This window comes from Achromobacter denitrificans NBRC 15125, from assembly GCF_001571365.1.
Taxonomy (GTDB): domain Bacteria; phylum Pseudomonadota; class Gammaproteobacteria; order Burkholderiales; family Burkholderiaceae_B; genus Achromobacter; species Achromobacter denitrificans.
On the sequence record NZ_BCTQ01000004.1, the window covers coordinates 167,639 to 211,975 of the forward strand.

General features: G+C 68.6%; 43 protein-coding genes and 1 tRNA gene (1 of these 44 running past the window's edge). 29 read left to right on the top strand and 15 right to left on the bottom strand.

From position 1 onward, the window contains the following. From ADE01S_RS05535 to ADE01S_RS05575, 9 genes are all read left to right on the top strand, one after another. A protein-coding gene (locus tag ADE01S_RS05535) for a branched-chain amino acid ABC transporter permease (RefSeq protein ID WP_082775713.1) crosses the window boundary here: on the top strand, positions 1 to 509 show its 3' portion. The gene continues 352 nt to the left of window position 1, outside the view; the window shows 509 of its 861 coding nt (coding positions 353-861); the start codon falls outside the window, past its left edge; the stop codon is at positions 507 to 509. Then, positions 509 to 1,480 (top strand): branched-chain amino acid ABC transporter permease, encoded by a 972-nt coding sequence (locus ADE01S_RS05540; RefSeq protein ID WP_062680467.1) that lies wholly within the window; start codon positions 509 to 511, stop codon positions 1,478 to 1,480. Before ADE01S_RS05535 ends, ADE01S_RS05540 begins: the two co-directional genes overlap by 1 nt. Further along, positions 1,477 to 2,241 (top strand): ABC transporter ATP-binding protein, encoded by a 765-nt coding sequence (locus ADE01S_RS05545; RefSeq protein ID WP_062680468.1) that lies wholly within the window; start codon positions 1,477 to 1,479, stop codon positions 2,239 to 2,241. Before ADE01S_RS05540 ends, ADE01S_RS05545 begins: the two co-directional genes overlap by 4 nt. 2 nt (positions 2,242 to 2,243) lie before the next feature. Continuing rightward, positions 2,244 to 2,939 (top strand): ABC transporter ATP-binding protein, encoded by a 696-nt coding sequence (locus ADE01S_RS05550; protein WP_062680469.1) that lies wholly within the window; start codon positions 2,244 to 2,246, stop codon positions 2,937 to 2,939. Positions 2,940 to 2,989: 50 nt separating this feature from the next. After that, positions 2,990 to 5,215 carry a N,N-dimethylformamidase beta subunit family domain-containing protein gene (locus tag ADE01S_RS05555; RefSeq protein WP_242663395.1) on the top strand — a complete coding sequence of 742 codons (2,226 nt, stop codon included), beginning with the start codon at positions 2,990 to 2,992 and terminating at the stop codon, positions 5,213 to 5,215. A 17-nt stretch (positions 5,216 to 5,232) separates the two neighbouring features. Beyond that, positions 5,233 to 6,228: a LacI family DNA-binding transcriptional regulator gene (locus ADE01S_RS05560; RefSeq protein ID WP_075873279.1), complete on the top strand. Its 996-nt coding sequence runs from the start codon at positions 5,233 to 5,235 to the stop codon at positions 6,226 to 6,228. 44 nt (positions 6,229 to 6,272) lie between these two features. Beyond that, positions 6,273 to 7,556 (top strand): hydantoinase/carbamoylase family amidase, encoded by a 1,284-nt coding sequence (locus tag ADE01S_RS05565; RefSeq protein ID WP_075873278.1) that lies wholly within the window; start codon positions 6,273 to 6,275, stop codon positions 7,554 to 7,556. Between the two features lie 3 nt (positions 7,557 to 7,559). Continuing rightward, positions 7,560 to 8,441, top strand: coding sequence for a phosphoserine phosphatase SerB (serB, locus tag ADE01S_RS05570; protein ID WP_075873277.1), 882 nt, complete (start codon positions 7,560 to 7,562; stop codon positions 8,439 to 8,441). Positions 8,442 to 8,560: 119 nt separating this feature from the next. Then, positions 8,561 to 9,241 (top strand): metallophosphoesterase, encoded by a 681-nt coding sequence (locus ADE01S_RS05575; RefSeq protein WP_062680474.1) that lies wholly within the window; start codon positions 8,561 to 8,563, stop codon positions 9,239 to 9,241. 180 nt (positions 9,242 to 9,421) lie between these two features. Here ADE01S_RS05575 and ADE01S_RS05580 read toward each other — a convergent pair. After that, positions 9,422 to 9,497 (bottom strand) — tRNA-Ala (locus ADE01S_RS05580). Between the two features lie 67 nt (positions 9,498 to 9,564). Continuing rightward, a complete protein-coding gene (xth, locus tag ADE01S_RS05585; protein ID WP_062680475.1) occupies positions 9,565 to 10,347 on the bottom strand; it encodes an exodeoxyribonuclease III in 783 nt (260 codons plus the stop codon). A 313-nt stretch (positions 10,348 to 10,660) separates the two neighbouring features. Between xth and ADE01S_RS05590 the strand changes: the two genes are divergently transcribed. Both ADE01S_RS05590 and ADE01S_RS05595 read left to right on the top strand, forming a co-directional pair. Then, positions 10,661 to 10,888: a hypothetical protein gene (locus ADE01S_RS05590; protein ID WP_062680476.1), complete on the top strand. Its 228-nt coding sequence runs from the start codon at positions 10,661 to 10,663 to the stop codon at positions 10,886 to 10,888. A gap of 30 nt (positions 10,889 to 10,918) precedes the next feature. Continuing rightward, complete coding sequence (locus tag ADE01S_RS05595) at positions 10,919 to 11,125, top strand: hypothetical protein (protein WP_062680477.1); 207 nt, start codon at positions 10,919 to 10,921, stop codon at positions 11,123 to 11,125. Positions 11,126 to 11,146: 21 nt separating this feature from the next. Here ADE01S_RS05595 and ADE01S_RS05600 read toward each other — a convergent pair whose 3' ends face one another. After that, positions 11,147 to 11,929 (bottom strand): 3-oxoacyl-ACP reductase, encoded by a 783-nt coding sequence (locus ADE01S_RS05600; RefSeq protein WP_062680478.1) that lies wholly within the window; start codon positions 11,927 to 11,929, stop codon positions 11,147 to 11,149. Between the two features lie 18 nt (positions 11,930 to 11,947). Then, the gene (locus ADE01S_RS05605) at positions 11,948 to 12,751 is read right to left on the bottom strand and encodes a FadR/GntR family transcriptional regulator (protein ID WP_062680479.1); all 804 of its coding nucleotides are present in this window, start codon (positions 12,749 to 12,751) and stop codon (positions 11,948 to 11,950) included. Between the two features lie 233 nt (positions 12,752 to 12,984). Between ADE01S_RS05605 and ADE01S_RS05610 the strand changes: the two genes are divergently transcribed. Together ADE01S_RS05610 and ADE01S_RS05615 are read left to right on the top strand one after the other, a co-directional pair. After that, the gene (locus tag ADE01S_RS05610) at positions 12,985 to 14,421 is read left to right on the top strand and encodes an aldehyde dehydrogenase family protein (RefSeq protein ID WP_165695671.1); all 1,437 of its coding nucleotides are present in this window, start codon (positions 12,985 to 12,987) and stop codon (positions 14,419 to 14,421) included. A 103-nt stretch (positions 14,422 to 14,524) separates the two neighbouring features. Next, on the top strand, positions 14,525 to 15,229 hold the full coding sequence (locus tag ADE01S_RS05615) for a riboflavin synthase (RefSeq protein WP_062680481.1): 705 nt from the start codon (positions 14,525 to 14,527) through the stop codon (positions 15,227 to 15,229). 22 nt (positions 15,230 to 15,251) lie between these two features. Here ADE01S_RS05615 and ADE01S_RS05620 read toward each other — a convergent pair whose 3' ends face one another. Genes ADE01S_RS05620 through ADE01S_RS05630 form a run of 3 tightly spaced genes read right to left on the bottom strand, consistent with a single transcriptional unit; the run spans position 15,252 to position 18,640 of the window. Beyond that, complete coding sequence (locus tag ADE01S_RS05620; RefSeq protein WP_062680482.1) at positions 15,252 to 15,773, bottom strand: 2'-5' RNA ligase family protein; 522 nt, start codon at positions 15,771 to 15,773, stop codon at positions 15,252 to 15,254. A gap of 43 nt (positions 15,774 to 15,816) precedes the next feature. After that, positions 15,817 to 17,310: a M81 family metallopeptidase gene (locus tag ADE01S_RS05625; protein WP_062680483.1), complete on the bottom strand. Its 1,494-nt coding sequence runs from the start codon at positions 17,308 to 17,310 to the stop codon at positions 15,817 to 15,819. Positions 17,311 to 17,335: 25 nt separating this feature from the next. Continuing rightward, positions 17,336 to 18,640, bottom strand: coding sequence for an MFS transporter (locus tag ADE01S_RS05630; RefSeq protein WP_062680484.1), 1,305 nt, complete (start codon positions 18,638 to 18,640; stop codon positions 17,336 to 17,338). A gap of 191 nt (positions 18,641 to 18,831) precedes the next feature. Between ADE01S_RS05630 and ADE01S_RS05635 the strand changes: the two genes are divergently transcribed. Beyond that, positions 18,832 to 19,746 (top strand): LysR family transcriptional regulator, encoded by a 915-nt coding sequence (locus ADE01S_RS05635; RefSeq protein ID WP_062680485.1) that lies wholly within the window; start codon positions 18,832 to 18,834, stop codon positions 19,744 to 19,746. Positions 19,747 to 19,752: 6 nt separating this feature from the next. Here the strand turns inward: ADE01S_RS05635 and ADE01S_RS32235 are convergent, their stop codons facing one another. After that, the gene (locus ADE01S_RS32235) at positions 19,753 to 21,486 is read right to left on the bottom strand and encodes a methyl-accepting chemotaxis protein (protein WP_062680486.1); all 1,734 of its coding nucleotides are present in this window, start codon (positions 21,484 to 21,486) and stop codon (positions 19,753 to 19,755) included. A gap of 74 nt (positions 21,487 to 21,560) precedes the next feature. After that, positions 21,561 to 21,875: a hypothetical protein gene (locus ADE01S_RS05645; RefSeq protein ID WP_062680487.1), complete on the bottom strand. Its 315-nt coding sequence runs from the start codon at positions 21,873 to 21,875 to the stop codon at positions 21,561 to 21,563. Between the two features lie 176 nt (positions 21,876 to 22,051). Between ADE01S_RS05645 and speG the strand changes: the two genes are divergently transcribed. Further along, the gene (gene speG, locus ADE01S_RS05650) at positions 22,052 to 22,636 is read left to right on the top strand and encodes a spermidine N1-acetyltransferase (RefSeq protein WP_062680488.1); all 585 of its coding nucleotides are present in this window, start codon (positions 22,052 to 22,054) and stop codon (positions 22,634 to 22,636) included. An 85-nt stretch (positions 22,637 to 22,721) separates the two neighbouring features. Here speG and ADE01S_RS05655 read toward each other — a convergent pair whose 3' ends face one another. Next, on the bottom strand, positions 22,722 to 25,151 hold the full coding sequence (locus tag ADE01S_RS05655; protein WP_075873503.1) for a heavy metal translocating P-type ATPase: 2,430 nt from the start codon (positions 25,149 to 25,151) through the stop codon (positions 22,722 to 22,724). Between the two features lie 101 nt (positions 25,152 to 25,252). Here ADE01S_RS05655 and cadR point away from each other — a divergent pair, with 101 nt between their 5' ends. Continuing rightward, complete coding sequence (cadR, locus tag ADE01S_RS05665) at positions 25,253 to 25,687, top strand: Cd(II)/Pb(II)-responsive transcriptional regulator (RefSeq protein ID WP_062680490.1); 435 nt, start codon at positions 25,253 to 25,255, stop codon at positions 25,685 to 25,687. Positions 25,688 to 25,787: 100 nt separating this feature from the next. Further along, on the top strand, positions 25,788 to 26,381 hold the full coding sequence (locus ADE01S_RS05670; RefSeq protein WP_062680491.1) for a nitroreductase family protein: 594 nt from the start codon (positions 25,788 to 25,790) through the stop codon (positions 26,379 to 26,381). A 315-nt stretch (positions 26,382 to 26,696) separates the two neighbouring features. On the opposite strand, the gene ADE01S_RS05675 is transcribed toward ADE01S_RS05670, so the two are convergent. Continuing rightward, positions 26,697 to 27,284, bottom strand: coding sequence for a MarR family winged helix-turn-helix transcriptional regulator (locus ADE01S_RS05675; protein ID WP_082775714.1), 588 nt, complete (start codon positions 27,282 to 27,284; stop codon positions 26,697 to 26,699). A 204-nt stretch (positions 27,285 to 27,488) separates the two neighbouring features. Between ADE01S_RS05675 and ADE01S_RS05680 the strand changes: the two genes are divergently transcribed. The 8 genes from ADE01S_RS05680 to ADE01S_RS05715 are packed head-to-tail and all read left to right on the top strand — an operon-like array spanning position 27,489 to position 35,040. Next, a complete protein-coding gene (locus tag ADE01S_RS05680; RefSeq protein WP_062680492.1) occupies positions 27,489 to 28,523 on the top strand; it encodes an ABC transporter substrate-binding protein in 1,035 nt (344 codons plus the stop codon). 24 nt (positions 28,524 to 28,547) lie between these two features. Then, positions 28,548 to 29,639: an ABC transporter ATP-binding protein gene (locus ADE01S_RS05685; protein ID WP_062680493.1), complete on the top strand. Its 1,092-nt coding sequence runs from the start codon at positions 28,548 to 28,550 to the stop codon at positions 29,637 to 29,639. Continuing rightward, a complete protein-coding gene (locus ADE01S_RS05690) occupies positions 29,636 to 30,484 on the top strand; it encodes an ABC transporter permease (RefSeq protein WP_062680494.1) in 849 nt (282 codons plus the stop codon). Before ADE01S_RS05685 ends, ADE01S_RS05690 begins: the two co-directional genes overlap by 4 nt. After that, entirely contained in the window at positions 30,481 to 31,272 is a 792-nt protein-coding gene (locus ADE01S_RS05695) for an ABC transporter permease (protein WP_062680495.1), read from the top strand. Before ADE01S_RS05690 ends, ADE01S_RS05695 begins: the two co-directional genes overlap by 4 nt. A gap of 9 nt (positions 31,273 to 31,281) precedes the next feature. Continuing rightward, complete coding sequence (locus ADE01S_RS05700; RefSeq protein WP_062680496.1) at positions 31,282 to 32,100, top strand: polysaccharide deacetylase family protein; 819 nt, start codon at positions 31,282 to 31,284, stop codon at positions 32,098 to 32,100. Then, complete coding sequence (locus ADE01S_RS05705) at positions 32,097 to 32,843, top strand: SDR family NAD(P)-dependent oxidoreductase (RefSeq protein ID WP_062680497.1); 747 nt, start codon at positions 32,097 to 32,099, stop codon at positions 32,841 to 32,843. Before ADE01S_RS05700 ends, ADE01S_RS05705 begins: the two co-directional genes overlap by 4 nt. A gap of 46 nt (positions 32,844 to 32,889) precedes the next feature. Next, a complete protein-coding gene (locus tag ADE01S_RS05710; RefSeq protein ID WP_062680498.1) occupies positions 32,890 to 33,627 on the top strand; it encodes an SDR family NAD(P)-dependent oxidoreductase in 738 nt (245 codons plus the stop codon). A gap of 30 nt (positions 33,628 to 33,657) precedes the next feature. Next, a complete protein-coding gene (locus ADE01S_RS05715) occupies positions 33,658 to 35,040 on the top strand; it encodes an amidase (RefSeq protein WP_062680499.1) in 1,383 nt (460 codons plus the stop codon). 10 nt (positions 35,041 to 35,050) lie between these two features. Here ADE01S_RS05715 and ADE01S_RS05720 read toward each other — a convergent pair whose 3' ends face one another. From ADE01S_RS05720 to ADE01S_RS32045, 4 genes are all read right to left on the bottom strand, one after another. Beyond that, complete coding sequence (locus tag ADE01S_RS05720; protein ID WP_062680500.1) at positions 35,051 to 36,016, bottom strand: Bug family tripartite tricarboxylate transporter substrate binding protein; 966 nt, start codon at positions 36,014 to 36,016, stop codon at positions 35,051 to 35,053. A gap of 83 nt (positions 36,017 to 36,099) precedes the next feature. Continuing rightward, complete coding sequence (locus tag ADE01S_RS05725; RefSeq protein ID WP_062680501.1) at positions 36,100 to 37,287, bottom strand: CaiB/BaiF CoA transferase family protein; 1,188 nt, start codon at positions 37,285 to 37,287, stop codon at positions 36,100 to 36,102. Further along, complete coding sequence (locus ADE01S_RS05730; RefSeq protein WP_062680502.1) at positions 37,284 to 38,387, bottom strand: hypothetical protein; 1,104 nt, start codon at positions 38,385 to 38,387, stop codon at positions 37,284 to 37,286. Before ADE01S_RS05730 ends, ADE01S_RS05725 begins: the two co-directional genes overlap by 4 nt. A 14-nt stretch (positions 38,388 to 38,401) precedes the next feature. Then, positions 38,402 to 40,138: a TetR-type transcription factor C-terminal domain-containing protein gene (locus ADE01S_RS32045; protein ID WP_062680503.1), complete on the bottom strand. Its 1,737-nt coding sequence runs from the start codon at positions 40,136 to 40,138 to the stop codon at positions 38,402 to 38,404. A gap of 181 nt (positions 40,139 to 40,319) precedes the next feature. Between ADE01S_RS32045 and ADE01S_RS05740 the strand changes: the two genes are divergently transcribed. The 4 genes from ADE01S_RS05740 to ADE01S_RS05755 form a co-directional block, all read left to right on the top strand. Further along, a complete protein-coding gene (locus ADE01S_RS05740) occupies positions 40,320 to 41,510 on the top strand; it encodes an acyl-CoA dehydrogenase family protein (protein ID WP_062680504.1) in 1,191 nt (396 codons plus the stop codon). 215 nt (positions 41,511 to 41,725) lie between these two features. Then, the gene (locus ADE01S_RS05745; protein ID WP_062680505.1) at positions 41,726 to 42,958 is read left to right on the top strand and encodes a 3-methyl-2-oxobutanoate dehydrogenase (2-methylpropanoyl-transferring) subunit alpha; all 1,233 of its coding nucleotides are present in this window, start codon (positions 41,726 to 41,728) and stop codon (positions 42,956 to 42,958) included. Between the two features lie 2 nt (positions 42,959 to 42,960). Then, on the top strand, positions 42,961 to 44,004 hold the full coding sequence (locus ADE01S_RS05750; RefSeq protein ID WP_062680506.1) for an alpha-ketoacid dehydrogenase subunit beta: 1,044 nt from the start codon (positions 42,961 to 42,963) through the stop codon (positions 44,002 to 44,004). Positions 44,005 to 44,007: 3 nt separating this feature from the next. Continuing rightward, the coding region (locus ADE01S_RS05755; protein ID WP_303621337.1) for a biotin/lipoyl-containing protein at positions 44,008 to 44,337 on the top strand (330 nt) is incomplete at its 3' end.

Genomic DNA, 44,337 nt, shown 5'->3' on the forward strand with positions numbered 1-44,337 from the left:
GGCTGAGCGTCCAGCCGCCGGAATTCCTGCAGGGCGCTTTCGACCTGGGATTCACCTGGCTTCCCAAGTACCTGGTGTTCAACGGCGTCATGGCCGCGCTGACCATCGCCGTGGTCTGGCTGCTGATCGAGCGCACCCGCCTGGGGTCGCAGATACGGGCCGGCATCGACAAACGCGAAATGGCGCAGTGCCTGGGGATAGACGTGTCCCGCCTGGTGACCGCCGGGTTCGCCCTGGGCTCGGGCCTGGCGGGCCTGTCGGGCGGCCTCGTGCTGCCGCTGCTGGGCGCGAACGCGACCATGGGGTCGGACATGCTGTCGATCGCTTTCGTGGTCCTGGTCATCGGCGGCCTGGGATCCTTGTACGGCGCGCTGGCGGCCGGCATCCTGGTGGGCATCATCCAGAGCGTGTCGTCCGTCTTCGTGCCGTCGGCCAGCACGGTGCTGATCTACGTGGCCATGGTCGCCACCTTGATGATTCGTCCCCAGGGACTGTTCGGGGAACGCTGATGCAAAGCAAACCTTCTACCTATCTGATGTCGGCCATCGCTGCAATCGTCGCCATCGCGGCGCCGCTGTGCATGCCGATCAATATCGCCACCGAGATCATGATCTTCGGCGTCTTCGCCCTGGCGACCTACCTGCTGATCAGCGTGGCCGGTCTTTATTCCTTCGGCCAGGCCGCGTTCTTCGGCGTGGGCGGCTATGTCGCGGGGTACGTGTACATCCACACGGACCTTCCGCTGATAGCGGGCCTGGCGCTGGCGGCGCTGGGCAGCGGGCTGGTCGCCCTGGCGGTCGGGATGATGAGCACCAAGCGGACGGGCATCTATTTCATGATGCTGACCTTCGCCTTCAATCAGATGATCTATTACCTCGCATACAGCTGGCACAGCGTGACCGGCGGCGAGGATGGCCTGGGGGGCATACGCAGGCCGGACATCTCCATCCCCGGCATCGGCACGATCGACATCTCCAATCATGTGAATTTCTACATCCTGGCCGCCGTGGTGTTCGTCGCCGTATTCGCGGGCCTGTATCAACTGATAAACAGTCCGCTCGGGCTGGTGCTGAACGCCGCCAGGCAGAACGCCCGCCGCACGGCCTCCTTGGGGTTTTCCGTCTACCGGGCGCAGTTGCTGGCCTTCGTGATCGCGGGCGCGACTTCGGGCGTGGCCGGCGCCTTGTTCGCGATGCTCTACCGCATCATGCCGATCGACGCGATCGCCTGGACCAACTCCGGCACGGCGGTCTTCATGGTGATCATCGGCGGCATGTCGTCGATCTTCGGGCCGGTCATCGGCGCGGCGATCTTCATCTGGCTGCAGGGCTTCTTCAGCGTCATCTGGGCGCGGTGGCCGCTGCTGTTCGGCCTCTTCATCATCTTCGTGGTGCTGTTCCTGAAAGGCGGCGCCATTGAATTGTTCGATCGCGTGCGCCGCCTGTTCGGCTCCCGGGCGCAGGAAAGGAGCGTGTCATGAACGCAGCGACCAGCACGTCGACCTACGCCTTCGAGGCCCGCCAGGTCACCAAGAAATTCGGCGCCAACGTGGTCATCGAAGACCTGTCCATCGGCTTCGAACCCGGCATGCTGCACAGCATCCTGGGCCCCAACGGCGCCGGCAAGACCACGCTGTTCAATCTGCTGACCCGCGATCTGCCGGTGACCAGCGGGGAGATCCTGCTGAAAGGCTCCCCCGTCACCAATCTGAAGCCCCATCAGATCGCGCGGCGCGGGGTGGGGCGTTCGTACCAGATTTCCAGCGTGTACCTGGACCTGACCTTCCTGGAGAACGTCTGGCTGGCCGCCTACCGCGCCGCCCATGGCGGGCGCACCGGGTGGTGGCGCAACGTGTGCAGCTACGACTCGCTGCGCGTCCAGGCCAGCGAGCTGCTGACGACGCTGGGCCTGGGGCAATACGAAGACACCTTGGCGAAGTCGGTGTCCTACGGCGACCAGCGCCTGCTGGAAATTGCCGTGACGCTGGCCACGCGGCCCCAGATACTGCTGCTGGACGAGCCCACGGCCGGCCTGTCGCAGCGCGAAACCGAAAGGGTCAAGGCGTTCATCGCATCGATAAAGCCGGACTACACCATTGTGATGATCGAACACAAGATGAACGTGGTGATGGAAATTTCCGACCGCATTCACGTCATGAGCCGCGGCGCGCTGATCGCCGCCGGCACGGCGGAAGAAATTTCAAAGAACCAGGCTGTCCACGCCGCCTACTTCGGACTCTGAAAATGCTGCTACAGATCGGCTCGATCAATACGTTCTACGGCCCCAGCCAGGCCATACACGGCGTGTCCTTCGACATCGGCAACCGCGAAGTGGTGGCCCTGCTGGGCCGCAACGGCGCGGGCAAGTCCACGACGCTGCGGTCCATCATGGGCCTGAATCCGGTCGCGAGCGGCAGGATCACCTTCGACGGCAAGGACATTTCGCGCCAGCCGCCGCAGGCCATCTCCAGGCTGGGCATTACCCTGGTTCCGGAAACCCGGGACCCCTTCGTCTTGCTGACGGTGAAAGAGAACATCATGCTCGGGTACCGCCCGGGGTCTCCCTACACCCTGGACCGGCTGATGGATTTGTTCCCCTTGCTGGCGGAGCTGCTCAAGAAGAAGGGCGGCGAACTGTCCGGAGGCCAGCAGCAGATGATGGTGATGGCGCGCGGCCTGGCCATGGGGCCCCGGGTGCTGTTGCTGGACGAACCCTCGCAGGGTCTGGCGCCCATCATGGTGAAAGCCGTGTCCAACGTGCTCAAGCAGTTGAAGGGCGAAGACCTGACCTTGTTGCTGGTCGAACAAAACCTGAGCATGGCGCTTGAAATCGCCGACCGCGTGGTCGTGCTGGAAAACGGCAGCGTGGCCGACACCTTCACCAGCGAGGAGGGCCGAGCGAACCCCGGCCGCCTCGAACAATATCTTGCCGTGCACTGAGCGCCGCGCGCACCCACCGTACTCACTCCGAATCGATGAACACACCTGCCATGCATCCTCCTATCCTGGGTTACGTCACGCCGCTTAGCGCGCAACCCGGCCAGACCCTGTCGTTTCGCATCAGTTCGGCGGGCGGCCAGCCGTTTACCGCGCGCGTCCTGCGCATCCATTGCGCCGATCCCAATCCGGACGGGCCGGGCATGCAGCTGGAACCGGTCGATTTCCCGCTGCAGGCCAGTTACGCGGGACGGGAAATGGCGGTCCATCCCGGGGCCTGCGCGCTGGCGGCGCTCGATCCGGCCGCCCAGGGCGATGCGAAACACGTCGAGCTGCGCCTGTTGACCAAGCCGACGCGGGTTCAGGGCGGGCCGCAGGTGCTGGCCAGCCTGCAGGATGCGTCGGCGGCCCAAGGCGTGGCCCTGGCCCTGGAGGACGGCGAATGGGTCGTCCTGGCGCGTCAGGAGCCCGGGGCGGCGCCTGTCGCGCTGCGCACCGGCCTGCGCGCCACGCAGGATCGCTGGCAATCGGTCTCGCTGCATCTTGCATTGGCCGAGCGCCGCGTGACGGTGCGGGTGGGGCCCGCGGCCACCGCCATTCCCGGGGCCGGGCCGGCCTTGCCGGCGCAAGAGGCGACGCTGGATGCCGGCGCCGCGCGGTTCGACGGGCAGCCGTTCACCCATCTTTGCCTGGGCGCCTTGTGGCAGGGCCATCCCGGCCAGGGCTACAACGGCCTGATCGAAGCCCCGGCGCTGTCCGCCGGCGGGCAGGCGTCGTCCTTGCGGTTGCTGGCCCAGTGGAACCTGGCCGACGCCATGCAGGAATCGTCCGTGCCCGGCGCGCAGCCCGGCATGCCCGCGCTGACGCTGGTCAACACGCCGGTGCGCGCCGTCCGGTCGTCGCGCTGGTCCGGCCTGAACCTGAACTGGAAGGAAGCGCCGGACGAGTATGCCGCCATGTACTTTCATGCCGACGCGTTGACCGATTGCGGCTGGGAGGAGAGCGTCAGCCTGCGCATTCCCCCGGGCATGCCTTCCGGCGTGTACGGATTGGAAGTCGCGCACCCCGAGGGCAGCGACACGATTCCGTTCTACGTGACGCCCGTCGGGGACGGCCCGCGCGCGCGCGTGCTGTTCCTGGCGCCGACCCTGACCTACCAGGCCTATGCGAACCATGCCCGGGGCAACTACGCGGGCCCGTTGGCCGAGCGCATCGCGCAATGGGGCGCCTATCCGCACAACCCCGACGTGGTGACGCAGTTCGGCGCGTCCACTTACAACCGGCACGAAGACATGGCCGGCATCAGCCTGTCGTCGCGCCTGCGCCCGATATTGACGATGCGCCCGGGCTATCTGACGTTTCCGGATCCCAAGGGGTCGGGCCTGAGGCACTTTCCGGCGGATTCGCACCTGACGCAGTGGCTGCGCGAAAAAGGGTTCGACTACGACGTGATCACCGACGAGGACCTGGACGACCAGGGCCTGGATGCCCTGCGCCCCTACGACGTGGTGCTGACCGGCTCGCACCCGGAGTACCACACGCGCCGCATGATCGAAGCCCTGGTGGCGTACCGCGAAGGCGGCGGATACCTGATGTACCTGGGCGCCAACGGCTTTTACTGGAAGATCGCCCGGCCCGCGGCCGCGCCCCACCTGCTGGAGATCCGGCGCGCCGAAGGCGGCATCCGGGCCTGGGCCAGCGAACCGGGGGAGTACTACCACCAGCTCGATGGCGGCTACGGCGGCATGTGGCGCCGCAACGGCATCGCCCCGCAATGCACGGGCGGCGTCGGCTTTGCCGTGCAGGGGGGATTCGAAGGCATCGGTTACCGGCGCACGCCGGAGTCCTACGATCCGGACGTGGCGTGGCTGTTCGAGGGCGTGGAAGGCGAAACCTACGGCGATTTCGGCCTGTCCGGCGGCGGCGCGGCCGGGTTCGAGCTGGACCAGGTGGTGCCGGAGCTGGGCTCGCCCGCGTACCTGAAGATCGTCGGTATTTCGGACGGCCATGGGCCTAGCTTTAGAATAGCGCCCGAAGAGATCCTGACGTGGACCATCGCCGCGTCGATTCCCCGCAAATACGAAGGCGTGCACGCCCATATGGCCGTCGGTGTGGCCGAGCAGGGCGGCGGGCTGTTTGCGGCGGGCTCGATCACCTTCCTGGGCAGCTTGTTGCACAACGGGTGCAACAACAATGTCTCGCGCATCGTCGAAAACTGCTTGCGTCATTTCCTGTCGATCTCGTTGGCGAAGCGCGGCGCCGACTGTGCACCTCTTTGATCGGAAAACCAGAAGGCGTGAAAAAGAAAGCTCCTACACAGAAAGACGTGGCCAAGTTCGCGGGCGTGTCCCAGGCCGCCGTGTCCCGGTTCATCTCGGGCAAGGGCGCCATTTCGCAGGAAGTCCGCGAGAAGATCCTGAAGGTCGTCGATCTGGTCGATTACCAGCCCAATCCGCTGGCGCGCGGCTTGAGCAGCGGCAAGTTCAACATCATTGCCATCGTCATGGCCAACATTACCAATCCCTGGTATCCGGTCGTGCTGGAGCTGATCACGCGGGAACTGCATCGGCGGGGCCTGCAGACGCTGCTGTTCAACGCCACGCCGCCGCAGACGGTCGACGATCTGATGCCGCTGGTGCTGCAGTACCGGGTGCGCGGCGTCATCATCACGACGGCGTCGCTGACGACCCTGGGCGCGGACCTCTGCGTCAAGCAAGGCGTGCCCGTGGTCATGTTCAACCGGTATGCGCAAACCGGCAACGGGCATTCCGTGTCCACCGACAACATCGGCGGCGGCCGGCTGGCCGCCGACGTGCTGCTGGAGTCCGGGAGCAAGGTGCTGGGCTACCTGGGCGGCATGCCGTCGGTGTCCACCAATCGGGACCGGCGCACCGGATTCCTGGAGCGCCTGGCCGAATTGGGCATGACGTCCGTGCCCGTGCTGGAAAAGGAATTCACCTATTCCTGGGGCTACGAGGCGACGCAGATGCTGCTGGCGCGCCACCCCGACATCGATGCGCTGTTCTGCGCCGACGATGAAATCGCCTCGGGCGCCATCGACGCGCTGCGCTTCGCCCTGGGCAAGCGCGTGCCGGAAGACGTGCGCGTATTCGGCTTTGACGATCATCCGGTGGCGTCCAATGCCGCCTACCAGATGACCACGATCCGCCAGCCCGTCGAAGACATGATCACCGCGGCCATCGACCTGCTGCTGCAAGACAGCGGCAAGAACGAGCGCCGCCTGCTGCCCGGGCAACTGATTTACCGAAATTCCACGCCGGAGAAACGCTGACCCGTCGCTCCTGGCGCCATTCCGTCGACTCCCGAGATGAATCCATGGCTACCGCACTTCCCCGTATCGATGTGGCACGTGAGTTTTTGGATGAGTTGTTGCGCGTCAGCGCGAGCGAGGGCGGCGGCGTCGTCCGCATCGCCTATGGGCAGGGCGAGCAGGAAGCCCACGAAGCGCTCCGGGGCATCGGCGGCAGGCACGGGTTCCCGGTGGAGCAGGATTTCGCCGGAAACACCTATGTGCGCCTGAAAGGCCGCGACAGCGCGGCCAAGTGCGTCGTCATCGGGTCGCACCTGGACTCCGTGCCGCACGGGGGCAATTACGACGGCGCCTTGGGCGTGGCGATCGGGCTGGCCGCCATTGCCGGCATCGCGGCCAGCGGCCGCATCCTGGACCGCGACGTGCTCGTCATGGGCGTGCGGGCCGAAGAAAGCTGCTATTTCCCGGCGCCGTACATCGGAAGCCGCATGGCCTTGGGCGACCTGCCGGCGCACACCTTCAACAGCCTCAAGCGCAGCGACACGGGGCGCGGCCTGGCCGATCACATGCGGGAACTGGGTTTCGATCCCGCCGCCGTGGTGCGAGGGGATCGGCATCTGTCCGCGGATACGGTCGCCTGTTATCTCGAAGCGCACATCGAACAAGGGCCCGTCCTGGAAAACGAAGGGATTCCCCTGGGCATCGTCCAGGCGATAGCCGGCGGGCCGCGCTGGCGCGAAGGGCGCATCTACGGCACGTACGCCCATGCCGGAGGCGCTCCGAAAGGCTACCGGCAGGATGCCGTCGCCGCGCTAGGCGAATTCATCCACCAGGTGAATCGGTTGTGGGACCGCTTTCACGAGGAGGGCATCTACACCCTGTTCACCTTCGGCATCATCGGCACCGTTCCCGAAATGCATACCTATAGCCGCGTGCCCGGAGAGGCCAGGTTCTGTCTCGACACGCGCTGTATCGATCCGGACATCCGCGGCCGGATCGACCGGGAAATCAAGGAGATTGCGCAAGGCATCTCCGCGCGCCATGGCGTTGTCTTCGAGTGGGGGCCGGATTCCGGGCCCAATATCTCGCCCATGGCGCCCGACATGCAGGCCGGGCTACGGTCGGCGGCGGAGCGTCTGGGCGTGCCCCACAAGGCAATGGCCAGCGGCGCGGGCCACGACGCCTCGGCCTTCGCGGACCTGGGCATCCCGTCGGCCATGCTGTTCATCAGGAACCAGAACGGCAGCCACAATCAGGATGAAACCGTGCGGATGGAAGATGTGCAGCTTGGCGCCGCGGTGCTTGCCGAGTTCCTGTGCGCGCAGTTCGATCACGCTTCGCGCGGCTGAAACATGCACTTGGTCGTACAACGAAATGCGCCGCTCTCGGACGACGACGCCGCGCGCATCGGCGCGCTGTTCCAGGCCCTGGATGGCCGCCGCATCCCGGGCGGCGGCCTGCGCTACACCCTGGCCGCCGGCGCTCCCGTCCATCGGGCGGCCATTCACGAACTGGGGCGCCAGCAGGGATTGGATACCGCGGTGATCGACGATTTCCGGCCGCTGTCGGACTTCAAGTTGATGGTGTTCGACATGGATTCGACCTTGATCAACATCGAGTGCATCGATGAGCTGGCGGACCTGGTCGGCCGCAAGCGCGAAGTCGCCCGCTTGACCGAGCAGGCCATGCAATCCGGCGCCGTCGACTATGACACCAGCCTGCGGATGCGCACGCGGCTGCTGGCCGGCTTGCCGGTCGCCACGTTTGAAAGCCTGTACGCCGAGCGGGTGCGCATCACGCCCGGCGCGCCGGCCCTGATCGCCGCCGCCAGGCAGGCCGGCCTCCGGACCGCCATCGTCTCCGGCGGCTTCGACTATTTCACGGGGCGCGTGCGCGCCGAACTGGGCCTGGACGTCGACCTGTCGAATCATCTGGAAGTGGCGGACGGGCGCCTGACCGGAGAACTGCTGGGCACATTGATCAATGCCGACGCCAAGGCCGGGCACGTCGCGCGCATGTGCCGCGAGCTGGGCGTGCCCACGTCGGACGCGATCGTGGTGGGCGACGGCGCCAATGACCTGAAGATGATGGCGTTGGCCGGCCTGTCGGTCGGCTACCGTCCCAAGCCGGTGGTGCGGGCGACGGTAAACGCGGTCATCGACCGGCTCGGGCTGGATTCCCTGCTGAACGTGCTGGGCGCTGCGGATCGGGAGGGCTTTTCATTGCCCCCATGAGCCCGCCTCTGCGAGGGCGAACCATCCTGCCCGGGCCGCTTGAGGGCCAAGTATTTGAGGGCCAAGTATCATGAGGGTCGTGCAGGATGATCCGCCAGGAGACCCCATGGAAATCAGGAATGACGCCCGGTAATTCCCGAGTCCGCCGCTTCCCCTTGAACGCGCGCGGCCGTGATTTCGCCGTGGGCGACATCCATGGCCATTTCAGCCGGCTCGATGCGGCGCTGGCCGCCGTCAGGTTCGCGCCCGATCGCGATCGACTGTTCTCCGTCGGGGACCTGGTGGACCGCGGGCCGGAATCGCGCGATGTCCTGGCGTGGCTGGATCGCCCCTGGTTTCATGCCATCTGCGGCAATCACGATCTGATGACCTTGCGGCGCGCGATGAGCGATCCGATCCCGGATGTCGATCATCGTTTGCATGGCGGCGCGTGGCTGGACGCCTGCGATGGCGACACCCAGGCGCGCATCGCGGCCCGCCTGAACGCCTTGCCGCTGGCGATCGAGGTGGAAACGCCGCAAGGCCTCGTCGGCCTGGTGCATGCCGACTTTCCCTATGACGATTGGCAAGCCATCCACGGCGCGGCGTTCAGCGCGGACGATGAGGATGCCTGCCTCTGGTCCATCGACCGCTATCGGATGCAATATGCCCAGCCCGTGCGCAACGTGCGCGCCGTGGTCCATGGGCACATGACGCTGCGCAAGCCGGCGCAACTGGGCAACGTCTACTACATCGATACCGGGGGATGGCAGGACGGCGGCAGGTTCACCTTGCTGGATCTGCACACGCTCAAGCCTTGATCGCGCAGGTTCCGAGGGTGTCCAGCCCTCGGACCGAGCGGCGGGGAAGGGGGGCAGGCCGGGGGCGCCCAGCCTTTTTTCGTGTTCGCCCGGGTTTGTGCCGAAGCCGACGAAATCAAGCGGGCACAAACAAAAAAGCCTTGGACCACATGGTGGTTCCAAGGCTTTCCGTCTGGAATTTGGTGGAGCGGAGGAGGATCGAACTCCCGACCTTCGCATTGCGAACGCGACGCTCTCCCAGCTGAGCTACCGCCCCAAAAGCAAGATCGCAACTATACATAAAGCGGAACGCGGACGCAAGCGTGGGGACCGCGTTTTTTGCTTCAGGCGAATTCCAGGGTGGCGATCACGGGGGCGTGGTCCGACGGTTGCTCGTTGCGGCGCGGTTCCTTGTCGATGGCGCAGGCGACGCAGCGCTTGACCAGCGGGGCCGACAACAGGACGTGGTCGATGCGCAGGCCGGCGTTGCGGCGGAACGCGAACTGGCGGTAATCCCACCAGCTGAAGGACTTCTCGGGCTGCTCGAACAGGCGGAACGAATCGGTCAGGCCCAGGTCGAGGAGGGCGCGGAAGGCGGCGCGCTCGGGTTCCGATACGAGCACCTGGCCTTCCCATTTCTCGGGGTTGTGCACGTCTTCGTCGGCCGGCGCCACGTTGTAGTCGCCCAGCACCGCCAGGCGCGGATACTGCTTGATCTCTTCGGCCAGCCATTTGCGCATGGCCTCGAACCATTCCAGCTTGTAGGCGTACTTGTCCGAACCCACGGATTGGCCGTTGGGACAGTAGGCGCACACGACCCGGACGTCGCCTTCCGGACCGGGGAAGGTCAGCGCGAGGACGCGCTGCTGCGGGTCTTCGTAGCCGGGGATGTTGCGTTCCATCGAGGTGCCGGGAACGCGCGAAATGATGGCGACGCCGTTGTACGTCTTCTGGCCGGCCCAGACGGCGTGGTAGCCGGCCTCGGTGAAGGCGGCTTCGGGGAACTTGTCGTCCGTGAGCTTGAGTTCCTGGATGCACAGCATGTCGACCGGATTGGCGGCGAGCCAGTCCAGCACCTGCGGCAGGCGCACGTTCAGGGAGTTCACGTTCCAGGTGGCTAATTTCATGTTTCGCGTAGACCGTTCATTGATGCGGCACTCAGGCCATCTGCGGGAATCGCGGCGCGCCGGCGGATTCCGCCGCGCGTGCCGCTCGGGCCGAGGCGCGAGGCCTGGCCGGTCGAACGTCGGATGATACCCCGCCGCCGAGCGGCCGGCGCCGCCCCTGATATGTGAGCAGGTATGTCGCCGTCCCGCCCGTGCTCCATTCGCGGGCGAAATTGCAGCCAATATACAAAATGTTCGGTTTTCCCCGCATTCCTAATACTTAAGGATTCAATGAATGGATACGCTCCTAACGGTCCCCTGAACGGAGAGCGGCATGAAATGCCTTGATTTGGAAACGGTTTCTCCCGGTGTTCCGATAGTCGGCTGGCTGCTGGACGGGCCGCAGCCCGAATTCACCGACGTGATCAGCGTTGCGCGGCGGTGGATGGCAGACGGCCGGCGCGTCACGGAAGTGATACGCGCGGAACACTGCCGGGGGGTGCCGATGGCGAGCCACGGCCGCAGTGTGATGCGCGCCTGCGGCCTCGCGGTGCGAGGCTGAAGCGCGGGAGGACCGGACATGAGAACAGGAGTGATCAGACTCAACGGCTATCGCCTGGAATACGAGCTGCGGCCGCTGGCGGCACGCCAGGGCTATGAAGCCTGGGTGCGGACCGCGCCCCACCACGAATGGACCCGCATCGGCGTGGGCGATTCGGCTTTCATCACCGAGGATGCCGCCCTCAAGGGCATCCGGTACGCCGCCGGCGAGATCAGCGCCCGCCGGCTGCAGGCCTAGCGGCCTGCGCGCGGCGCCGGCTCAGCCTTTCACCAATCCGCCGTCCACGATCAGGTTCTGGCCCGTCACGGCCCGCGACCAGGGGCTGGCGAAGAACAGCACCGCGTCGGCGAACTGCGCGGGCGTGGTGACTTCGCGCAGCGGCGTGCCCGCGGCGATCATGTCGAACACCGCGTCCGGCGTGGCGGCGGAGGCGTCGGTGGTGCGCAGCAGCCCGCCCGAAACCATATTGACGGTGATGCCGTCCGCGCCCAGCTCATGCGACAGGGTGCGGGTGAACGCCAGCAGCGCCGCCTTGGCGGCGGTGTAGTCGTGGTACGGCACCACGGGGTTCTGGACCAGGTTGGTGCCGACGTTGACGATGCGCCCGCCGCCCGCGGCGCGCATGCCCGGCAGCACGGCCTGGGTGGTGTTCAGCGCGGCGCGCACGCTGCCTTCGATCTGCGCGTTCATCTGGGCCCAGTCCAGCGTATCGGCATGGGGACGCGCATCGCCGTTGAACTGGAAGGCGGGCAGGGCGTTGTTGACGACCGTGCTGACGGGCTGGCCGAAATGCGCGGTCGCCTCCGCGACCAGGGCGGCGACGGCCGCCGGGTCGCGCACGTCGGCCCGCAGCGCCAGCGCGCGGCCGGGGGCCGTGGCGGCCAGGGCCTGGGCGCGCTCGGCGCTATTCAGATAGTTGACGACGACCTTGGCGCCTTCGCGCAGGAAGGCCTGGGCGATGGCGGCGCCCAGGCCGCGGCTCGCGCCGGTGACGATGACGAGTTGCTGGTCCAGATTCAGGGACGGGCGTTGCGATGACATGGGTTCAGGGGTTCCTGCTCAATGTTCCGGGCCGCTGTTGAGCATGCGGCTGCGGGCTTTTTCAATATGGGCGCGCATGACGTTGCGCGCGCCGTCGGCGTCCTGCTCCTGGATCAGCCGGTAGATGTGCCGGTGTTCGTCGATGGCGGCGCGGGTGCGCTTCCAGGGTTCGCTGTGAACCAGGTGGCGCATCACGTTCACCGCGTGGCTGACGTCGTACTCCAGCGATTTCAGCACCTGCACGAAGCGCTGGTTGCCGGTGGCCGCCGCGATGGCGCGATGGAAGCCGTAATCGTGGTGGTGGGCGATGGCGCCCGAGGCATCGGCTTCTTCGTAGCCGGTCAACATGCGGTCCATTTCCCGCAGGTCTTCGTCGGTGCGGCGCAAGGCGGCCAGGTAGGCGCATTCGGGTTCGATCACCATGCGCAATTCCAGGCCCTCCAGGATGTGGCCGACGCGGCGCGCCGGGTCCACCGCGGGCATGCCGCCCATCAGGTCGGGCTTGGCGCGCACGTAGGAACCCGAGCCGCGGATGGAATCCACCAGCTGGTCCTCGCGCAGGCGGTCCAGCGCCTGCCGCACGACCGGGCGCGACACCTCGAACAACGCGGCCAATTCCAGTTCGGTGGGCAGCTTGCTGCCCGGCGCGATCTTGCCGGTGGCGATGGCGTAGAACAGGCTTTCGTACACGCGCTCGGCGAAGCGCTCGGCGCGCACGTAGCCCAGGCCGGAAGCCACTTCGGCCAGCACGTCCAGTTCGGGGCGGACGCGGTTGGCCGCCTCCAGCAGCGAGGCCAGCTGCGGATCCCGCACGTTGCTCATCGGCGCGCTCCTGATTGCATGAGCCCGGGTTTGTCAGTCGCCATGACAAGTCCGGGGCGGCATTAAACCGCTGAATTATTAGGGATAACCCGAGATGGCGGAAAAATATCCTGACTCTTGGGACAAAAGCTGTCAATTCAATTGACAAGTTATCGACGGCTCCCGTACCTTGGCCCGATAGCGCAACACAGGCTACCCGCAACCGGCCGTCCGGCCGCTACTTTACTCCGCACATCGTGACTCAGAAGAACTTTATCGCCAACCAATGGGTGGCCGCCGCCACCGGTGAAACCATTCCCGTCCTGAACCCGTCCGATGGCAAGCCTTTCGAGGCGATCGCGCGCTCGGGCCAGGCCGACGTCGACCGCGCCGTGACGGCGGCCCGCGAAGCCTACGAAGGCGAGTGGGGCCAGATGGCGCCCGCCGCCCGCAGCCGCCTGCTCATGCGCATCGCCTTCGCGCTGCTGGATCGCCAGGAAGAGCTGGCCCAGCTGGAATCGGCCGACACCGGCAAGCCCATCAAGCAGGCGCGCGCCGACGCCGCCGCCGTGGCCCGCTATTTCGAGTTCTACGCCGGGGCGGTCGACAAGCTGCACGGCGAGACCATTCCCTACAACCCGGGCTTCACGGTCCTGACGGTGCGCGAGCCGCACGGCGTCACCGGCCACATCGTGCCCTGGAACTACCCCTTGCAGATCTTCGGCCGCAGCGTGGGCGCGGCGCTGGCCGCCGGCAATGCCTGCGTGGTCAAGCCCGCCGAGGACGCCTGCCTTTCGCTCTTGAAGCTGGCCGAGATCGCCGCCGAGGCGGGCCTGCCGGCCGGCGCCCTGAACATCTGCACCGGCTACGGCCACGAAGCCGGCGCGGCGCTGTCCGCGCATCCGGGCATCGACCACATTTCCTTCACCGGCTCGCCGCAGACGGGCAAGATGGTGGCGCACGCCGCCGCCGAAAACCACGTGCCGGTCACGCTGGAACTGGGCGGCAAGTCGCCCCAGATCGTGTTCGACGATGCCGACCTGGACGCCGCGCTGCCGGTGCTGCTGGCCGCCATCATCCAGAACGCCGGGCAGACCTGCTCGGCCGGCAGCCGCGTGCTGATCCAGCGCGGCGTCTATGAAACCGTGCTCAAGCGCCTGTCGGACGCGTTCTCGGCCACGGTCACCGGCCCGGCCGCGGCCGACCTGGACGTCGGTCCGCTGATCAATGCCCGCCAGCAGGACCGCGTGCGCGGCTTCCTGGCCGAAGCGGAAGGCGCCGGCATGAAGGTCGCCGCGCGCGGCAAGCTCAAGGAAGGCACGCCCGAGGCCGGCTTCTACCAGCCGCCGGTGCTGTTCCGCGACGTGCCGTCCGACAGCCGCCTGGCGCAGGAAGAAGTCTTCGGCCCGGTGCTGGCCGCCATGGTGTTCGACACCGAGGAAGAGGCGCTGGAAATCGCCAACGGCACGCTGTACGGCCTGGTGGCGGGCGTCTGGACCCGCGACGGCGGCCGCCAGTTGCGCCTGGCCCGCAAGCTGCGCGCCGGCCAGGTGTTCATCAACAACTACGGCGCCGGCGGCGGCGTCGAACTGCCGTTCGGCGGTTCGCGCCAGTCGGGCTACGGCCGCGAGAAGGGCTTCGAGGCCCTGTACGGCTTCACCACGCTGAAGACCATCGCCATCAAGCACTGAAGCCCCCGGGGCTCGGGAAGACGCCGCGGCGGACCCTGGCAAAATATCGGTTAACGTTGATGTTTTGCTTGCAGGGGCCGCCGCGCCCGCTTCCAGGATTCCCATGTTCACAGGTATTGTCCAAGGCACCGCGAAGATCGCGAAGATCTCCGACCGCGAGGGCCTGCGCACGTTTACGCTCGATTTTCCGCCCGGATTCTGCGTGGACCTGGCGGTAGGCGCCAGCGTGTCGACCGACGGCGTCTGCCTCACCGTTACCGAGCTGCTGGGCGAGAGCCGGGCCACGTTCGACGTCATGCTGCAAAGCCTGGCCATCACCACGCTGGGCAGCTACCAGGAAGGCGATCGCGCCAACGTCGAGCGCGCGGCCAAGGACGGCGCCGAGATCGGCGGCCATCCCTTGTCCGGCCACGTGGACTTCACCTCCGAAGTCCTCATGGTGAAGTCTTCGGATACCAACCGCCTGATGCGCTTCAGCATCCCCCAGGATTTCCGCAAGTACGTCTTCGCCAAGGGCTATATCGCCATCAACGGCGCGAGCTTGACGGTGTCGGAAGTCAACCGCGCCGAAGGCTGGTTCGAAGTCTGGCTGATCCCCGAAACCCGCCGCATGACGGTCTTCGAAGACAAGCAGGCGGGCGATTCCGTCAATATCGAGATCGAGCGCAGCACGCAGGTGGTGGTCGACACCGTGCGCGAAACCGTCCAGGAAAGCCTGGGCAAGCTGCAGCCGCTGCTGGAAGCCATCCTGAAGGAAAAGGGCCTGACGCTGGAGGATTTCGTCAGCCCGCAGGGCAAGCTGAAGTAGCGCGGAGGCGGGGCGCGCCGCCTCATCCGGCCAGCGGGAACGAGGTCAGGTCGGTCAGCACGCCGTTCTCCAGCGCCGCCACCGTCAGGCGTTCCACCGAACCGGGGATGTCGATAGCGCCCCGGTTCAGTTCGTCGCACAGCGATTTCATCAAGGCGCGGTTGCTGGACGAACCGATGGTGATGTGCGGCACGTAGGGGATGTCCAGGCGCAGCGCCGGCGCCAGCATCTGGCGGTACAGCGCGTCATGGAGCCGCGACAGCCGGCTGCAGCCTTCGTCGGGCACCAGGTAGGCGTATGCCTGCGCCGTGTCGGCGCCCAGCATGGCGTACCGGCACACGAAGGCGATGGGCGCCTGCGAGCGGGCGACCTCTTCCACATGCCTGAGGTAGGCCTGTTCATCGAGCCCGGCGCAGCCGAACGCCACCGTGAAATGCGCCTTGGCCAGCCGCTGCTGGCCGTCGTGCTGGCGCCGGAATTCCTCGATGAACCCGGCGTCCGCCGGGCGCAGGGTGGGATAGGCGAGCGTGAAGATCTTCTTCATTGCGCCAGTCTGCCACCCCGTTGCGCGGAAACCAAGCCGGCCTTCAGTAGGAGAACGCCTCGCCCAGGGGCTTGATGCGCATGCCCGGCCGCAGGCGCGTCCAGGGCAGGTCGGCCGGATCGGCCTGCATGGGGCCGGGGGCCTTGGCCACCAGCACCTCGTGCGCGATGGGCTGGAAGTCCGCGCGGAAGTGCACCGAGCTCTTCACGACCAGGATGCCCATTTCCTCGGGTTGCACGCCGCCCACGCGGAACAGGTTGCGGTCCAGCATCTGCGACTTGGTGGCGCTGACCACCACCCGCACGCCGCCGATGCGCAGGCAGGCCACGGCCTCCAGGTCCACGTCCATGCCGTGCATCATCGGCCCGTCGAAGCGCAGCTTGCCGGGAGACAGCGTCTCGACGGTGAACTCGCCTTCGAACGCGGCGTCTCCGGCGACGCCGGACTGGCCGCCCAGCTTGAGCCGCAGCTTGCCGCCGATCCCGGCTTCGCGGGCCTGGCGCACGGCCTCGGGGTCGTAGAACAGCCCCAGCGCGGCGTTCTGCGCGTCGGCCTCGACCAGGGCGCGCAGCATGCCCGTGGTGTTGGCGTCGCCGCCCGCGCCGGGATTGTCCTGCGTGTCCGCGATCACCACCGGGCGGGAGGCGCCCGCCGCCAGCGCCTGGGCGCGGCGCACTGCCTCGGCGGGCTCCAGGAAGTCCGGCGACCACTGCGGTTCCAGTTCCAGCACCCGTTGATAGAGCGTTTCGGTCACGCGTTCGACCGCCCCGGCGTCGGTGCCGTAGGCCCATACCACCGGGCCGCATTCGGGGAAGTCCGCCGCCGGAAAGCCCGGCGCGAAGGAGATGGAGGCCACGCCCGGCGTCTGCTCCAGCCGCGCCAGCAGTTCGTACACGCCGCGGGAGGGCTCCAGCATCGTGCACATGCCGTTGATCGGGATCAGGAAGGGCAGGCGGCGCTCGCTGCGGTGCCAGCCGCCGCCGGCGGCGATGCGGGCCTGCAGCAGCCGGGCCGCGTGCTCGCCGGTATCGGCCATGTCCACGTGCGGATAGGTGCGGAACGCGGCCAGGCCGTCGGCCGCCTGCAGCATCTGCGCGGTGACGTTGGCGTGCAGGTCCAGGCTGGCGATCACCGGCACGTCGGGCCCGACGATCTCGCGCATGCGCGCCAGCAGCTCGCCTTCGCCGTCGTCCAGGTGCTGGGCGACCATGGCGCCGTGCAGGTCGAGGTAGACGGCGTCGAAGGAGGCCGCGCGCGCGGCCTCCAGGATTTCGCCGGCGATGCGCTCGTAGGCGTCGCGGGTGACGTGGGCCGAGGGGCTGGCGCCCGCCCAGATCACGGTGCGCACCGTATGGCCCTGGGCCAGCGCCGCGTTGATGAAGCCGCCCGCGGGAATGTTGACCTCGCGCAGCGCCAGCATGTCCTCGCCGCGCACCATGGCGGGGAAGCCTTCGCCCCGGACGAAGTTCTCGTATCCCGCCAGGGAGGGCGCGAAGGTGTTGGTTTCGTGCTGGAAGCCAGCAACCAGAATATGCATGATGGGTTTCCTGTGGGTTGGGACGTCAGGCGCGGGCGGACGCATGCCGGGGAGGGCGGTTCACCAGCAACAGCAGGGCGCCGGCCACCAGCAAGGCGGAGATCACGTACAGGCCGCCGGCCAGCGAGCCGGTGGCCTCCTTGGACCAGCCGATGATCGACGGGCTGAGGAACCCGCCGAGCAGGCCGATGCTGTTGATGAGCGCGATGCCGCCGGCGGCCGCCTCGCCCTTCAGGTACTGCGAAGGGATGGCCCAGAATACCGTGTATGCGGCCCACATGAACCCCGTGGCCAGCGTGATCGCGGTCAGGGAAAGCGCGAATTGCGTCGGCGCGGCGGTGGCCACGCACAGCGCCACGCCGGCCATCAGCGCGGGAACCAGGGTGTGCCAGCGCCGTTCCTGCATCCGGTCCGAACTGCGCGCGAACCACAGCATGAAGAGGGCCGCCGCCAGGTACGGGATGGCCGAGTACAGGCCGATTTCCATGGTGTCCTGCACGCCCGCGATCTTGAGCAGGGTGGGCAGCCAGAAGCTGACGGCATAGATGCCGCAGATCAGGCAGAAATACGTGAGGGCCATGCCGTAGATGGCCGGGTCGCGCAGCACCTGCGCGAACGCGTGCTTCTGCTGCGCGCCGCGCGTGTCCAGGTCCGCGGCCAGCAGCGCCTTTTCCTCGGCGTCGAGCCAGCGGGCCTCGGCCGGCTTGTCGTCGAGGTAGCGGAAGGCGATCACGCCCAGCAGCACGCAGGGCAGGCCTTCCAGCAGGAACATCCATTGCCAGCCATCGAGCCCGTGCGCGCCCGAGAAGGACGTCATGATCCAGGCGGACACGGGGCCGCCCACGATGCCGCCGATGGGGCCGGCCAGCATCACCACCGCCATCACGCCCGCCATGCGGGACTGCGAATACCAATAGGTCAGGTAGAAGATCATCCCGGGCGCGAAGCCCGCCTCGAACACCCCCAGCATGAAGCGCAGGGCGTAGAAGCTCCACTCGCCCTGCACGAACAGCATCGAGGCCGAGGTCAGGCCCCACAGCACCATGATGCGGCTGATGGTGCGGCGCGCGCCAATGCGGGTCAGCAGGAGGTTGCTGGGCACCTCGAACAGCACGTAGCCCAGGAAGAAGATGCCTGCGCCCAGGCCGTAGACCGCGTCGGAGATGCCGACGTCCTGCTGCATCTGCAGCTTGGCGAAGCCGATGTTGATGCGGTCCAGGTAGGCGAATACGTAGCAGAGCAGCAAGAACGGCAGCAGGCGCCAGGTGATCTTGCGATAGAGGGGGGCCAGGCGCGGGTCGGCGCCCGGCGTGCTCGGGGGCTGCGGCATTGCATGTCTCCTGCGCGGGTCTGCGCCCGCGATGGCTGGGAATGAAGCCGGAAGTCTCGTGCTCCCGGCGCTGCCATTATTGGAAGCGCACGCGTTCGAAACAATGACTAAGGTGATAAATTATCGTTGCCTTGCGGGCAACGCAGGGGCGATCAACGGCCGGCGCGTCCGTGCCTGGGGAACACAGGGATATGCAGGAAATCAGCCAGGTCCGCCTGAGGTACTTCCACGAGGTCGTGGCTTGCGGGTCGATACGGGGCGCCGCCGACAAGCTCGGCACGGCCCCGTCCGTCATCAGCCGGCAGATCCAGCTGCTGGAGAAGGAACTGGGCGTGCAGCTGTTCGAGCGCCGCGCGCGCGGGCTGGCCCCCACCGAGGCGGCCGATATGCTGCTGGAGTACTACCGGGGCTGCCGCGCGCAGCAGGAACACCTGAACGCGCGCCTGCAGGAATGGCGCGGCATGCAGCGCGGCAACGTCCACCTGATGATCAGCGAAGGCTTCATCGACAGCCTGATGGAGCACGTGGTGGGGCCGTTCTGCATCGAATTTCCGCAGATCAACATCAGCGTGAACGTGGGGTCGGTGAACGAGGTGGTCGAGGCCGTGGCGACGGACGCCGCGCACATCGGGCTGGCCTACAACCCGCCCGTCGATCCGCGCCTGCGTTGCCGCGCGAGCCGCAAGCATCCCGTCTGCCTGCTGGCCGGCCGGGGCCACGCGCTGGCCAGGCGGCGCGCGCCGCTGACCATCGCCGACATCCTGCCGTATCCGTTCGCCTTGATGTCTTCGCCCTACGGGCTGCGCCAGGCGGTGGACCTGCTGGAGTTCACCGAACGCGTGCACCTGACGCCCAGCCTCACCACCAATTCGCTGCGCGTGCTCAAGCAATATGCGATGACGGGGGCGGGCGTGACGCTGATGCCCACCCTGGGCGTGCACCACGAGCTGGCCAGCGGCCAGCTCGTGGCGATCCCTATCGAGCATCCGATCCTGAGCGCGCCGGAGTGCCAGGCGCTGCTGCGCCTGGGACGGCCGCTGTCGTCCGCCGCCAACGAGCTGGCGCGGCGGATCGAGCAGCGCCTGCCGGCGTTCGCGCAGCGCTGAGGCCGCTTAGAACGCGCTCCAGTCCTGCTGCGTGGCGGGGCGCTGGGCGGCGCCGGCCAGGGCCACCGCGGCTTCCGGCGGCGCCGGGCGGCGCGTGCCGGCGCGAGGCGCGCTGCCGCGGGGCGCGGCGTCCGCCGCGGGCGCCAGGGCGTGCCGGTCCACTTGATGGGCGGCCACGTCGATGACGTCGGGGGCGTTGATCTTGAAGATGGAGACCGCCTTGCGCAGCCCCTGCGCCTGCTCTTCCAGCGAGCCGGACGCGGCCGCGGCCTGCTCGACCAGCGCGGCGTTCTGCTGGGTGACCTCGTCCATCTGCGCGACAGCCCGGTTGACCTGGTCGATGCCGGAGGCCTGTTCCTCGGACGCGGCGGTGATCTCGCCCATGATGTCGGCCACGCGGGTCACGGACCTCACGATGTCCTGCATGGTGGCGCCGGCCCGCTCGACCTGGCCCGAGCCCGCTTCGACGGCGGCGGCCGAATCGGTGATCAGCAACTTGATTTCCTTGGCGGCCTGGGCGCTGCGCTGCGCCAGCGACCGCACCTCGCCGGCGACCACGGCGAAGCCCTTGCCCTGATCGCCCGCGCGGGCGGCCTCCACGGCGGCGTTGAGCGCCAGGATGTTGGTCTGGAAGGCGATGCCGTCGATGACCGAGACGATCTCCACGACCTTGCTGGAGCTGTCGGTGATGTTCTGCATGGTGTTGACGACTTCGGCCACCGCGGCGCTGCCGCGCTGCGCCACCTCGGAGGCGGTGCCGGCCAGCTGGTTCGCCTGGCGCGCGTTGTCGGCGTTCTGCTTCACCGTGGCGGCGATCTGTTCCATGGAGGCGGCGGTTTCCTCCAGCGAGGCGGCCTGTTCCTCGGTGCGGCTGGACAGGTCGTGGTTGCCGGCGGCGATCTGGTGGGCGCCCACGGTGATCTCTTCCACGCCCCGGTGGACCGCGGATACCGTGCGCGTCAGGCTGTCCTGCATGCGCTTGATGGCGGCGAACATCAAGCCGATCTCGTTGCTGTTGCGGACCTCGATCCGGCCGGTGAAGTCGCCTTCGGCGATCCGTTCGAAGCAGGCGCCGGCTTCCTGCAGGGGGCGCAGCACCATGCCGCGCAGGAACAGCCATGCGAGCAGGGCCAGCGCGAGGGTGATGACGACCATGGCGATGGCGATCACGCGGGCGCGCCGGTGGTCGACCTGGGCGTCCTCGACCATGCGGTTGGTGGCCTGGTCGATGAAGGCCAGGAAGTCCAGGGCGGCCTTGTTGAACGTGAGCGTGACGCTGCGCGATTGCGCGGCCTGGGCGCGGAAGGCGTCGATGTCCTGGGCGGTGAGCGCGCGGATCTGGGCGTCGATCGCGCCGCGGTAGGAAACGGCGGCCTTCTCAAGTTCGGCCACGTGGGCGCTGGCGCCTTCCAGGTGGGGCGCGCGGATGAACGCGTCCAGGCGTTCGGACGCTTCCGACTGCATCGCGATCGCGCTCTTCAGTTCGTCCGCGGCCTCGGCCTGCCGCTGCAGTTGCTGGTCCATGAAGGTGTTGGCCAGCAGCAGGCGCGCGCGCAGGAACAGCAGGTAGGCGTTGTTGAGCTCGGTGGCCTGCAGCGAATAGGCGTCGTTGACCTCGGCCAGGTTGCGGTTGCTGGTGTTCAGGCTGAGCCACGAGGCGCCGTTGGACACGAGCATGGCGCCGGACAGCAGGAATAGCAGGGCGAGTACGCAGGTGCGCACCTTGAGGTTCTGGAACATTGGATTTCCTTTAGGAGGCAGGCCCGGCGGGTCCGGCGCCTGCGGGGAAACGCCGGCTGGGCGCCGGCGGCGGGTCAGGCGTGCGAGCGCGGCCGCACTTTTTCCCAGACGTCGGCGGGGATCAGCGCGGAGAGCCATTCCTGGCGTTGACGCAGGGCGTCGTCGTTTTGCGGCGAGCCCAGGGCCTGCGCGAAATCGCCTTCGATGGAGCCGCCCAGCGATTGCTCGATCCGGGCCTGGAGTTCCGGCATGCCGTAGAGCGCGTTATGCACGCCGATCACGACCGTGCGCAGGGCCTCCAGCTGCGCGTGGCTGATCGCGACCGCGTTGGCGAGCTTGCGGACGGTGTCCGCCAGCGTGAGCAAAAGATCGCGTTCGTTCATTTCCATGGCGCCGTCCCCTTCGTGTGCGGGCGCTCGACCGAGGTGGCGCCTTGCCGCAAAAATTTTGTAAATCGTTGCAAAGGGTTGAAATATTGCGACAAGTTCCATGGCCCGGGGATAAGAATTTTCTGAAAATTCAGGGACGGGCAAGGAATAGAATGGAGCCACTTCCGGAGGTATCCATGTCGGTCATATCCGATATCAAAATTCGCCCGCTGGAGCGCGGCGACCTGCACTTCGTGCACAAGATCAACAATAACGACGTGATCATGCGCTACTGGTTCGAAGAGCCCTACGAGGCCTACGACGAACTGGTCGCCCTGTACGACCGCCACTTGCACGACCAGAACGAGCGGCGTTTCATCATCGAGCACGACACCGGCCAGCCGGCCGGCCTGGTCGAGCTGGTGGAGATCGACTACATCCACCGCCGCGCGGAATTCCAGATCATCATCGCGCCCAGCTACCAGGGCCGGGGCTACGCCAAGGCGGCGACCCGCATCGCGGTGGGCTATGCCTTCCGCGTGCTGAACCTGCACAAGGTCTATCTCGTCGTGGACAAGGACAACAGCGCCGCCGTCCATATCTACGAACGCTGCGGGTTCCGCATCGAGGGCCTGTTGAAGGAAGAGTTCTTCTCGAACGGCGCCTATCGCGATGCCTACCGCATGGCGCTGCTGCAGAAAGACCATCTGCGCGACGTGGGCCCGGGCGCGCCGGACGCGCCCGTGCTGCGCGACTGGCCGCAGGAAGAGCAGGCGGGCTGAACTCTGTCCGCCGCGAGGCGGCCCCGGCGCGCGGCCGGGGCGCCCGCCCGGAAAGGGCGGAGCGGGACACCGCGAGGAGGGCGGGTCAGGCGGGGACGCCGTCTCGGGGCTGGGCGACCCGGCCGCCCTCGCCGGCGGCGGGCGCGGCGCGCAGCAGCCGCAAGCCGTTGGCCACCACCAGCAGGCTGGCGCCCACGTCGGCGAACACGGCCATCCACAGCGTGGCGTTGCCGGTCATGGCCAGCGCCAGGAACACGGCCTTGATGCCCAGCGCCAGCGCGATGTTCTGCACCAGCACGCTGTGCGTGGCGCGAGACAGGCGCAGGAACACGCCGATCTTGCGCAGGTCGTCGTCCATCAGCGCCACGTCGGCGGTTTCGATGGCGGTGCCGGTGCCGGCCGCGCCCATGGCGAAGCCGATGTCGGCGCGGGCCAGCGCGGGGGCGTCGTTGATGCCGTCGCCCACCATGCCGACGCCGCCTTCCCGCGACAGCTTGCTCTCGATGGCGGCCAGCTTGTCCTCGGGCAGCTGATCGCCGCGGGCTTCGTCGATGCCGACCTGGCGGGCGATGGCCTGCGCCGTGGGCGTGTTGTCTCCGGTTAGCATCAGGGTGCGCACGCCCAGGGCGTGCAGGTCCGCGATGGCGGCCGCGCTGGTGGGCTTGACTGTGTCGGCCACGGCGGCCAGCGCCAGCACCCGGCTGCCGTCGGTGAGCGCGATGACGCTCTTGCCCTGGCGTTCGAGTTCTTCCATGCGCGCTTCCAGGGCCGCGCTGGCGACGCCGGCTTCGCGCATCAGGCGGAGGTTGCCCAGCTGGAAGGCCACGCCGTCGATCACGCCGGAGACGCCGCGCCCGGGCAGGGCGGCGAAGTCGGCCACGTCGAGCAAGACCTTGCCGGCCTCGCGCGCCGCGGCGGCCACGGCCAGCGATACGGGGTGGTCGGAGCGGGCGGCCAGGCTGGCGGCCACCAGCGCCGCGGGTTGGCGGCTGGAATCGGACACTTCCCAATCCTGCAGGTCGGTCTGCACCGGCTTGCCGTGGGTGAGGGTGCCGGTCTTGTCCAGCGCCAGCCACTTCAGGTTGCGGCCTTCTTCCAGGTAGACGCCGCCCTTGACCAGGATGCCGCGCCGCGACGCGGCCGTCAGGCCGCTGACGATGCTGACCGGCGTCGAAATCACCAGGGCGCAGGGGCAGGCGATGATGAGCAGCGCCAGGGCGCGGTAGATCGCGTCGTACCAGGGTTGGCTCCACAGCAGCGGAGGCGCCACGGCCACCAGGGCCGCGATGCCGACCACCACGGGCGTGTAGATGCGCGAAAAGCGGTCGATGAAGCGCTGGGTGGGCGCGCGGGCGCCCTGGGCCTGCTCCACGGCGTGGATGATGCGCGCCAGCGTGGTGTTGCCGGCCGCCGCGGTGACGCGGTATTCGAAGGAGCCGGAGGCGTTCACGGTGGCCGCGTAGACGGGATCGTCCTGGGCCTTTTCCACCGGCAGGCTTTCTCCGGTGATGGGGGATTGGTCCACGGCCGAACTGCCGCTGACGATGATGCCGTCGGCCGCGATGCGCTCGCCCGGCCGCACCCGCACGATGTCGCCCACGCGCAGGCTGGCGGCGGGCACTTCGGCCCAGCCGCCGTCGGCCTGGCGCACCGTGGCCGTTTCCGGGGCCAGGTCGAGCAGGCCGCGGATGGCGTTGCGCGCCCGGTCCAGCGAGCGGGCCTCGATCAGTTCGGCGACGTTGAACAGGAACATCACCATGGCCGCCTCCGGCCATTGGCCGATCAGCACGGCGCCGGTGACGGCGATGCTCATCAAGGCGTTGATGTTGAGGTTGCCGTTGCGCACGGCGATCCAGCCCTTGCGGTAGGTGCTGACGCCGCAGGCGAGAATGGCGGCTACCGCCAGGGCGGCGGTGAGGCCCAGCGGCCAGCCCGCGAAATGCGACAGTTCGGACAGGGCCGCGAGCGCGCCGGCACCGCCGACCTGCCACCAGTTCACGGCCTTGGCGGCGGGCGCGGGGGTGCGCGGCGCGCCGTCGGCCAGGGGTTCCGGCGTCATGTCCAGCGACCGGATGGCCGCCAGGATGCGCTCCAGCGCGCCCTCGGCGTGCACCACCGTCAGGACGCGCTGCATCAGGTTGAAGTCCAGCGCATGGACGCCATCCAGGTTGTCGAGCTTCTTGCGGATCAGCGTTTCCTCGGTGGGGCAGTCCATCTGGCCGATGCGCAGGCGCGCCAGCAACTGCCCGGGGCCGGCGCTGAGCGTGGCCGCGCCGGCGTCCGACACCGTGAACGGCTGGGCGGCGTGGTCGTGGCCGCAGCAGGCGGCCTCGGCCCGGGGCGCGGCGTGATCGTGCCCGGCATGGTCGTGGCCCTCGTGGCCATGGTCATGATCGTGGCCGTGGTCCGCATGATCGTGCTTCGCGTGATCGCGCGCCTTGTCTTCCTGTCCGCAGCAGGCGCCGCCATGTCCGGCGGGCGTATGTTGGGGTTGTTTGACCGGAGGTAAAGACATTGTCCTCTGCCTTGAAATATCCTAGTGACGCTATTGCACACCTTGGAGTTACTATAGGGTCAACCCCCCAATATCATTCGGATGCGATCCGGGAGGCAACGATGCGTATCGGCGAATTGGCCACAGCGACCGGCACCACGGTCGAAACCATCAGGTATTACGAGAAGGAAGGGCTGTTGCCCGCTCCGGAAAGAGGCCTGAACAACTACCGCAGCTACGGGCAACCGCAACTGGAGCGGCTGCGCCTGATCCGCAATTGCCGGGCGCTGGACATGACGCAGGACGAAATCCGCGCCATCCTGTCCCTGGCGGACAATCACCAGAGCGGTTGCGGCCCCATTAACGAGCTGTTCGACGAGCACATCGCGCACGTGGACGAGCGCATCGCCGAGCTCACGCAACTGAAATCCCAGCTGACCGAGCTGCGCCAGCGCTGCCTGTCGGCCCAGCCCGACGCGGAGAACTGCGGCATCCTGCACGGCCTGAACGAGATGCAGGTGGAAGAGCGTCACGAACGGCATACCCACCTGGGCTGAGTCCGCGCGATGTCCTTGCTGCGCGCCGGGGGATCGGCCCCCCGGCCGCGGCCATCGCTTATCATGAGAATATGTTTCTTTCCCATTTGCGCAGGAATCCATGACCCTTACCCAGACCGCCACGCCGCTGCACGCCCTGATTTCCCGCCGTTCCTTCAAGTTCCTCCGCGCCCCGGCGCCCAAGCCCGATGAACTCGAACAGATCCTGCAGGCCGCCATGTCGGCTCCGGACCATGGGGCGCTGCGTCCGTGGCGGTTCGTGGTGATCCGCGGCGAGGCCATCGGCAAGCTGGCCGACCTGGCGCTGGACGCGGTCAAGCGTAGCGGCGACCCGCGCATGACGCCCGAGAAGGAAAAGTCCGTGCGCGAATGGATGGCGAGCGTGCCGCTGTTCGTCGCCGTGGCGCAGAAGATCGCGCACGACAACACCAAGATCCCCGAGCAGGAGCAACTGCTGGCCACCGGCGCGGCCACCATGAACCTGCTGAACGCGGTGCACATGCTGGGCTACGCCGCGTTCTGGAGCACCGGTATCGGCACCTACGTGGAAGACGTGCAGAATGCGCTCGGCCTGGACGCGCTGGATTACCGCTTCCTGGGCTTTCTCGCCATCGGCACGCCGGCTTGCGGCGTGCCCCCGGCCAAGCGCCCGGATTACCGCGAATTCGTCACGGAGTGGAACGGTCCGGTCTGAGCGGCCTGGCTCCCGTCGTTTCCCGCGAACCGGCCCTCAGGGCCGGTTTTTTATCGCCGGGCCGCCCCAAGATAAAAGCGCCCCCTCGGGGGGCAGCAAGCGCGCGTAGCGTGCGCGGCGTGGGGGCATTTTTTATCGCCGGGCCGCCCCAAGATAAAAGCGCCCCCTCGGGGGGCAGCAAGCGCGCGTAGCGTGCGCGGCGTGGGGGCATTTTTTATCGCCGGGCCGCCCCAAGATAAAAGCGCCCCCTCGGGGGGCAGCAAGCGCGCGTAGCGTGCGCGGCGTGGGGGCATTTTTTATCGACGGCAGCCAGCCTCAGGCGTCGGCCTCGGGCGCCCGGCCGAGTTCCGGCGCGTTGGTGACCAGCATGCGGTTGAGCAGCCGCGCCAGCAGCTCGCGCTCTTGCGGCGTGAACATGGCGAGCAGGTCCTGCTCGGCCTGGGCGTGCGCGGGCATGGCTTTGTCGGCCAGGTGCTTGCCCTTGGTCGTCAGCGTGACCAGGACGCCGCGGCGGTCGGCCTTGTCCACTTCGCGGCGCACCAGGCCCTGGCCTTCCAGCCGCTTGAGGATGTTGGACAGGCCGCCCGAGCTGCACAGCAGCCGCGCCTGCAGCTGGGAGGGCGCCAGGCAGTAGGGCGCGCCGTCCACCCGCAAGGTGGTCAGCACGGCGTACTCGATGTATTTCAGGCCGAAAGGCTCCTGCGACGCGTTGATGGCGCGCAGCACCACTTCTTCGAGCCGGATCAGGCGGCCCACGACTTCCTTGCCGGAACTGTCGATGTCGGGCCGTTCGCGCCGCCACTGCGCGATGCCCCGGCCGATGAGATCGTCGTCGGGATTCAGATGCGAATAGGGCGTGGCGGCGTCGGCCGCTGCCTGCGTCGGGTTGTCGCGATGCTTCATGGATGCGTCCGGGATCGCCGGGTGGGTCCTGTCTGGAGAAGCATTTAACGCATTCCCCGGCGCCTTTGCAAGCAGCGTGAAAACCCTCATTGATAATATCTTTTCAAAAAGATAAATTTCCGAAAAGCACCAGATACCGGGGGCTGCGCTTGGCGGTTTTGTCAAAGCGGCGGCTTTCCACCCATCTTCCCGCGAGGAGGTTTCATGGACGTCAGGATTTCCAAGGCGCTGGCATGCGCCGCTGTGGTCGGCATGTTCGGTTGGGGGAGCCAGGCGCTCGCGGCCGATCTGGTGGTGGGGCTGTTCGGCGGGTCGTTCCTGGACGCGTCGCGCGAATGCCAGATCAAGGCCTTCGAAGAAAAAACCGGCGCCCGGGTGCGCACCAAGCTGGGAAGCTCGGCCCAGTTCGCCGCCGCGGTGCGCGCCACCGGCGGCAAGTCCGACTTCGACGTGGTGTACCTCGACAATTCGCTGGCCACCCAGCTCAAGAACGAGAAGCTGCTCGAACCCATCGACCGCGCCCGCCTCGCCAACGCGAAGGAGGTGGCGCCGTCGGCCTTCGACGGCGACGCTCCGTACTACGTGAGCTTCATGACGGGCTCCACGGTCATCGTCTACGACACCACGCAGGTCAAGACTCCGCCCAGGTCCTGGAACGACCTCGCGGACCCGGCCTACGCCGGCAAGCTGGCGATCGGCGACATCAGCGGCACGGCGGGCTCGCAATTCCTGCTGGCCTTGAACCGCATGCGCGGCGGCACGCTGGACAACCTGGACCCGGGGTTCGCGGCCATCGCGCCGCTGGCCAAGGCCTCGGCGCTGCTGTACACCCAGGCCGACCAGATCGTGTCCCTGTTCGAGCGCAAGGAAATCGCCGTGGCGGTCTGGTATTCGGACCGCGCGGGTTCGGCCATCGACAGCGGCCTGCCATTGGCGGTGGTCTATCCCGAAGAGGGCGCGGTGGGCATCCTGCCGTCGGTGGCGATTCCCAAGGGCAGCAAGAATCCCGAACTGGCCACGCAGTACATCGACGCGCTGCTGTCCAAGGACGTGCAGACCTGCTTCGCCGAGAAAAAGTACGCGGGGCCGGTCAACACCGAGGTCCGGCTGTCGGAGAAGGCGTCGCGCATCGTGGCGGTGGGCAAGCATTTCGACGAGCTGTGGCTGCCCGATCCGGCGGCGGTGGCGCGCGGCATGCCCGTCTGGGTGGGCCGCTGGCAGCGCGAGGTCGCGCGCTGAGGCGCCGGAACACGGGACATCATCATGCCTGCATTGACACTGGAGCGCCTGGAAAAGCGCTATGAGGGGCACACGGCCGCCGCCGGCGTATCGCTGTCCGTGAAGGACGGGGAATTCGTGTCCTTGCTGGGGCCGTCGGGCTGCGGCAAGACCACGGTGCTGCGCATGGTGGCGGGGCTGATCTCGCCGACCAGCGGCCGCATCCTGGTCGACGACCGCGACATCACCCGCCTGCCGCCGAACCGGCGCCAGGTCGGGCTGGTGTTCCAGTCCTATGCGCTGTTTCCCCACATGACCGTCTTCGAGAACGTGGCGTTCGGACTGCGCCGCCAGGGCATGGACGGGGCGTCCTTGCGGACCCGCGTCGAGCAGGCCCTGGCCAGCGTGCGCCTGTCGGGCCTGGGCGAGCGCATGCCTAAGCAGCTATCCGGCGGCCAGCAGCAGCGCGTGGCGGTGGCGCGCTCGATCGCGCCGCGCCCGAGCATCCTGCTGTTCGACGAGCCGCTGTCCAACCTGGACGCCGTGCTGCGCGACGAGATGCAGATCGAGCTCAAGCGCCTGCAGCGCGAGGTCGGCATCACGACGCTGTTCGTCACGCACGACCAGACCGAAGCCATGAGCATGTCGGACCGGGTCTGCGTGCTGGCGGGAGGCGTGGTGCAGCAGTTCGACACGCCCGAGGCCATTTACCACCGCCCGGCCACCGGCTTCGTGGCCAGCTTCATCGGCCGGCCCAACCGGCTCCAGGGCCGCCTGGCGATGGACGCCGAGGGGCCGCGGGCCGAGCTGCCGGGCGGGCATCGCCTGCCGATGGAGCGCGCCGAGGGCCTGGCCGCGGGCGACGCGCTCGACGTGGTGCTGCGCCAGGAGGACCTGTCCATACAGCTCCTGAAGGACGCCGCCGGCGCGGGCCTGCCGGGAACGATCGCGCTGCGCTCGTTCGTGGGGGCGCGGGTCCAGTACGTGGTGGCGCTGCGCGGCGGCGGAGAGCTGATCGCCGATACGCCCACCAACGGCCCGCAGTCGGGCCTCGCGGCGGGCGACGAGGTCTGGCTGGGGGTGCGGCCGCAGCACGTGTACGCCACGCGCCGCGCGGGCGCGGAGGCCGCGGCATGAGCCGGCGCTCGGCGGGCGCGCTGCTCGCGTCGCCCTTGCTGCTGGTGCTGCTGCTGGCCTTCGTCGGGCCGGCGCTGTTCATGTTGCCGCTCAGCCTGCGGGAGTACGTGCCGGGTTCGGGCATGGGTCCGGGCTACACGCTGGCCAACTACACCCGGCTGGCCACCGATCCGTTCTACCGCGAAGTCATCCTGCGCAGCCTGGGGCTGGGCTTGAGCGTCACCGTGCTGTGCCTGCTGCTGGGCTACCCGCTGGCCTGGGTCATCGCGCATGCGCGGCCGCGCCTGAAGCTGGCGCTGACGCTGCTGGTCATCTTCCCCATGCTGCTGAACCTGGTGGTGCGCTCGTTCGGCTGGATCGCGCTGCTGTCGAACCGCGGCCTGCTGAACAACGCGCTGATGGACCTGGGGCTGATCGAGCGTCCGCTCAAGCTGATGTTCAACCTGACGGGCGTGCTGGTGGGCATGGCCCATATCTTCCTGCCCTTCATGGTGCTGATGCTGGTGCCCGTGATCCAGGCCGTGCCGCGCGACCTGCGCGACGCGGCCTACACCTTGCAGGCGGGCAGGCTGCGCACCTTTCTGTCCGTGACGCTGCCGCTGACGGCGCACGGCATCCTGGCGGGGTCCATCATGGTATTCGTGCTGACGATCAGCGCGCTGGTCACGCCCCGGATGCTGGGCGGGCCGACCTACAAGGTCATGGCGACCATGATCTACGACGACTTTCTGCTGACGCTGGACTGGCCCTCGGGCGCGGCCATGGCGTTCACGCTGACGGCGTTGACGCTGGCCGTGATCGGCGTATCCAGCCGGGTGCTGAAGCGCTGGGGAGGCGAACCATGAGCGAACGCCGCGCGAGCGGGCCGGTGCTGACCGGCATCGCCTTCCTGGTCGTGCTGTTCCTGCAGGTGCCGGTGCTGGTGGTGGTGCTGGCCGCCTTCAGCGATACGGCCTACCTGACCCTGCCGCCAAAGGGGCTGACCTTGAAATGGTTCGCCGCGGCCCTGAACGATCCGGATTACCTGGAGGCCGCCTGGACCAGCCTGTGGCTGGCGGCCGCGTCGACCGCGGCGTCGCTGGCGCTGGGGCTGGCGGGCGCCTGCGCCATCCAGCGCCGCATGGTGCCGGGCGCCGCGTGGCTGAACGCGTTGTTCATGGCCCCGCTGATCCTGCCTTCGGTGGTGCTGGGCGTGGCGCTGCTGCAGTACTACGCGGCGGTGGGCTTGCGCGGCAGCGGCGTGGGCTTGTGGCTGGCCCACGTGGTCATCACCGTGCCCTACGTGGTGCGCGCCAGCCTCGCCAGCCTGGCCTCGGCCGACGAGGCCCTGGAGGATGCGGCCTGCGTGCTCGGCGCCGGCCGCCTGGAAGCGTTCCGGCTGGTCACGCTGCCGCTGCTCAAGCCGGGCCTGGTGGCCGGCGGCCTGTTCGCGTTCATCACCTCGCTGGACAACGTGCCGGTATCGGTGTTCCTGCTGTCGGCCAGCCAGAACACGCTGCCGGTCAAGATTTTCACCTCGGTGGAGCAGGGCGTGGATCCGTCGGTGGCGGCGGTGTCGGCGCTGCTCATCCTGGTGACGGGCATCGTCCTGGTGCTCGCCGAGCGCTGGACGGGTTTTCACAAGCATGTGTAAGGAGCGGCCATGTCCGTGACGAGTAAGGGTTTCCCATTGTTCCTGACGTTCGACGTGGACGCCGAGACCATGTGGACGGCGCGCGACCCCGCCTACGCCAAGCGTCCCATCCTGATGTCCCAGGGGGCCTACGGCTGGAAGGTGGGCGTGCCGCGCGTGCTGGCGCTGCTGGCGCGCCACGAGGTCAAGGCCACGTTCTTCGTTCCCGGCGTGGTGGCGCTGGCGCATCCGGACATGGTCCGGGCCATCGTCGACCAGGGGCACGAGGTGGCGCATCACAGCCACACGCACCGCTGGATCGTCAACCTGACGCCGGAGGAAGAGCGGGAGGAAATGGAGCTGGGCTTGGACGCGCTGGCGCGCACCGCCGGCTATCGGCCGCGGGGCTGGCGCTCGCCGGCGGCCGAGTTCAGCGAGATCACGCTGGACCTGATCCGGGAATACGGCTTCGATTACTCGTCGAATTTCTTCGACGACGATTCGCCCTATCTGCTGGAGATTGGCGGCCGGGCCACGGATATCGTGGAGCTGCCCTTTCGCTGGGTGCTGGACGATGCCCCGTTCTTCCAGTATTCGATCGTGTTGCCGGGCCGCACCATGCAATCGCCTTCCGCCGTGCTGGAGGCCTGGAAGCGCGAGTTCGACGTGTTGTACGCCGAGGACCGCATGATGATGCTGGGCATGCACCCCGAGATCATCGGCCAGCCCTCGCGCCTATACGTGCTGGACGAGATGATCCGCTATGCCAAGGCGCACGAGCGGGTCTGGATCGACCGCTGCGACGTGATGACGGACGATATCCGGCCGCGGCTGCGGAGCGCGGCATGACCGCCGCCCGGCGTTACCTGGTGGCGGGCGGCGCCAGCGGCATCGGACTGGCGTTCGCGCGCCTGGCGGCGAGCCAGGGCGCGGCGGTGGCGATCCTGGACCGCGACGCGGTCGCGCTGGGCGAGTCCGGCCGCGAACTGCGCCTGGCCGCCGCGCTGGCCTGCGACGTGACGGACAGCGCGGCCGTCGAGCAGGCCGTGCGCGAGGCGGCCGGCGCGCTGGGCGGTATCGACGGCGTGGTCAATTGCGCGGGCGTGGACCTGCGCGCGGACCTGGAGTCCACGCGCGACGAAGACTGGAACCGCGTGCTGGCCGTGAACCTGAGCGGGCCCATGCACGTGTGCCGCGCCGCCGTGCCGCACCTGAAGCAGGCGGGCGGCGGCAGCATCGTGAACGTGTCCTCGGCGGCCGGCCTCAGCCCGCTGCCCCAGCGCAGCGCCTATTGCGCGGCCAAGGCGGGGGTCAATATGTTCGGCAAGGTGCTGGCGATGGAACTGGCCGCCTTCGGCATCCGCGTCGCCACCGTCTGCCCGGGCGCGGTGGATACGCCGCTGTTCCGTTCCAGCTACGAGGACGGCCCCGATCCGCAGGCCGGCCTGGCCGCCATCCGCGCGCGCTACGCGCTGGGGCGCATCGCCAGGCCCGAGGAACTGGCCGAGGCCATTCTGTTCCTCAGCGGGCCGGGCGCCAGCTACATCACCGGGGCGACCCTGGCGGTGGACGGCGGCCGGAGTTTTCATTGAGGCGCCGCCGCGGGGCCACCGCCGCGTACCGAGAGAGGGCGGCGCGATGAACGCGCGTTTCGAAGGCAGGACCGTGGTGGTGACGGGCGGCGGGCAGGGCATAGGCGCGGCCGCGGTGCGGCGCTTCGCGGCCGAGGGCGCGCGGGTGGCGGTGCTGGACCTGGATGCGGCCGAGGCCCGTCGGGCCGGCCACGCGAGGCTGGCGGTCGATGGCGACTGCACGGCGGGCGCGGCGATGGAAGATTTCTTCGCTCGCGTGGAAGCCGAGCTCGGCCCGCCGGACGTGCTGTTCAACAACGTGGGCCAGAGCGCGCGCGAGCGGTCCGGCCCCTTCGTGGAGTCGGAAGAAGCCACCTGGCGCTTCGTGCTGGAGGTGTCGCTGCTGACGGCGATGCGCGCGTCGCGGCTGGTCGCGCCGGGCATGCGGGCGCGCGGCTACGGCCGCATCGTGAACATGAGCAGCGACGCCGCCTTCGCGGGCGACGCGGGGTTGGCCGACTATGCGGCCGCCAAGATGGGCATCATCGGATTCACGCGCTCGCTGGCGCGCGAACTGGCGCCCGACGGGATCACGGTCAACGCCGTGTGCCCCGGCGCGGTCCGCACCCGGGCGCACGAGCGCCTGACGCCCGACATCCTGGCGCGCATCGTGGCGCAGACGCCGGCGGGCTTCGTGGGCGACCCGGACGACGTGGCGGCCGCCGTGGCCTTCCTGGCGTCCGAAGAGGCGCGGTTCATTACGGGGCAGACCTTATTGATCGATGGCGGCCGCTGGATGGTTTAGCGGCACACGTATGACGGAGACGGGAAGACGATGGACGATTTGACGGGCATGGATGCGGTGACGCTGGCGGCGGCGATCCGGCAAGGGCAGGTATCTCCGGTGGAGGCCGTGTCGGCGGCGCTGGACCGCATCGCGGCCCGGGCCGATTTGAACGCCTTCATCACCGTGACGGCGGAGTCGGCGCTGGCCGCCGCCCGCGAGGCCGAGGCGGCGGCGCGCCGGGGCGATGCGCTGGGGCCGCTGCACGGCGTGCCGATCTCGGTCAAGGACCTGACCCTGACCGCCGGCGTGCGAACGACGATGGGTTCCGCCCTGTACGAGGATTTCGTGCCGGGCGAAGACGCGGTGGCGGTGGCGCGGGCCAAGGCGGCGGGCGCGATCCTGATCGGCAAGACCACCACGCCGGAATTCGGGCACAAGCAAAGCACGGACGCGCCCCTGTTCGGGCGCACTCTCAATCCCATCGACCCGCGCTACACCTGCGGCGCTTCCAGCGGCGGCGCGGCGGTGGCCGTCGCGGCGGGCATGGGGCCGCTGGCGCTCGGGACCGACGGCGGCGGGTCCATCCGCATCCCCGCGTCGTGCTGCGGCATCGTGGGCATGAAGGCCACGCTGGGCGCCATCCCCAATCTGCAGCCGGCGGACCTGTTCGGCGCGAATTCCTACGTGGGGCCGATGGCGCGCAACGTCGCCGATACCGCCTTGCTGTACGAGGTGCTGCAAGGCGCCGACCGCCGCGATCCCTACGGCCAGCTCGACCTGCCGGCGCGCGCGCCGGCCCGGCCCTCGCTGGCGGGGCTGCGCGTGGCCTACCTGCCCAGCTGCGGCAATCCGGTAGACCCGGAGGTGCTCGCCGCCACCGACGCCGCGGTCCGGCTCATGCAGGAAGACGGCGCCCGCGTCGAGCCGGTGACGCTGGATTTCGTGTCGCTGGAGCGGCATTTCCTGGTCATCCTGGAGGCGGTGACGGCCTCGCGCGTGGGCGCCAGGCTGGAAGCCTTCCGCGACCGCCTGGACCCGTCCCTGGTGGCCACGGTGGAGCGGGGCCGCCGGCACGGCGCGGCGGCGCTGCTGGACGCGGTGGCGGCGCGCACGCAGGCTTTCAGCGCCTTGCAGGCGGTGTTCGAGCGGCACGACGTGCTGGTGTCGCCCACGGTGTCCGCGCCGCCGCTGCCGGTGGAGCAGGACCCCAACGGCATCGTCGAGATCGCCGGCAAGCCGGCGGGCACCATCCGCGGCGCCTGGTATCCCTACACCTATCCCATGAATCTCACCGGCCATCCCGCGCTGTCCATGCCTTGCGGCCGTTCGGCGGGCGGATTGCCCATCGGCTTGCAGCTCTGCGGCCGCTGGCACGAGGACAGGCAACTGCTCGACGTGGCGGCGCGCGTGGAGCAGTTGCTGGCCGGCTGAGGGGGACGCGTCAGTTCGGCTGCACCTTGGCGCGCTTCATGACGTCCAGCCATTTCTCGTTTTCCGAGGCCGCGAAGGCCGCGAACTCGTCGGCGTTCATTTTGCTGGGGATGATGCCGTCGGCGGCCAGCCGCCGGGCGACGGCCGGCATGGCCGAGGCCTCGCGCATGGCCTGGTTCAAGCGGTCCACCACGGCTCGCGGCGTCGCTTTGGGCACCCAGTAGCCGTACCAGGAGGTCACGTCGAAATCCGGAATGCCGGACTCGGCGATGGTGGGCACGTCGGGCAGCAGGTCGTTGCGCGCGGCCGAGGTGACGGCCAGCGCGCGCAGCTTGCCGCCCTTGATCTGGGGCAGCACGCTGGCGACCGACGCATACAGCACGTCGACGTGTCCGCCCAACACGTCGGTCAGGGCCTGGCCCGTGCCGTTGTAGGGGATGTGGCTGATCTGCACGTCCGAGCGCACGTTGACGAGTTCGCCCACCAGGTGAGGCAGCGAACCGAGGCCGCCGGAGGCGAAGGTGATGCTGCCGGGCTTGGCGCGGGCGGCGTCGATCAGCCCGCGGAAGCTCTGGATCGGAGACTGGGCCCGCACCACCGCCACCATGGGCGCGAAGCCGAACACGCCGACCGGCGTGAAGTCCTTTATGGGGTCGAAGTGCAGCGTCTTGAAGATGCCCGGGTACATGACCTGGATGGAGGCGTTCATCAATCCGGTGTAGCCGTCGGGCTTGCTCAGCGCCACGTCGCGCGCGCCGATGGTGCCGGCCGCGCCGGGACGCGATTCGATCACGATGGGCTGGCCCAGCAACGTGCTCATCTCGGGCGTGAGCATGCGGCCGAACGTTTCCGTGGTGGAGCCCGCCTGGTGCGGCACGACGATGCGGACCGGCTGTGTGGGAAAGGCGGGGGCAGCCGTGGCGTCCGGACCGGACACCAGGATGGCCGCAAGCAAAGGCAGGTGATGCAATTTCATGGTTGTCTCCCTGTTTGTCGTAGTGCCGGATGCCGCTGTGCCGCGGTTCGTATCCTGGACGGCGCGTGGCGCGCCGCCGGTAATCAGCGGGGCGGGCCGAGCGCCCCGGCGTTGCGCAGCCGGTCGATGTCGGCCTCGCCGTAGCCGGCTTCGCGCAGTACGTCCTCGCTATGTTCCCCGGGCAGCGGCGGCAGCGTCCGCAGCGATGCCGGCGTGCGGCTCAGCTTGGCGGGAAAGCCGGGGCCGCGGTAGTCGCCCTGGGCGAGCGCCATGCGCCGGTGCGCGGCGTGCGGCGTCGCGATGGCCTCGGCCACGTCCAGGATGGGCGCGACCGGCACGCCGGCGGCGGCCAGGGATTCGGACAGCTCGCGGCCATCCCGGCCGGCCAGCAGGCGCGCGAGCGCCGCGCGCAGTTCGGCACGGTTGGCGATGCGATCGACGTTGCGCAGGAAGCGCGGGTCCTGCGCCAGCCCGGGGTCTCCCAGTTCCGCGCACAGCGTGGCGAACTGCCGCTCGTTGCCCACCGCGACGTAGACGGGAACCGTGGCGGTCTCGAAAGCGTCGTACGGCGCGATGTTGGGATGGCCGTTGCCGGAGCGCGCCGGCGTCTTGCCGGTCCACAGGTAGTTCGCCAGATGCGGGTGGGCCACGCTCAGCGCGCAATCGTGCAGCGCGAGGTCGCACAGTTGCCCGCGTCCGGAGCGGGCGCGCTCGGCCAGCGCCGCGAGGACGGCGATCGTCGCCTGCATGCCGGTGGCCAGGTCCACCATGGGGATGCCCAGGCGCAGCGGCGGGCCGTCCGCCTCGCCATTGACGCTCATCAGGCCGCAAGCCGCCTGCACCGCGGCGTCGTACCCGGGCCGCCCGCCCAGGGGGCCGTCGTCGCCGAAACCCGTGATGCGGCAATGGATCAGGCGCGGAAAGCGTTCGCACAGGGCCGCGGGGTCGGGCACGCCCCAGGACGCCAGCGTGCCGGGCTTGAAATTCTCGATCAGCACGTCGGCGGTTTCCAGCATGCGCCAGAAGACCTCGCGCGCATCCTCGCGGTTCAGGTCCAGGATGACGCCGCGCTTGTTGCGGTTCAAGGCCTGGTAGTAGGCCGCGCCGCCGGCATTCACCGGCGGGCCGAAGGTGCGCGTTTCGTCGCCGGCGGGCGGTTCGATCTTGATGACGTCCGCGCCGTGGTCGCCCAGCATCTGGCCGCAGTACGGGCCGGCCAGCACGCGCGAGGCGTCGATCACGCGCAGGCCGGCGAGGCTGGAGGCGTTCATGTCCGGCCTCCGGGTATGGGGCCGACCAGCACGCCGCGCGGCGCGATCCGCCACTCGAATGCGCCGTCGCCCTGGTCCAGGCGGCGCGTGACCTTCAGGTCCAGCCGACGATGGTGCGCCGACAAGGCGCCTTCCAGCAGGCAGTTCCAGGCGTCGAACGCGGCGCCGTGCAATTGCGTCAGGCCGGCCATCAACTTCCAGGTGGTCTGGCGCACGCCGGGCGCGCCGCCGTCCGCGATCAGTTCCGCCTCGTCGCCCTGGGCGCGGGCAAGCGCCACCATGAAGCGCGCATAGTCCTCCGCCGACCCCTGGTCGGGCAGGCCGAGAGCGGCGGCGGTATCGCTGTAGAACTGCATGCCGATCAGGCGGGCGGTGATGCCGCCGAGCCAGGCGGCTTCGTGCGGGCCGTGCAGGGCGATCAGCTCGGGCAAGGCGGTGCGCACATATTCCATCGCGTAGTTGCGCCGCGCTTTTTGCAGACGATCCTGAGGCCAGGCGGCGGTGGGCAGCGTGGGCGCGCGGGAAGGATCGAAGTCGGGGGCTTCCTCGCCGCGCGCAAAGCGCAGGCGCTCGTCTTCGGAGAGATCCCGGTCGTACTCGCAGTAGTAGCCTTCCAGGCCGGGCTGGCCGTCCATCGCCTGCTTGGTGCATACGAAGCCGAGCCGGCGCGTGCCCAGCGAGACGCCGTTGTGCCCGTGCCAGCCGCGCAGCACGGCGCGGGACACCTCGCCGGGGATCGCGCACAGCGCCGTGCCTTGCCAGGCCCAGCGCGGAGTCGGGTAGCGCACCCAGACCTTGCGGGAGGATTCTTCCATGTACTCCACCCGCACGCCGCCGATGGCGTTGGACAGATAGTGATAGCGCGCCGCGGCCACCGCGGGAGGCAGGCCGGCGATGCCCAGCTTCTCCAGGCCGGGCAGGAATCGCTCCAGATGCTGGCGGCGGAAGATGTGGAAGACGAGGTCGGCCGCCTCGCGGCTGCCGCGCCGCGTGACCAGGGTCATCACCAGGCCGGTGAAATAGGCGTGGTACCACTCGGCCACGGCCGACCAGCGGGCCGCGTCGCTGCCCGGGGCGGCATGGATGGGAAGAGTCTGCATGGCGGTCGTCTGTATCAGAGTCGATGGGCGGCGTCGGCGGGGGCGTCCTCGGACGCGCCGGCCTCGGGCTGGTAGGCCTGGGTCAGGCCGGACAAGACGAAGCGGGCCAGGTGCGTGGCCAGGCGCTCCCGGTCCGCCGGGGTTTCGCCGGGGCGAGGCTGGTACCACATGGTGGTCCAGTTGATGGCGCCGAACAGGGGCTTCGCGGCCAGGCGCGGGTGCTGGCGGGGCAATTCGCCCGCCTCGATGGCCTGCGTCAGCACGTTCACGAACAGTTCTTCGTAGTGGTCGCGCAGGCTGATGACTTCGTCCAGGCGCGCGCGCTGTTCTTCGTTGATGCGGCCCATGAGATGGGATTCCAGCCCCTGGACCGCCACGCGCTGGTAGGACAGGTGCTTCATGACTTGCATCGCGTGCGCGTAGGCCATCCGGTACAGCCGGTCGATGGCGCGCACGCCGGGCTGCCGGGCGATGGGTTCGACCGTGGCGATGTTCATCTCCAGGGCCCGCTGGTACACGGCGGTGAACAGGTGCGCCTTGCTCCGGTAGTGGTGATAGATGCTGCCTTTGGTGACGCCGAGCGCGTCGCCGATCTGGTCCAGGGTCGTGGCGTCATAGGTTTGCTGCGTGAAGGCATCGGCGGCGGCGTCGAGGATTTCCGCGACGCGGTCGGGCTGGTCGCCGGGGCGGGGGATCGGAGCGTGAGACATGGCGGACGAGGTTCCGGAGGCGGTGGAAGACAGGGGAGGCCGGATCGCGCCGGCGAGCAGGACGGCATGGGCCTCCTGCGTGCCGGCCGTGGCCTGGTGGAGATGGCGGGCGCGCAGCAGGGCCTGCAAGGCGGCGGGGTCGGCCAGGGGGGAGGCGCCGGCGAGTTTCATGGCGGCCGCCAGCATCCGCTCGGCCGATTCGCCCGCCGACAGCAATGCCATGGCGCTCAGCAGCCGGATGTTGTCGCCCGCCAGGGCCGCGGCTCCGGCCTCGTGCAGCAGCGCCCGCGCCGCGGCCAGGGCGCTGGTGCAGGCTGCCAGGTCCTGGGCGCCGCGCGAGGGCGCCGCGTCCTCGGCGGGCAGGGCGTCCACGGCTTGCGCGTAGGCCGCGAGCGCGACGCCGTTGGCCTGCGCGGCCGCGGCCAGCCGGCGCAGGGCGTCGGTGCGCAGCATGGCATCGCGCGCCTGCCCGGCCGGGCCCAGCAGGTGTTCCGGGCCGACGCTGAGGTTCACCCGGGCCAGGCCGCCGGCCGGGCCGGCTCGGTCCGATTCCACGCCGGGGAGGTCGGAGGGCAAGAGAAACGCGGACACCGCGCCGGCTTCGGCGTGATGGGCATACACCAGCAGCGGCGCGCCGGCCTCGGCGCCGATCCAGGGCCCGCCGCCCTGGACTCGCCAGGAACGGCCTTCCGGATGGGCCAGGAAGGCGGGCCGGCCGCCGGCGGGATCCAGCGCCTGCGCCGGATTGGCGGCGGCGGCCGATCGTTGCCGTTTGGCGCGGGCTGCGCCCAGCTCGCCGATCGCCGCCGCGGCGCACCAGGCGGCGGCCAGCGCGGTCGACAGCGCCGGCCTCGGCGCGGACAGGATTTCGATCACCGCCAGGACGGTGGCGGGCTGCTGCTGCGCGCCGCAGAGCGCATCCAGGCCGGACTGCGATACCGGGGCATGCGCGGCGGCGTCCTCGGGCAGGGCGGCGAGCCGGCGCGCATGCGCCAGCCAGCGGGCGGACACGCCAGGGGCAGGGGGCCAGGAGAGGGTCATCGAGCGAGGATCCTTATGCGTATCAAAGTCCATACTTGAAGGTATGTTAGGAGTCGGCAATCCTTATTTCAATAGAAAAAATGGATTGATTTATAAGGAAAACCCTTGGGTATCCACTCTCCCATACTCATGGGTATGCCGCTAGACTCGGGATTTCACGACGACGACACCAAGGACATTCATGAGCTCCGCTTTCCTTCCCCTGCACCAGCGCGAATCGATGGACCTGCCTTTCTTCGAGCCCGCCCACAAAGACTATCTGCGACGGGTGGAGGCCTTCGCCGACGGCCGCGACGATCCGCCCGCCACCGCCGCCAACGTCGACGCCAACTGCCGCGACCTGGTGCGGGCCATGGGCGCCGCCGGCCTGCTGCGCGCGGCCGTGCCGCAGGGCTACGGCGGAGACGCGCCCGCCATCGAATCGCGCCGGCTGGTGCTGGCGCGCGAAGCGCTGGCTTATCGCCACGGCCTGGCGGACTTCGCCTTCGCGATGCAGGGCCTGGGCAGCGGCGCCATCAGCCTGGCCGGCTCGGAGGCATTGAAGGCCGCCATCCTGCCCAAGGTCGCCAGCGGCGAGTGCATCCCGGCCTTCGCGCTGTCGGAGAAGGGCGCGGGCTCGGACGCCGCGGGCATGGCCTGCCGCGCCCGCCTCGAAGACGGCCATTACGTCATCGACGGCGAGAAGACCTGGATTTCCAACGGCGGCATCGCCGACGTCTACACGCTGTTCGCGCGCACGGAAGCAGCGGCCGGCACGCGCGGGATCTCGGCCTTCGTGGTCTATCCGGAAGATCCAGGCTTTTCCATCAGCGAACGGATCGATGTCATGGCGCCGCATCCCCTGGCGACGCTGCGCTTCGACGGGCTGCGGATTCCCGCCGACCGGCTGCTGGGCGCGCCCGGCGAAGGCTTCAAGCTGGCCATGCGCACGCTGGACATATTCCGCGTGTCGGTGGCGGGCGCGGCCTTGGGATTCGCGCGCCGCGCGTTCGACGAGGCGCTGGCCCACGCGCGCGACCGCCGGCTGTTCGGCGGCACGCTGGCCGACCTGCAGCTGACGCAGGCGAAGCTGGGCGACATGGCGGTCGCGATCGACGCGGCGGCGCTGCTGACCTACCGCGCGGCATGGCGCCGCGATGCCCAGGGCCTGCCCACCACCCGCGAGGCCGCCATGGCCAAGCTGGCGGCGACCGAGAACGCGCAGTCGGTGGTGGACATGGCCCTGCAACTGTTCGGCGCGCGCGGCGTGCGCGTCGGTGAAACCCTGGAGAGCCTGTACCGGGAGATCCGCGCGCTGCGCATCTACGAAGGCGCCAGCGAAGTCCAGAAGGTCATCATCGCCCGCGATGCCTTGAAGGCCGCGGCGGCATGACCGCCGGCATTGGGTTGCGAGGCACGAATGGCCCGCAGCGCCAGTCTCCATGCGGGTCGCCCAATGGCAACGGCGGCTGTGCTATTGTTTTTAACCGGCCGGCCACGATCATCATTGCGTGGTCGAGCCGGCGATGATGCGGCCCGAGGCTACCTCCTTGCGCCGCGTCCTTGGCAAGAATAAACGCATGACACGATCAAGCGTGGAGACAATACATGAGCCAATATGGGCCGTTGAAGTTGCACGTCCCGGAACCCACCGGGCGTCCGGGTTGCAAGACCGACTTTTCCTACCTGCACCTGTCGCCGGCCGGCGACGTGCCCAAACCCCCCATTGATGTTGCCGCGGTCGATACCGGCGGACTGGCGTACAGCCTGGTCCGGGTGATCGACGACGAGGGCCGCGCCGTCGGCCCCTGGGCGCCGGACATCAGCGACGATCTGCTGCGCGCGGGCATGCGCAGCATGTTGAAGACGCGCATCTTCGACGGGCGCATGCTGACCGCGCAGCGCAAGAAGAAGATCTCGTTCTACATGCAGAGCCTGGGCGAGGAAGCCATCGGGTCGGCCCACGCGCTGGCGCTGGAGCAGGGCGATATGTGCTTCCCGACCTACCGGCAGCAGAGCATCCTGCTGGCGCGCGACGTTTCGCTGGTCACGATGATGTGCCAGCTGATGTCCAACGAGCGCGACCCGCTCAAGGGCCGCCAGCTGCCGGTGATGTATTCCGACCGGGAGCGGGGCTTCTTCAGCATTTCGGGCAACCTGGCCACGCAGTTCATCCAGGCGGTGGGCTGGGCCATGGCCTCGGCCATCAAGGGCGACACGCGCATCGCGTCGGGCTGGATCGGCGACGGCGCCACCGCCGAAGCGGATTTCCATACCGCGCTGACGTTCGCCCACGTGTACCGCGCGCCGGTGATCCTGAACGTGGTCAACAACCAGTGGGCCATTTCGACGTTCCAGGCGATCGCGGGCGGCGAAGGCGCCACCTTCGCGGGCCGCGGCGTGGGCTGCGGCATCGCTTCGCTGCGCGTGGACGGCAATGATTTCCTGGCCGTGTATTCGGCCTCGCGCTGGGCGGCCGAGCGCGCCCGCCGCAATCTGGGCCCGACCCTGATCGAATGGGTGACCTACCGCGCGGGCCCGCACTCCACCTCCGACGATCCCACCAAGTACCGCCCCGGCGACGACTGGAGCCACTTCCCGCTGGGCGATCCGATCGAGCGCTTCAAGAAACACCTGATCCAGCGCGGCATCTGGTCCGAGGCCGAGCACGACGCGGTGCGCGCCGAGCTCGATGCCGAGATCCTGGCCGCGCAGAAGGAAGCGGAAAGCTACGGCACGCTGGTGGACGGCCACGTCCCCAGCGCCGCCAGCATTTTCGAAGACGTGTACAAGGACATGCCGGAGCACCTGCGCCGGCAGCGCCAGCAGCTCGGAGTCTGATCATGGCAATCGATAACAACATCGGTCCGGCGTCCGCGTCGATGACCATGATCCAGGCTTTGCGCTCGGCCATGGATGTGATGCTGGAGCGCGACAACAACGTGGTGGTGTTCGGCCAGGACGTGGGCTATTTCGGCGGCGTGTTCCGCTGCACGGAAGGCCTGCAGGCCAAGTACGGCAGCTCGCGCGTGTTCGATACGCCGATCTCCGAAGGCGGCATCGTGGGCGTGGCGGTGGGCATGGGGGCCTACGGCCTGCGCCCCGTTTGCGAGATCCAGTTCGCCGACTATTTCTATCCGGCTTCCGACCAGATCGTGTCCGAGGCGGCGCGCCTGCGCTACCGCTCGGTCAATGAGTTCATCGCGCCGATGACCATCCGCATGCCTTGCGGCGGCGGCATCTACGGCGGGCAGACGCACAGCCAGAGCCCCGAGGCCATGTTCACGCAGGTCTGCGGGCTGCGCACCGTGATGCCGTCCAACCCCTACGACGCCAAGGGTCTGCTGATCGCGGCCATCGAGAACGACGATCCGGTGATCTTCCTGGAGCCCAAGCGCTTGTACAACGGCCCGTTCGACGGCCACCACGACCGTCCCGTGACGCCCTGGACCGGCCGGCCGGGCAGCGTGGTGCCCACGGGCTACTACACCGTGCCGCTGGATTCGGCCGCCATCGTGCGTCCGGGCAGCGAGCTGACGGTGCTGACCTACGGCACCACGGTGCACGTGTCGCTGACCGCGGCCGAGGAAACCGGCATCGACGCCGAAGTCATCGACCTGCGCAGCCTGTGGCCGCTGGACCTGGACGCCATCGTCAATTCGGTGAAGAAGACGGGCCGCTGCGTGGTGGTGCACGAAGCCACCCGCACCTGCGGCTTCGGCGCCGAGCTGATCGCGCTGGTGCAGGAGCATTGCTTCCATCACCTGGAGGCGCCCGTCGAGCGCGTGACCGGCTGGGACACGCCGTATCCGCACGCCCAGGAATGGGCGTACTTCCCCGGCCCGCGCCGGGTCGGCGAAGCGTTCAAGCGCGCGATGGAGGGTTGAGAGATGGGTATTCATATCATCAAGATGCCCGACATCGGCGAAGGCATCGCGGAAGTCGAGCTGGTGGGCTGGCACGTCAAGGTGGGCGATACCGTCGCCGAGGACCAGCCGCTGGCCGACGTGATGACCGACAAGGCCACGGTGGAGATTCCGTCTCCGGTGGTGGGCCGCGTGGTCGCGCTGGGCGGCGAGGTGGGCCAGGTAATGGCCGTGGGCGGCGAATTGATCCGCCTGGAAGTGGAAGGCGAGGGCAATGTGAAGCCGGGCGCGGAAGCGCCGCCGGCCAAGGCGGCCGCCGCCGCGGCCGCGGGCCAGCCCGCGCAGGCCGCCGCA

Bases quoted from the DNA above. Each gene is read 5' to 3' on its own strand.
- ADE01S_RS05540 (WP_062680467.1), top strand. From the start codon at position 509: ATGCAAAGCAAACCTTCTACCTATCTGATGTCGGCCATCGCTGCAATC.
- ADE01S_RS05590 (WP_062680476.1), top strand. From the start codon at position 10,661: ATGAAATGCCTTGATTTGGAAACGGTTTCTCCCGGTGTTCCGATAGTC.
- serB (WP_075873277.1), top strand. From the start codon at position 7,560: ATGCACTTGGTCGTACAACGAAATGCGCCGCTCTCGGACGACGACGCC.
- ADE01S_RS05620 (WP_062680482.1), bottom strand. From the start codon at position 15,773: ATGAAGAAGATCTTCACGCTCGCCTATCCCACCCTGCGCCCGGCGGAC.
- ADE01S_RS05710 (WP_062680498.1), top strand. From the start codon at position 32,890: ATGAACGCGCGTTTCGAAGGCAGGACCGTGGTGGTGACGGGCGGCGGG.
- ADE01S_RS05720 (WP_062680500.1), bottom strand. From the start codon at position 36,016: ATGAAATTGCATCACCTGCCTTTGCTTGCGGCCATCCTGGTGTCCGGT.
- ADE01S_RS05565 (WP_075873278.1), top strand. From the start codon at position 6,273: ATGGCTACCGCACTTCCCCGTATCGATGTGGCACGTGAGTTTTTGGAT.
- speG (WP_062680488.1), top strand. From the start codon at position 22,052: ATGTCGGTCATATCCGATATCAAAATTCGCCCGCTGGAGCGCGGCGAC.
- ADE01S_RS05630 (WP_062680484.1), bottom strand. From the start codon at position 18,640: ATGCCGCAGCCCCCGAGCACGCCGGGCGCCGACCCGCGCCTGGCCCCC.
- ADE01S_RS05575 (WP_062680474.1), top strand. From the start codon at position 8,561: ATGACGCCCGGTAATTCCCGAGTCCGCCGCTTCCCCTTGAACGCGCGC.
- ADE01S_RS32235 (WP_062680486.1), bottom strand. From the start codon at position 21,486: ATGTTCCAGAACCTCAAGGTGCGCACCTGCGTACTCGCCCTGCTATTC.
- ADE01S_RS05670 (WP_062680491.1), top strand. From the start codon at position 25,788: ATGACCCTTACCCAGACCGCCACGCCGCTGCACGCCCTGATTTCCCGC.
- ADE01S_RS05705 (WP_062680497.1), top strand. From the start codon at position 32,097: ATGACCGCCGCCCGGCGTTACCTGGTGGCGGGCGGCGCCAGCGGCATC.
- ADE01S_RS05685 (WP_062680493.1), top strand. From the start codon at position 28,548: ATGCCTGCATTGACACTGGAGCGCCTGGAAAAGCGCTATGAGGGGCAC.
- ADE01S_RS05675 (WP_082775714.1), bottom strand. From the start codon at position 27,284: ATGAAGCATCGCGACAACCCGACGCAGGCAGCGGCCGACGCCGCCACG.
- ADE01S_RS05635 (WP_062680485.1), top strand. From the start codon at position 18,832: ATGCAGGAAATCAGCCAGGTCCGCCTGAGGTACTTCCACGAGGTCGTG.
- ADE01S_RS05700 (WP_062680496.1), top strand. From the start codon at position 31,282: ATGTCCGTGACGAGTAAGGGTTTCCCATTGTTCCTGACGTTCGACGTG.
- ADE01S_RS05725 (WP_062680501.1), bottom strand. From the start codon at position 37,287: ATGAACGCCTCCAGCCTCGCCGGCCTGCGCGTGATCGACGCCTCGCGC.
- ADE01S_RS05545 (WP_062680468.1), top strand. From the start codon at position 1,477: ATGAACGCAGCGACCAGCACGTCGACCTACGCCTTCGAGGCCCGCCAG.
- ADE01S_RS05680 (WP_062680492.1), top strand. From the start codon at position 27,489: ATGGACGTCAGGATTTCCAAGGCGCTGGCATGCGCCGCTGTGGTCGGC.
- ADE01S_RS05750 (WP_062680506.1), top strand. From the start codon at position 42,961: ATGGCAATCGATAACAACATCGGTCCGGCGTCCGCGTCGATGACCATG.
- ADE01S_RS05730 (WP_062680502.1), bottom strand. From the start codon at position 38,387: ATGCAGACTCTTCCCATCCATGCCGCCCCGGGCAGCGACGCGGCCCGC.
- ADE01S_RS05690 (WP_062680494.1), top strand. From the start codon at position 29,636: ATGAGCCGGCGCTCGGCGGGCGCGCTGCTCGCGTCGCCCTTGCTGCTG.
- ADE01S_RS05605 (WP_062680479.1), bottom strand. From the start codon at position 12,751: ATGAGCAACGTGCGGGATCCGCAGCTGGCCTCGCTGCTGGAGGCGGCC.
- ADE01S_RS05715 (WP_062680499.1), top strand. From the start codon at position 33,658: ATGGACGATTTGACGGGCATGGATGCGGTGACGCTGGCGGCGGCGATC.
- ADE01S_RS05625 (WP_062680483.1), bottom strand. From the start codon at position 17,310: ATGCATATTCTGGTTGCTGGCTTCCAGCACGAAACCAACACCTTCGCG.
- ADE01S_RS05550 (WP_062680469.1), top strand. From the start codon at position 2,244: ATGCTGCTACAGATCGGCTCGATCAATACGTTCTACGGCCCCAGCCAG.
- ADE01S_RS05655 (WP_075873503.1), bottom strand. From the start codon at position 25,151: ATGTCTTTACCTCCGGTCAAACAACCCCAACATACGCCCGCCGGACAT.
- ADE01S_RS05695 (WP_062680495.1), top strand. From the start codon at position 30,481: ATGAGCGAACGCCGCGCGAGCGGGCCGGTGCTGACCGGCATCGCCTTC.
- ADE01S_RS05745 (WP_062680505.1), top strand. From the start codon at position 41,726: ATGAGCCAATATGGGCCGTTGAAGTTGCACGTCCCGGAACCCACCGGG.
- ADE01S_RS05645 (WP_062680487.1), bottom strand. From the start codon at position 21,875: ATGGAAATGAACGAACGCGATCTTTTGCTCACGCTGGCGGACACCGTC.
- ADE01S_RS05555 (WP_242663395.1), top strand. From the start codon at position 2,990: ATGCATCCTCCTATCCTGGGTTACGTCACGCCGCTTAGCGCGCAACCC.
- ADE01S_RS05615 (WP_062680481.1), top strand. From the start codon at position 14,525: ATGTTCACAGGTATTGTCCAAGGCACCGCGAAGATCGCGAAGATCTCC.
- ADE01S_RS05600 (WP_062680478.1), bottom strand. From the start codon at position 11,929: ATGTCATCGCAACGCCCGTCCCTGAATCTGGACCAGCAACTCGTCATC.
- ADE01S_RS05740 (WP_062680504.1), top strand. From the start codon at position 40,320: ATGAGCTCCGCTTTCCTTCCCCTGCACCAGCGCGAATCGATGGACCTG.
- ADE01S_RS32045 (WP_062680503.1), bottom strand. From the start codon at position 40,138: ATGACCCTCTCCTGGCCCCCTGCCCCTGGCGTGTCCGCCCGCTGGCTG.
- cadR (WP_062680490.1), top strand. From the start codon at position 25,253: ATGCGTATCGGCGAATTGGCCACAGCGACCGGCACCACGGTCGAAACC.
- xth (WP_062680475.1), bottom strand. From the start codon at position 10,347: ATGAAATTAGCCACCTGGAACGTGAACTCCCTGAACGTGCGCCTGCCG.